Genomic DNA, 56,838 nt, shown 5'->3' on the forward strand with positions numbered 1-56,838 from the left:
CCCCGGGCCCGCCCGGGGCGGCGATCCGGAGGGCGCTCCCGGCCCGCGTGCGCCTGATGGCACCCGCCGTCGGACGCCCCCTTGCGGCGGGCGGGAGAATGGACGGTGGTCGCAGGGCCTGTACACGTACGAGCAGGAGGAACGAGATGCCGGATCCCGAGCGGAGCGAGCGGCGGCTACGGCCCGCACCGCTGCTCTTCGAGCCCTCGGAGGCGGTCGCCGATCCCGAGCACTTCTTCGATCTGGAGTCCCTCGACGACCCCGGGGAGCTGCTGGCTCGGGCCACCGAGCTGGCGCTCGCCTTCCGGGCCGCCACCGACCGCGCGGTCGAGTTCCAGGCGGTGGCCGCCGCCCAGCTCGCCGATCCGCGCCGCTTCGACCGGCTCACGGCCGAGGACATCGCGCACCGCGCGGAGTGGACGGAGGACTATGCCAAGAAGATGGTCGAGTTCGGCCGCGACCTGCTGCGCGGCGAGGGCCGGGGTCAGGTCTGACAGGCCGGTGGCGCGACCGGTCCTCGGTCGACCGCGGGTGCGTCGCAGGTCCGTCGAGGGTGCGGGTCCGCGTCCGCGTCCCGAGGGGCGGGAGCTTCAGCGGTGGCGGCGGGGGCTCATGCGTCCGCCTGGCATATGCCGGGGGGCAGGTTACCCCTCCCCCGGCGCCGCTGTCCCGGTTTCCCCGAACTCTCCGGAGCGGCGGCGTTACTGCCGGTAGACCTGACTGTCATGAGCGCATGGTTACGAGATGAACGCCCGCCGGGCCCCGGGACCGACGACGACGAGCGGCGGGCCGACATCTTCGCCCTCCTCCGTGACGACGAGGGCCGCCGGCACACCGCGCGGATCACCCCGGCCGGCGCGGACTGGCTCGCCTCGTCCGGACCGTATCCCCGCTCCACGCTCTCGCACTGGGCCGCCCGGCCGACCGCCCCCGGGGTACTGTCCTGCGGCTCGGTCTTCGACGTGGTCAACGTCCCCTGGGTCTTCGGCCGGCGGATGCTGGAACGGCTCTGGTCCGAGGGACCCGGTTCCGGGCCGGTCGCCGTGCACCGCGGCCGTACGCTCCTCTTCGCCGCGCCCGGCACCGCCCAGCGGCTGCCCGCCCTGCTCTCCTGGGAGGAGTGGGGCGGCACGGGAGCCGGCGGCACGGCTCCGGCCCCGGCCCCGCCGCCGCTGTTCTGTCATGGCGTGGGCGACGCCGTGACCGTACCGCCGCTCGCGCCGGGCGCCCCCTCGGGACCGCGCTGGGTGGTCGCCCCCGACACCCGCCATCCCTGGCTCCCCGGGCCCGAGGTGCTGCTCTGGGCCTGTGTGCGGGCGGCCCGCACGACGGCGGGGACGGCCCGCGCCGGGGCGGGGCCCATACCCCTCCCCAGGACGGCGGCCCCGGCGGAGCGCCTGCCGCAGTCGTGCTCCTGACCACCGGAAACGGCCCGGGAGCGCCCCTGGGCCCGACTCGGAGCGGCCTCGCGTATATCGATTTTTCCTCCCGCCGATCCTGGTGCTAAGGTCTACGACGTCAGCAGGCGCCGCTAGCTCAGTTGGTTAGAGCAGCTGACTCTTAATCAGCGGGTCCGGGGTTCGAGTCCCTGGCGGCGCACCGACGGAAGAGGCCCCTCGTGAGAGCGAGGGGCCTCTTCGTTTTCCGGCTCCTCGTCGTCAGGTTTCCGGCTTCTCGTTTTCCGGTCAGGAGTGCGGGGTGATCTTGACCGTCCAGGCGCCCCCGGCCGTACGGTCCGCCACCTCCACCTTCGTCCGCTCCTCCGGCACCGTGAACGTCTCGCCGACCCCCAGCGGCGCGTCCGCGAGCGGCGGGTACACCGACTGGTCCCAGCAGGCCTGACTGTGCGGATGGGTGTCCACCACCTCGACCGGGCCGCCACCCGACGCCGTACCGCCGCGCACCCGGTAGATCAGCACGCCCTCGGAGCAGGTGTGGAGGTCGTTGCCGGTCGCCGCGCGCGCCTCGATGACCAGGGCGGAGTTGTCACCGGTCCTGAGGACCGCCAGCCTCGTGCCCGTACTCCCGGCGACGGACGGCGCGGCGGCGATCGGCTCCAGGCTGAGCAGGCTCGTGCCCGTCGACCCCACACACCGCACCTGGCTCCGGTCGAGCCAGCCCAGCTTCCACTTGTGCCACCCGAAGAGATCCGGTGACATCCCGAACTGACTGCCCATCACGTCCCAGTCGCCGACATAGGTGTCCCAGTCGCCCTTGCCGTCCATGGGCCGGTGGTAGAGATCCGGCAGATCGAAGACATGCCCGGTCTCGTGGGCCAGCACATTGCGGTCCGGGGGATGGCGCTCGAAGACGGTGACGATGCGCTTGATGTCCGTACCGTCCGCCTTCATCGGCTGTTCGAAGTTGACCACCTTGGTGGCGTCGGAGTCGACGCCGGGGGCCTCCGGGTCGGCGACCAGATAGACGACGTCGTAGCGCGAGAAGTCGACCAGCGGATCGGCGGCGGCCAGCGCGTCCCGCAGATAGGCCGTGCGCCGGGCCGGGTCCCAGTCGCGCCGCATCCCGTACGCGGTGGAGGCGTGCGGCATCCGCGCCCACTGGAGCTTCGGGTGCGCCCGCAGCGCGAACTTCCCGTACGAGGCCTGTTCGTAGAAGCGGCTGGTGGCCGGGAAGTGATCGGCCGCCAGCTCCGCCGGGGCCGGCAGCTTCCTGGAGTCCGGGAAGGAGAGAAAGACCATGACCGCGTCGAGCGGACGGTCCGGGCGAGGATAGGAGCCGTTCCAGGTGTCGAGACCGAGGGAGTGATGGGCGGAGGTCCGGGTCAGCGCGCAGGGCCCCCCGGAGACCGCGTCCGCGGCGGGTCCGGTGACCAGGGTCATGGCGGCGAGCGCCATCAGGGAGGTGAAGGCGGCCGCGGTCCTGCGCAGGCGGGGTCGGTCCACTCCCGCCGATGGCTGCGGACGCTCCACATCGACCTCCGGCTCCGGATAGGGGATACCTCACCCACCCTGTGCCGTTTTACGGTGATACGCCCTGTTCCGCTGCCCCACACGGGTGAGGAGTGTCACGCGTTCCGTCCGACACCCCGACGGGTCACGGAAAGTCACAGGGCATCACGGCGGCGACCGGCCGGGCCACAGGCAGGCAGAAACGATCGCCCGAGGACCGGCCGCCGCCCCGTGTCGCTCCCGTTCCGTCCACCGGAGCTGGAACGGCCGCCCGGCCTCCCTCTATGATCGGCACACTTTCCCTGGCCGGCCGTCCCGACCACTCGGTACGACTCTGTACGACACGACTGCACCGCGGGAGCGCGCCGTGAGCGGAACCTCCGAAGGGCCGCAAGGACCGCACGGGCAGCGCCGTGCGGCGGTCGCCACGCACGGCGGCGACAGGCCCCCCACCGGTGAGGCGGCCCGTGAGCCGGCCAAGGATTCGATCACGGAGCGTCATCCCATCAGCAGAGCTTTCGACACCGCCGTCGGCGAACGCGACTACCGCGCCGCGTTCCACACCGCCCAGCTCGCCATGGCCGTCCTCGATGACGAGGGGACCGTCATCAGCGCCAACGACGCGCTCGCCGCCCTTCTCGGCACCCGGCCCGCCGCGCTCTTCGACCAGTCCGCCGCCGATCTCGTCGATCTCGCCTCGGACGCCCGCACCTGGCGCGCCTATCGCGCGGTGCTGGACAGCCGCCGCGCCCACTTCCGCTGCACCCGCCGCCTCAAGCACTCCGACGGACGGACGCTCTGGGCCGAGGTCACCGTCGCTCCCGTACCCGAGAGCAGCACCGCGCTGCTGTCGATCGCGGACATCAGCGACCGGCGCGAGCTCCAGGCACGGCTGCGCCATCTCCAGATGCACGACCCGGTGACCCGGCTGCCCAACCGCACCCTGTTCTTCGAACGGCTCACGTCCGCGCTGGAGACCTCGGCGCCGGCCACCTACGGCAGCGGGACGTATGACGCCGGGGCCTATGCCCGGGGCCCGTACGGCGACGCGCGAGGCGATGGCAGAACAGGGCGGATCGGTCTGTGCTACCTCGATCTCGACGGCTTCAAGGCCGTCAACGACACCCTGGGCCACCGCACCGGGGACCGGCTGCTCGCCGCCGTCGCCACCCGTCTCACCGAATGCGCCGACCAGGACGGATACACCCGCAGCGGCGGCCATCTGGTCGCCCGGCTCGGCGGCGACGAGTTCGCGATCCTGGTCGAGGACTCCATCGGCACGGAACAGCTCGCCGATCTCGCCCGCTCCGTACTCACCGCGCTCCAGCGCCCCTTCGACCTGGCCGGACAGCGGCTCTCGGTCTCGGCCTCGATCGGGGTCGTGGAACGCACCGCGGAGGGCACCACCCCGACCGGTCTGATGCAGGCCGCCGACACCACGCTGTACTGGGCGAAGGCCGACGGCAAGGCCCGCTGGACCCTCTTCGACCCGGAGCGCAACGCCCACCGGATGACACGGCAGGCGCTCACCTCCAGGCTGCGTCCGGCGGTCGAGCGCGAGGAGTTCGTGCTCCAGTACCAGCCGCTGGTCGGGATGTCCGACGGGGTGGTGCGGGGGGTGGAGTCGCTGGTGCGCTGGAATCACCCGCAATTCGGGACACTCACGCCGAATCGGTTCATCGGAATCGCCGAGGAGGACGGCTCGATCGTGCAGCTCGGCCGGTGGGTGCTGCGTACGTCCTGCCGCCAGGCCAGACAGTGGCAGCTCGACCACCCGTACGCCCGGCCGCTCTTCGTCAGCGTCAATGTCGCCGTGCGCCAGGTCTGGGACTCCGATCTGGTCGCGGACGTGGCCGAGATCCTCGCGGAGACCGGACTCGCGCCGCATCTGCTGCAACTGGAGCTGACGGAGTCCGCGGTGATGGGCTCGGCGGGCCGGCCCCTCCAGGCGCTCCAGGCGCTGAGCGACATGGGCGTACGGATCGCCATCGACGACTTCGGCACCGGCTACTCGAATCTCGCGTATCTGAGCAGACTGCCGGTCTCGGTGCTCAAACTGGACGGCTCGTTCGTCCGGGGTTTCCGGTACGACGAGGGGGTCCATCCGAACCCGGCCGACGAGACGATCGTCGAGGCGCTGGTCCAGCTCGCCCACCGGCTGGGGCTGACGGTGACGGCGGAGTGCGTGGAGACCTCGGGCCAGGCGGCCCGCCTCCAGCGCATCGGCTGTGACACGGGCCAGGGCTGGCTCTTCTCCCGCCCGGTGGCGCCGGAACGGATCGCGGAGATGATCGCGGCCGGGGCGCGGAAGGCCTGAGGGCCCGGACCTCGGCCGGGGCCCGGAAGGCCTGACGCCCGGGGTTCCGGTCCGCCGGTCCGGTCCCGCGGTCCGGTCCGCCGGTCCCGTCCTGCGGTCCCGCCGGACGGGCCGAGCCCCCGGCCGCCGGTCAGACGGGCAGGCCGTACGCGTCCGCGATGAGTTCGTAGCTGCGCAGCCGCGCCTCGCCGCCATGGGCGTTGGCGGTGATCATCAGCTCGTCGGCGCCGGTGCGCTTCTGGAGGTCGTCGAGACCGTCCCGTACCGCGTCCGGCGTGCCGTGGACGATATTGGTGAGCCAGGTGTTCACGAACTCCTGCTCCAGCGAGCTGAACCGGTACGCCTCGGCCTCCTCCGGTGTCGGCACGAGCCCCGGACGGCCGGTGCGCAGCCGGACCATCGAGAGGGCCCCGGTGAGGACCTGGCGGCGGGCCTCGCGTTCGTCGTCACTGGCCAGGGCCGCGACACCGATCAGGGCGTACGGGGCGTCCAGCACCGCGGAGGGGCGGAAGCTCTCACGGTAGAGATCGAGCGCCGGGATCGTGTTCTGGGCCGAGAAGTGATGGGCGAAGGCGAAGGGCAGCCCCAGCACACCGGCCAGCCGCGCGCTGAAGCCGGACGAGCCGAGCAGCCAGATCGGCGGACGGGCGGTGGGGCCCTGGACCGGGCCGGGGACGGCGTGGATACGGGAGTACGGGTGGCCGTCGGGGAAGTCGTCGTCCAGGAACCGGGTCAGCTCGGAGAGCTGCTGCGGGAAGTCGTCGGCGCCCTCGTGCAGCCCGTCGGAGCGGCGCAGCGCCGCCGCCGTCGCCCCGTCGGTGCCCGGCGCGCGCCCGAGGCCCACGTCGACCCGCCCGGGGGCGAGCGCCTCCAGCGTGCCGAACTGCTCGGCGATCACCAGCGGCGCGTGGTTGGGCAGCATCACACCGCCGGAGCCGAGCCGGATGCGCTCGGTGTGGGCGGCGAGGTGGGCGAGGATCACCGCGGGCGACGAGGACGCGACGCCCGGCATGGAGTGGTGCTCGGCGACCCAGTGCCGGTGGTAGCCCCTGCTCTCGGCGAGCCGTGCCAGCGCGACGCTCGTACGGAGCGACGCGGCGGCGGTGGAGCCCTTGCCCACCGTGACCAGGTCCAGTACGGAGAGGGGCACAGGGGCAGTGCCCTGTGCCGTACCCCGAATCGCGTCCGTCGTGCCTCGGCTCGTGTCGTGGTCGTCCACCGGTCTGACCCTTCTGCGCGGAAGTGCGGCTCACCTACAGCTCACATACAGAAGGAGTGCAACGGGAGGGGCTCTCCGGTTATTCCTGCCCGGTGGCCCGGACCGGTTCCGGGCCCGCGAAGACGGACCGGACAGGACCTAGTCCCGGCTCGCGAACAGCGTGCCGAGCTTCGGTGCCCACACCCTGCGCTGCGCCAGCCGCAGCCCCTCCCAGACCGACACCTGGTTCGCGGTCAGGACCGGCTTGCCGAGCGTCTCCTCCAGCTCGGGCAGATGCGCCGCCGTGTGCAGGGCCGTGTCCGGGAGCAGGACGGCCTGCGCGTCCGGATGGTCGCCCGCGCGGGCCAGCTCCAGCACCTGGTCCCGTCCCCAGGTGCCGACCTCGGCCGCCGTGAGGATCCCGCCGGCCCGGTCCGCGACCACTTCGGTCCCGGCGGACTTGAGGAAGGCGGTGAAGTAGGCGGTGACGTCCTCGGGGTAGGTGGCCGCGACGGCGACCCGCTCCACGCCCAGCTCCCGTACGGCGTGGGCGAAGGCGAACGAGGTGCTCGACGCGGGCAGCCCGGCGGCCCTGGCGAGGGTACGGGTCTGTTCGTGGGCGCCCTCCCACCCGTACACGAAGCTCCCGCTCGTACAGGCCCAGATCACGGACTGGGCGCCCGCCAGCCGGAGCTCCGCCACTCCCCCGGCGAGCCGGTCCGCCGAGCCCATCTCGATCAGCGCGTCGACCCGGTGGGCGTCCTCACCGATGTCGGTGTGGACGACGGCCAGCCGGATGTCGATGCCGAACAGCGCCTCCATGCGTGGATAGTCGTCCTCGGCGGAGTGTCCGGGGTAGAGGAATCCGACGGTGGTCATGTCCAGCCTTCCTTACTCATCACTCATCAGGCAGCGGCTCCGGAAGGGACTCGGGGGACGATTCGGGCAGCGGCTCCATCGATGATGCGGGTGATACGGATGACACGGGCGGTACGGGTGACGCGGGTGATACGGATGACGCGGGTGGTACGGGCGGCCCCATCGGCCCGACCGGCCCCATCGGTCCGATCGGTGCGACCGGCCCCATCGGCACCACCGGCGGCAGGGCCTGTACCGAGGGTATGGGCGCGATCGGAGCCGCGGGCGGACCCGCGGGACTCGCGGAGACCGAGGGCACCGGTGGCGCGGAGGGCAGCGCCGAGGGCGCCTGGGGCGACGGCAGCGGCGGGGCCGGCAGGACCGCGGAGACGTCCCGCGCCTCCTGCGTCTCGCGCGCTCCCCGCATCTCCGACACCTCCCGTGTCTCACGCGTACCCGGCTCGTACGTCTCGCGCGCGTCCCTTACGCCCATATCCACGTCCACGTCGCGTACGCGGTGCGCCTCGCCCGTCCCGTGGCGGTCGAGCAGCAGCCCCTGGTACGGACCGACCGCGTGCGCCCCGAGCCTGCGCAGCGCCGCCCACATCGTCACCTGGTTGGCGGACAGCACCGGCATCCGCAGCTCCGCCTCCAGCTGCGGAATCGCGTCGTACGTCGGCAGATTCGTGCAGCTGATGAAGAGCGCGTCCGCCGACCCGACGACGGCCTCACGCGCCATGTCCACGACCGAGCGGTACGGCACCTTCCAAATGTGCCGTGTCAGCCCCAGAAAGGCGCGCCCAGTCACCGTTACCCCCACTTCCGCCAGATAGTCCTCCAGCGCCTGGGTGACCGACTCCGTATAGGGCGTGACCAGCGCGATCCTGTCGGCGCCCAGTTCCTCCAGCGCCTCGACCAGAGCCCCCGTCGTGGTGAGCGAGGGCACCTCTCCCGCCCGGGTCATCGCCTCGACCATGGCGCGCTCACCCACCGGTCCGCCGACAAAACTGCCCGACGTGCAGGCGTACGCGATGACCTCGGGCTCGGACGCGCCGAGTGCCCGTACGGCCTCGCCGAGCGTCTCGTGCTCGCTGACCAGCCTGGCCAGATCGAGGGAGACCTCGACGGGGACATACGGCGTCCTGGTCACACGCAGCGAGATGTCGTCGGGCACCCAGCGCCACAATTCGCGATCAAGAGCGAAATCGAAAGGGGCGACCACACCCACTCCACGCTGCGGTTGTGGTCCACCCAGAAAGGAGACTTGCAAGACGGGCCCCCTTAGCCTGTTATTGACGACGGTAAGAGCCAGGTGCAAGCGTGGTCAATCCGCCCATCTCAGACGTTGCACGGATTTTCCCCGGTGGAAATCATTCGCACCATCAGACCCGCCCGCGGACCGCCCACAGATCCGTCCGCGGATTCGCCCGACCGGTTCCGGCAGAAGGGCTTCTTACCATGTCAGCACCCACCCTCCTCGTTCTGGAGGCGGACCCTCCGCCGCGTCTCGGCCGGCTCACCGGCAAGGCGCGTATCCGCTACGCGGACGAAAGCGGCCTCGCGGCCCAACTCCCGCTCGCCGATGTTCTGCTGGTGTGGGACTTCACGTCCGACGCGGTGCGGAACGCATGGCCGGGAAAAGGCCCGCGGCCCCGCTGGGTGCATACCGCGAGCGCCGGTGTCGACCGGCTGCTCTGCCCCGAGCTGATCGATTCCGACACGGTCGTGACCAATGCCCGGGGCATTTTCGAGGGACCCATCGCCGAATATGTCGCGGGACTGGTGCTCGCCATGGCGAAGGACCTGCCCGGAACGCTGGAGCTCCAGCGTCAGCGCCGCTGGCGCCATCGCGAGGCGCTCCGGGTCGCGGACAGCAGGGCCGTCGTGATCGGCGCGGGTCCGATCGGCCGGGCCGTGGCCCATACGCTGCGGACACTGGGGGTGACGGTGGCGGTCACCGGCCGCACGGCACGCCCCGGGGTGCACGGCCCCGAGCAGCTCGAACGGCTGGTGACCCGGGCCGACTGGGTGATCAGCGCGGCGCCGCTGACGGACGCGACGCGCGGGATGTTCGACGCGCGCCTGTTCGGGCTGATGCAGCCCTCCGCGCACTTCATCAATGTGGGGCGGGGACAGCTCGTCATCGAGAGCGATCTGATCGCCGCCGTGTCCAAGCGCTGGATCGCGGGCGCGGCGCTCGATGTCTTCGAGCACGAGCCGCTGGACCCCGGGAGCCCGCTGTGGGACGTACCGGGCCTGATCGTCTCCCCGCACATGAGCGGTGACACGGTCGGCTGGCGGGACCGGTTGGGGGCACAGTTCGTGGAATTGTATGAACTTTGGGCCGCCGGAAAGCCGCTCCCGAACGTGGTGGACAAGAAACGTGGGTACGTCCCCATGCATGACTGATCACACGCACCGGACCCAGTCGCACGCCCCGCACGTCCCCTCCGACCCGTCGCTCACGGGCGACCCGTCGGGTCTCGCCGGTCTCACCGCGCGGCAGCTCCTGGCCGGCTACGAGCAGGGAGACTTCTCGCCCGTCGAGGCGACCCGCGCGGTGCTGGAGCGGATCGAGGCGGTCCAGCCGCTGGTCAACGCCTTCGTACGGGTGGACGCCGAGTCGGCGCTCGCCCAGGCGGAGGAGTCGGCGGGGCGATGGCGCGAGAAGGAGCCACGGGGGCTGCTCGACGGTGTGCCGGTCTCGGTGAAGGACATCTTCCTCCAGCGCGGCGGCCCGACCCTGCGGGGTTCGAGGACCGTACGGCCGGGGGGCCACTGGGACGAGGACGCGCCGGCCGTGGCGCGGATGCGGGAGCACGGCGGCGTCCTCGTCGGCAAGACGACCACGCCGGAGTTCGGCTGGAAGGGCGTCACGGACTCGCCGCTGTCCGGGGTGACCCGCAATCCGTACGACCACTCCCGTACGGCGGGCGGATCCAGCGGAGGCAGCGCGGCGGCGGTGGCGCTGGGGGCGGCCCCGCTGTCGATCGGTACGGACGGCGGGGGCTCGATCCGTATCCCGGCCTCCTTCTGCGGGATCTTCGGGCTCAAGCCGACGTACGGGCGCGTGCCGCTCTATCCGTCCAGCCCGTTCGGCACGCTCGCGCACGCCGGGCCGATGACCCGGGACGCCGCGGACGCCGCGCTGCTGCTCGATGTGATCAGCGGCGCGGACCCCCGGGACTGGTCGCAGCTCGCCCCCGCTCCGCCCCTGAGCGACTCACTGGCCGACGGAGTGCACGGGCTGCGGATCGCGTACTCACCCTCGTTCGGCGGCCAGGTCGCCGTACAGCCCGCGGTGGCCGCGGCCGTACGGCGCGCGGTGAGCCGGCTCGCCGAACTGGGCGCGTACATCGAGGAGGCCGACCCGGACATCACCGATCCGGTGGAGGCCTTCCACACCCTGTGGTTCAGCGGCGCGGCCCGGCTGGCGCAGCCGCTCAACGAGGAGCAGCGCCGGCTTCTCGATCCTGGTCTGCGCGAGATCTGCGCGGCCGGCGCGCGCTACAGCGCGCTGGACTATCTGGCGGCGGTGGACGCGCGGATGGAGCTGGGACGGCGGCTGGGCCGATTCCATCAGTCGTACGACCTGCTGATCACACCGACGCTGCCGATCACCGCGTTCGAGGCGGGGGCGGAGACCCCGGCGCGCTCGGGGCTGCGCCGCTGGACGGGGTGGACGCCCTTCACGTACCCGTTCAATCTGACGCAGCAGCCCGCCGCGAGCGTGCCGTGCGGGGTGGACGGGGACGGCCTGCCGATCGGGGTGCAGATCGTCGCCGCCCGCCACCACGACGCGCTGGTCATGCGCGCGGCACACGCGCTGTACGAGTCGGGCGCGGCACGCGTCGCGGCACCGGGCGGAGACCGGTCCGGTCCGGCCGGGACAGCCGGGACAGCCGGGACGGCTCTCAGGCCCGGCGGAAGCTGAGCGTCTCGCCGATGGCGCCCGCGCGCCAGAGGTCCTGGCAGGCCTCGGCCATCCGGTCGAGGCCGTCGACCACCGAACCCCAGACGATGCCGGGGATCCATCCCATGTCCCCGTTGATCAGCAGATTGTTGCGCTCGTAGAAGAGGGCCAGATCGACGACCGTACGGCGTCCGCGCACGGCCTTCTCCTCATAGCCGTACGACGAAGTGCCCAGCTCCGTCTCGGAGAACGTGAAATAGCAGAGATCGCCCGGAATGGGGGTGACCGTGGGATTCTCCAGCGGCGGCTCCGCGGCGGCGAAGGCCGGAAACAGCGCGTAGATCTCATTGCGGGCGTATTTCGCGTGATAGACGTCCGAGCCCAGCGGCAGTGCCTCCCATACCGCGGCGCAGGTGACCGGAGCCCGGTCATCCAGGAGTTTCGCGGTGCATTCGACCCCGCGCTTGTCCAGCGACACAGTCACAAATCGGTCGGTCATGTCCCCATGGTCCTCGTCTGATCCACCGAGTCAAGGACGCATGATCCGAGTGGACCCGGGTAGCCGCGCGGCCATGGCACCACCACCGGAGTACACAGCGGAACACACCAAGGAAAGAGCGACGGAACGGTCACCCATAGGACGCCGTTCCCTGTTGCTGGGTACGGCGGTACTCGGCGCGGCCGGGGCTCTCGGCGCCACCGGATGTGGCCGGATTCCCTCCGGCGACACCCTCGCCCGGCTGAAGTCGCAGCGCACGGTACGGCTCGGAATCGCCGGTGAGGCACCGTACGGATTCATCGACGAACAGGGCGACTTCACGGGTGAGGCGGTGGAACTCGCCAAGGTGGTCTTCAGACGTCTCGGGGTCGCGGACGTACAGCCGGTGGCCACCGATTTCTCCTCGCTGATTCCCGGACTGAACTCACAGCAGTTCGATGTGGTCTCGGCCGGGATGTACATCAACAAGGAGCGATGCGCCCAGGTCGTCTTCGCCGACCCCGAATACCAGATGCTCGACTCGTTCATCGTCCACAAGGGAAACCCCAAGGGGCTGCGTTCGTACCAGGATGTGGTGAGGACCAGGGCGAAGATCGCCACGGGCACCGGCTACGCGGAGATCGATTACGCGATATCCGCCGGGGTGCCGGAGAAGGAGATCGTCATTCTCCAGGATCCCGTGGCCGGGCTGAACGCCGTCGAGTCCGGCCGGGTCGATGTCTTCGCGGGGACCGCGCTCACCTGCCGGAGCGTGGTGCGCAAGAGCCGCAAGGCCGAGGCGACCGAACCGTTCGCCCCGGTCGTGGACGGAAAGAAGAAGATCGACGGCGGCGGCTTCGCCTTCCGGCCCACCGACACCGGTCTCCGTGACGCCGTCAACACCGAGATCCACCGGATGAGGAAGAACGGCGAACTGTTCCGCATTCTCCGGCCGTTCGGCTTCACCGAGGCGGAGATGACCACGCTGACGGCAGAGGAGCTGTGCGCATGACAGCCGGCCTCTGGACACAGTGGGTGCTTCCCGGCATCTGGGTCACCGTTCAACTCACCCTGTACAGCGCCGCGCTGGCCACCGTCGTCGCCTTCACCGTGGGGACGGCCCGCACCCACCGCGCGCGCCCGGTCCGCTTTCTCGCGGGCTGCTACACCGAGATCTTCCGCGGCACCTCGGCGCTGGTGCTGATGTTCTGGCTCTTCTTCGTGATGCCGGGCCTGTTCGGCTGGGCGCTCGTCCCGATGTGGGCGGCGGTGCTGGCGCTGGGGCTCTCGTACGGAGCGTACGGCGCCGAGGTCGTGCGCGGCGCGCTCAACTCGGTGGCTCCGGCGCAGCGTGAGGCGGCTATCGCGCTGAACTTCACGCCCTGGCAGCGGATGCGGCTGATCATGCTGCCGCAGGCGGTGCCGGAGATGATCCCGCCGTTCTCCAATCTGCTCGTCGAGCTGCTGAAGGGCACCGCGCTGGTCTCCCTGCTCGGGGTGGCCGATGTGTCGTTCGCCGCCTATCTGGTGCGGCTGGCCACCCAGGAGAGCGCCCAGATCTACTCGGTGACGCTGGTGATCTATTTCGTGCTCGCCTTTGTCCTCACCCGTGGAATGCGGGCACTGGAACGGAAGACCAAGGCCGGAACAGGCATCATCACCACACCGGGAGGTGCCCGGTGAACGGCTGGGACTGGTCCGCGGTCGCGGACTTCATGCCTCGTTTCCAGGACGGCCTGCTGCTCACCCTTCAGGTGCTGGTCCTCGGTTCGCTCCTCTCGTTCAGCCTCGGACTGGTCTGGGCGATCGGATTCCGGGCGGAAACGCGTCTCGTGCGGTGGCCGGTTCATGTCGTCACCGAATTCATCCGGAACACCCCGCTGCTGGTGCAGCTCTTTTTCCTCTTCTTCGTCCTGCCCGAGTGGGGCGTGCGGTTCTCCGGTCTGACCACCGGGACCATCGCGATCGGACTGCACTACTCGACGTACACGGCGCAGGTCTACCGGGCGGGTATCGACGGGGTGCCGGCCGGCCAGTGGGAGGCGGCCACGGCGCTCAGTCTGCCCCTCGGCCGGACCTGGACGGCGGTGATCCTGCCGCAGGCGATCCGCAGGATCGTGCCGGCGCTGGGGAATTACGTCATCTCGATGCTGAAGGACACACCGCTGCTCGCCGGGATCGGTGTGCTGGAGATGCTCCAGCAGTCCCGGCTGGAGAGCGCGTCCACCTTCCAGTACACCGAGCCGCTGACCGTGGTCGGGATCGCCTTCATTCTCATCGCCTATCCGGCATCCCTGCTGATACGAGCCCTGGAGCGTCGTCTTGTCCGCTGACATTCCCGACACCCGCGAAAACCCTGGCACCTCCCCCGGTACCGCCACCGCCACCGAACTGATCCGTTTCGACAAGGTCACCAAGAGATTCGGCGGGAACACCGTCCTCGACGATCTCTGTTTCTCCGTACGGCCCGGAAAGCATGTCACCCTGATCGGTCCGTCCGGCTCGGGGAAGACCACGATTCTGCGGCTGCTGATGACCCTGGTGCGGCCGGACGAGGGCACCATCACCGTCGATGGCGACAAGCTCTTTCCCGCCGACCGCGACCATGTCCGCGAAGTGCGGAAGAGCATCGGCATGGTCTTCCAGCAGTTCAATCTCTTCCCCCATATGAATGTGCTGCGCAATGTGACCGAGGCACCGGTCAGGGTGCTGGGTCTGCGTCAGGACGAGGCACGGGAGCGCGGCCGTGAGCTGCTCGATCTGGTGGGTCTCGGCGACCGCTGCGAGGCGAAGCCGGCCCAGCTCTCGGGCGGCCAGCAGCAGCGTGTGGCGATCGCCCGCGCGCTCGCGATGCGACCGCGGATACTGCTGCTGGACGAGGTGACCTCGGCGCTCGACCCGGAACTGGTCGCCGGCGTGCTGGATGTGCTGCGGGACATCGCCCACACCACGGACATCACGATGCTCTGCGTGACCCACGAGATGAACTTCGCCCGGGACATCTCCGACGAGGTCCTTATGTTCGATTCCGGCGCGGTCATCGAGTCCGGGCCTCCGGAGCGAATCTTCTCGGCGCCGGAGCACGAACGGACGCGCGAGTTCCTCGGTGCCGTCCTATGACTTCCGCTGTGTTTCCTGTGGTCAACAGGCCGCCCGTACAAGGCCCTTCGCGGCTATCGTGGTGCGATGGAAAACGCGTGAGCTTATGGTCGTGGCCTGACGGGACCTGAGAGGGGCGGAACCGTGGCGTTGATGCCGGAGCCGACCGTGCCGTTTCACTCGGTGCGGTATGTCCTGCGCGTTCTGGAGGCGGTGTCCAAGTACGGCGACGCCGGGGTGACCGAGGTCCAGATCGCCCGGGAGAGCGGCCTGCCGACCGGACATCTCGCGCCCCTGCTCTCGATGCTGCGGCGCGAGGGATATGTGGAGCGGGTCGCGGACGGCGCCTATGTGATCGGTGACTCGCTGGTCCAGCTCGGTTCCGGCCCCGCCCGGCGGCAGGCCCTGGAGGCCAGGCTTCAGGAGTCCCTCGACGAACTGCGCGACTCCGTCGGCGCGGCCGTCTATCTCAGCCGGTACATCGACGGCGAGATCAAGGTGACCCAGGTCGCCGACGGGCCGCTGACGCCCGCGGTCAACGAGTGGGTCGACTTCCGCTCCACGGCCCATGCCAGCGCGATCGGCAAGTGCCTGCTGACCCAGCTCGACCGGAACGGGCGCCGGGAGCATCTGGCCCGCCACAAAATCGCCCGTTTCACCTCCCGGACGATCACCAGCGAGCGTCTGCTGTTCTCCCGGCTGGACAGCCAGCCGCCGACGGTTCCCGTCCTCGACCTCCAGGAGTACGCGGTCGGGACGGTCTGCGCCGCGGTCCCCCTGACGGCCGGCTCCACGGTGGGCTGTCTGGCGCTCTCGCTCCCGGTCGAGTACGCGCACCGGCTGCGCTCGGCGGCGGAGACGCTGAACCGAAGAGCGGCGCCGATGGCACTGTCACTGTCCATCTAGGGACCATCTGGGCCCTGCCCCCTCTCCCGGCACGGGCCCGGCACTGACGGCAGCTCGGGCGGCCCGTGCCGTGGTCCTGAGCACTCCGGAGCACCGGGTATTATTTTCGAGTCAGCAGGCGCCGCTAGCTCAGTTGGTTAGAGCAGCTGACTCTTAATCAGCGGGTCCGGGGTTCGAGTCCCTGGCGGCGCACCGGCGAATAGGTCGCTGACCTGGGCGTTCTCGGTTTCCGAGAACGCCCTTTCGCGTTTCGGGGCTCCGCTGCCCGGACCACCTCGGACTGCTCGCACCCGGCCGTCGCGTCCGGATATCGCGTCCAGCCGTCATGCTCGGAATATGCCGCACACCCGCCATGTTGTTCGTTGCGCAACTAACGATACGACCGTGGAGTGATCCCCATCATGGCTTTTGAACTGGGCATTTACCATTTCGGTGAGCTGACACCCAACCCGTTCACCGGGCAGTCGCCCGCCCCGGGGGTGCGGCTGCGGGAGCTGGTGGAGCAGGCGAAGGCCGCCGACGAGGCGGGACTCGACGTCTTCGCGGTCGGCGAGCACCACCGTACGGACTTCGTGGTGTCCTCCCCCTCGGTCGTACTGGCCGCGATGGCGGAGAACACCCGCTCGATCGCCTTGTCCAGCGCGGTCACCGTGCTCAGCTCGGACGACCCGGTGCGGGTGTTCCAGCAGTTCGCCACCCTTGATCTGCTCTCCGGCGGGCGTGCGGAGATCATCGCGGGCCGCGGCTCGTACACCGAGTCCTTCCCGGTCTTCGGTTATGACCTGAACGACTACGCGGAGCTGTTCGCGCAGAAGCTGGAGCTTCTGCTCAAGCTGCGCGAGCAGAACCCGGTCACCTGGCGGGGGTCGCTGCGGCCGGCGCTGGTGAACGGCGACATCACCCCGAGGCCCGATCGCAAGCTGCCGGTGTGGGTGGCGGTGGGCGGTACACCCGCTTCGGCCGTCCGTGCCGGGCGGCTGGGTCTGCCACTGTCGCTGGCGATCATCGGCGGCGGCTACCGGCAGTTCGCGCCCTTCGTCGAGCTGTACCGCTCGGCCGCCGCCGAGGCCGGGCACGACCCCGCGTCGCTCAAGGTGTCGATCAACTCGCCGGGATTCGTCGCCCCCACCCATCGCGAGGCCATCGAGGTCTCGCACCCCTACTTCCAGGCGGGGTGGATGGCCAACCACCACCAGCGCGGCCGGGGCGTCCCCATGCCGAAGCTCGCCTACGAGGCCCAGGCGACGGCGGCGGGCGCCTTCTTCCTCGGCAGCCCCCAGGAGGTCATCGACAAGATCATGGCGCAGTACGAACTCTTCCGCCACGACCGGATGATGATCCAGCTCGGCTTCGGCGATGCGCCCCAGAAGGAAGCGCTGAAGGCCATCGAACTGCTCGGAGCCGAGGTCGCCCCCGTCGTCCGCAGGGAGATCGCCTCACCGCGTCCGTCCCGGACGGAGATGGCCTCATGACCTCCGCACCCCGTGCCGAGCCCCTGCGCGTCGTCGCCGTGGTGGGCAGTGTCCGCACTCCGTCCAGAACGACGGCGCTGGTGGAGCTGGTGCTCCGGACGCTGGCCGCGCAGACCCCGGCCGAGACCCGGCTGATCGAACTGCACACGCTGGGCCCGGCGTTCACCGGCGCGGCCGAACGCGATCAGGTCGGCGCCGACGTCGAGGAGGCGCTGCGCGCCGTCGAGGGCGCCGATCTCGTCATCGCCGCGACCCCGGTCTTCCGGGGCTCCTACACCGGGCTGTTCAAGCACTTCTTCGACCTGGTCGACCAGTACGGGCTCGCCGCGAAGCCCGTACTGCTGGCCGCGACCGGCGGCAGCGACCGTCACGCCCTGGTGATCGAGCACGCCATGCGCCCGCTGTTCGGCTTCCTCCAGGCGTGGACCGCGCCCGCCGGGATCTATCTCAGCTCCGGCGACTTCGACGGTACGACCGTCCTCAACCCCGAGGTGTACGAACGGATCGAGATGGCCGTGGCGGACGTGGTGCCCATCGCCAGAGCTCTGGCGGCCGTCAGATCGCACACTCTCCCCGTCTGACCCCAGCGCCGTTCGACTCGGCGTTTGACTCGGCCGGCACACCCTTCATACAGTTCGTTGCACAACGAACTAAATGAAGGGTGTGCTCCATGGCCCGAACAGTGGAGGAACGCAGATCATGTCCGAGACACCGCCCGGCTCCCCTCGCACCGAGAAGGGTCACTCCGCCGCTGTGGCGCTCCGCCGTGAGGTCGGCCTCGCGCGCCGGGTGAGAGCCGCCGCGTGGCCGGTGCTGCTGCCGGTGGGCGTCGCCGTGGCGATCGGCGCCGTCTTCATCGGTGTGTATCTCTCCGCCTTCCACGCCCCGGTGGCGCACGGTCTGCCCGTGGCCGTCGTGGGCGGGCCCGCGGACGCGGCGGCGGTTCAGGAGCGGCTGCCCGAGCGGCCGTCCGACACCTTCCGGGTCCGGGCCGTGCGGGACGCGCCGGCGGCGCGCTCGGCCGTCCGGCACGGTGAGGTCTTCGCCGCGTACATTCCCGGGGGCGGGGGCGCGACGCTGCTGTACGCGGGGGCGCACGGCCCCTCGGTCACCACGCTGCTGACACGCTCCTTCGGCCCGCTCGCCGAGGCGGACGGACAGGCGCTGGAGACCGTCGATGTCGTTCCGCCGTCGCCACGGGACACCCGGGGGCTGGTCGTCTTCTACACCACCTTCGGGCTGGTGCTCGCCGGCTATCTGTTCGGGATCATGACGTACCAGCTCGGGCGGGGTGTGGGGATGGCGCGGCGGATGGCCGGGCTCATGGCGTTCAGCGGCATAGGCGGGCTGACGGTGGCCGGGATGGTCACCGCGTTCGACGCCCTGCCCTCGCCGTTCGCCGAGGTCGCCGGTCTGGTGGCGCTGGTGGCGCTGGCGGTGGGTTCGTCCACGATGCTGCTGGTCAGGGGGCTCGGTGTGCTGGGATCCAGCATCGCGGCAGTGGTGTTCATGACGGTGGGCAACGCGACCAGTGGAGGCAGTCTCCCCGCCGAGTTCCTCCCGGGATGGCTGGAGCCGTTCTCCGCCGTGCTGCCGGTCGGCGTGGGCGTACGGGCTGTCAACGGCCTCGCGTACTTCCACGGCGACGGGGTGATCAGCGGTGTGGCGATCCTGACCGGGTGGGCGGTGGCCGCCGTCGGCGGACTGCTGCTCCTCGAACAGAGCGGCGGCCGGGTCCGCCGGCCGGTGCCCGCGCAGAGGTCCGGCCGTGGCCGGGGGCCTTCCCACGGGGTGGCCGGCGGAGTGCTCGGACGCGGAGTGCTCAGACGTTGATGCGCAGCCGGTCCAGCGGTTCCACCAACTCCTCTTCCTCATAGGTGAGGTGGGAGAGGAGGATTCGTTCCAGCAACTGGGTGAGGTCCTGGACCTCACCCATCTGGCTGTCGTCCTGGACGAGGGTGACCAGGGCGGCGTCGAGTCAGGCCAGCCAGTAGTTCTGGCGCAGGGTCAGGCTGTTGATCATCGAGCGGGCCGTGGCGGCGTCCTGCCGTCCGGCCGCGACCTGGGAGACGGCGTCGATGATCTGCCGCATCTCCTGGCGCAGATGGGCATGGATGCCTATGAGACGGCTGCCCGTGCCGCCGGGACGGGCCACGGCCGACGGCGGCTTGGGGATGTGCGGCCGGGTCGCCTCGCCCAGGGGGTCGGCGGACCAGAGGTCGATATGCCCGGAGGCCTCCGGCACGGCGGGGACGTTCCCGTCCGCCGCGGCCCCGCCCGCCGTGACCTCACCCGCCGTGGCCCCGCCCGCCGTACGTACGGGGGACATGCCGCCGCGGGCGGCGCCCACGGCGTCGCGTACCAGGGGGGCCACTTCTTCGGTGAAGGTCCGCAGCTCGTGCTCGGCGTCCGGGCCGGACACGGCGACAGGGATGGTCCTGGATCCCGATCAGGTCCATCCCGATCCGGTCGGCGAGGGTGGCCAGCCGTATCAGGTCGTCGTGGCCCTCGGCCGTCGGCGTCAGGAAGGCGCCGAACCGCAGGTCGTGTCCGTAGTCGGTCATGAGGATGATGTATGGCTTTCCGTGAGCGGACGGCCGTGCGGGACGGCGGAAAAGGCGGGCCCGTCAGCAGGCGTCGGCGGAGTCGTCGAAACCGACGGTGCGCCAGATGTCGTTGAGCGCCGTGAGCTGTTCCTCGGTGAGTTTGTCGAGGAACTCACGCCTGAGGTTGGTGAGATGGACCTTGCGGGCGCGGCGGTACGCCTTGGCGCCGGCGGCGGTGAGGACGGCGTCGAAGCCGCGTGCGTCGGTGGGGCACTTGCGCCGTTCGACGAAGCCCTGGCGTTCGAGGTCGTCGACGATACGGGTGAGTCCGCTGCGGCTGATCAGCAGGGAGGCGGCGATGTCCTTCATCCGCAGACGGCCCTCGGGGGCCTCGGCGAGGGTGAGCAGGACCTCGAAGGAGGACATCGGGATGCGTTCGGCCGCCACGAGTTCGCCGTCGAGGGTGCGCAGCAGCTTCAGATGGGTGGAGAGGAGGCCCAGCCAGGCCGCCCGCTCGTGTCGGCTGAGCGCGCGGGACGGTGAGGCCCCCTTGCGCGTGTCCTCACGGACGCCTGGCGCCGTGGTCTCGGCGTCACGCGTCCCGTTTCCGTTCCTCAGGCTCATAACCCCTCCGAAAAGTTAGTTTCACAACGAATTATATCCGGGACTTCCGAAGCACGGTCGGGCCCGGCAGAACAGACTCTGCCGGGCCCGACTCCGTACTCACCGCCGCGGATCGTCAGGCGCGGGGCTTGGGAAGGATCAGTTCCTCGAAGCCGGAGACCATGCCGTACTCCAGGCGCAGGGCCTCCAGGACCGAGTACGCGTGGTACTTGGTCATGACATCGGCCCCGGCGAGGCGCTGGGCCCATGTCTGGCCGTTGTCGGTGACCTTCTCCAGCGTCTTCTTGGTGACGTAGTTCGTCATCTCGTTGAAGTAGTTCTCCCACAGCACCCAGGCGTTGCTGAAGCCGATGCGCTCGATGTACTCCAGCTCATGGCCGTTGCCGAGGGCCTCCTTGGAGAATTCGACGATGTCGTTGGTGTAGTCACGGGATGCCTTGGCGTCCTCGGGGGTGCCGTAGCGGTTGACATGGCCGGAGACGACGCCCTTGAAGTCGTACCGGAGGATCCAGTCGTGGGCCTCGGCCCAGCCGCGGATGTTCTCGGAGGCGTCGCAGTGCTTGAAGGCGCTCCATCCGGGGCTGATGATGTCGATCGCCGCGAGCGCCTTCTGGCGCGGGGCGTAGATGAAGATGTTGCCCGGGGTGTGGTTGACGCCGTGGTAGTCGAGGTCGAACCGGACGCCGTTGACGTCGAGGGTCTCGCTCTCGGTGATCGTGTCGGTGGGTACGGGCAGACCCCGCTCGCCGCCGAGGTCGGGCCAGCGCTGGATCATCTCGCGGGTGTAGTCGTGCGCGATGACCTTGGGCCTGGCGGCGGCGAAGATCCCCGCGGCGCCGATGTGGTCGGAGTGCCAGTGGCTGTAGATGAGATGGGTGACGGGCTCGTCGGTGACCTCGGCGATGGCCCGGTTCAGGTTCTCGCCCAGCAGCGGGGGCGCGTCCACCACGACGACACCGTTGCCGGTGCGCACGAACATGGTGTCGTACGCGCCGGAGGTGACGTAGTAGGCGCCGTCGTTGATCTCCTCGACGTGGTAGCCCTTGGCGATCCGATCGGGCAGGAAGAGGGCGCCGTAACCGTCGGCCGGTATGGGGCGGTAGTCGGTGAGGGTGTTGAGGGGCATGCCGGCCGCGCCGAGCTGGTGGCGGTCGGTGGGGGTGCCGGGCTTCTGCTGGTTGTTCATGACGCGATGTCCTCTGTGGGTAAGGGTGAGGAGGTACGGCGCTGGTGAGGCCGCCCTCCGGGGGGCCGGGGATGGCGCGGGAGTGTGCCGCTACTCCCCGATGCGGAGCACGGGCTTGATCACAGCCCCGGTCCGCGTGTCGGTGACGGCTTCGTTGATCTCGTCGAAGCCGCGGAGGGTGACGAGGCGGTCGAAGGGGAACCGCCCGGCCTTGTACAGCTCGATGAGCCGGGGGATGAACAGCTGGGGGACGGAGTCGCCCTGCGCGATGCCGCGCACGGTCCGCCCTCCCAGGAGCGCGTTCATGTTCACCGGCGCGTGGGCTCCGGCCGGGGCTCCGCCGATCAGGGCGGCGGTGCCCAGCGGAGCGAGCGCGTCGACGGCGAGGGTGAGCATCTCGGGCCGCGCGGTGATCTCCAGGACGTAGTCGGCGCCGCCGCCGGTGATCTCCGCGATCCGTCCGGCCACGTCCTCCTCCTTGCCGTCGACCGTGTGGGTCGCGCCCAGTTCCCGGGCGAGCGCGAGGCGTTCGGGGACGATGTCGACCGCGATGACCGGGCTCGCGCCGGCGACCGCGGCGGCCATGACGGCGGCGAGACCCACCGTTCCGGTGCCGATGACCACGACGGATGCCCCGGCCGGGATCTTGAGCGAGTTGAGTACCGCGCCCGCGCCGGTCTGCAGGCCGCAGCCCAGCGGCGCGAGCAGTTCCAGCGGTACGTCGTCCGCCACCTTGACCACATTGCGTTCGGTGGCGAGGGAGTGGGTGGCGAAGGAGGACTGGCCGAAGAAGTGGCCGTGGATCTCCTCGCCCCCGGTGCCGCTGAGCGCGTTGGAGCCGTCCGGGCGGGAGCCGCCGAAGTTCAGCGGGAAGGAGCGGGCGCAGTAGGCGGGGTCGCCGTTCAGACAGGGTGTGCAGTGGCCGCACGACTGGTACGACATCACCACCCGGTCACCGGGGGCCACGGTGGTGACCCCGGCGCCGACCCGCTCGACGATCCCCGCGCCCTCATGCCCCAGGACCGCGGGCAGCGGAGTGGGAAGGTGCTGGTCGCGGACGTGGACATCGGTCTGGCAGACGCCCGCCGCGACCACCTTGACGAGCACCTCGTCGGGTCGCAGGCGGGTGTCGAGGACGAGGTCCTCGAAGGCGAACGGGCCGCCCTTCTCCCGGACCACCGCGGCCCTGACGGCGATGGCCGCCGGACCGGGGCCGCTGTGTGTGCTCGGGGACGCGGTGCCCTCTGCTGCCACCATGATCAATTCTCCAAACCGGACTCACCTCCCGCCCCTGGGCATCGCGGCCCGCCGGCGGCGGTGATCTCATCAGCCGCCCGTGGCGGCGTGGAACGGAACGGAACGAACAGCGGGCGGCCGGCGCGTGTCGGCGAGAGACCCCCGTATGCGGCCGGTGCGCGCTGGCAAGGGACCTTATATAGTTCGTTCTGCAACGAAGATAACCACGCCTTCGGTCACGGGTCAAGCGATCCGGTCGGAGACCGTGCGCCAGGGCCTCCACTTCGGGAATGCCCAGCCCCGCGGCCATGTCAGTCATATTTAAGTTCGTTGCAGAACGAACTGTATTTATGTTTCACTGACCCGGCAACGAGCGATGCCGAGGACGGCCCGCAGGGCCGCCGGCTTCAGATGTTCCGGATTCCCAGGAGATAGCCCTCATGTCCTCCACCACCACCGGCACGGTCCATGTCCGCAACCTCATCGACGGCGTCCGCACCGACTCCGGCACCATCGGCGAATCGCTCGACCCCGCCACCGGCGAGGTGCTGGGCACCTTCGCCGACGGCGGCGCGGACGAGGCGCGGGCCGCCATCGACGCCGCCCGCCGGGCCTTCGGAACCGGCGACTGGTCCCGCGACCGCGATCTGCGCGCCCGAGCCCTCTTCGAGATGGCCGACCGCATGGCCGCGCGGCAGGACGAGCTGATCGCCCTGCTCTCCCGGGAGAACGGCAAGATCCCCTCCGAGGCCGCCCTGGAGGTCGGTCTGACGATCTCCAAGATCCGCTACTACGGTGCGCTGGCCCTGACCGAGTCCGGCCGGGCGTCCGAGGTCAAGCCCGGTCTGTACTCGATGACCCTGCGCCAGCCCGTCGGCGTCGCCGGAGTGATCGCGCCGTGGAACTCACCGGTCATTCTCTCCGTGCGGTCCTTCGCCCCGGCCCTGGCCGCGGGGGCGACGGTCGCGCTGAAGCTGCCGGGCCAGACCGCGCTCACCAACGGCCTGCTGTTCGACATCATCGGCGGCGCCCCGTCCCTGCCCCGGGGCGTCTTCAACGCCTTCACCGAGTCCGGCAGCGCGGGAGCCCGGCTGATCGTCGCCGACCCCGGTGTGGACGTCATCAGCTACACCGGCAGTACGCGTGTCGGGCGCGCCATCATGGCCGACGCCTCCGCCTCGCTGAAGGGGATGTCCCTGGAGCTGGGCGGAAAGACCCCGATGATCGTCTTCGACGACGCCGATCTCGACGCCGCCGTTCCCGTACTCACCAAGGCGATCACCACCTTCACCGGCCAGTTCTGCATGACTGGCAGCCGGATCCTGGTCCAGCGGGGAATCGCCGACGAGCTGCGCACCCGGCTCTCCGCCGCGCTGGAAGTGGTGAGGGTCGGTCCGGGCAGCGATCCGGACAGCGAGATGGGGCCGCTGATCGACCAGGCCAACGCGGACCGGGTGGAGAGAGAGGTCGCGGACGCGGCCGAGTACGCCGAGGTCCTCGTCAGGGGCGGCCGGGTCACCGACGGCCCGCTGGCCGCCGGCGCCTTCGTCCGGCCGAGTCTGCTGGAGGTCGAGGAGGTGGACCGTCCCATCGTCCAGCGGGAGGTCTTCGGCCCGGTCGCCACCTTCGAGGTCTTCGACGACGAGGCCGGCGCGATCAGCCGGGCCAACGCCACCGAGTTCGGCCTCGCGGCCGGTATCTGGACCCGCGACGTGGACCGGCCGCTGCGGGTCGGCCGCGAACTCGACGCGGGAACGGTGTGGACCAACACCTGGGCCGTCATCGTCGACCAGATGGAGGAGGGCGGCTTCAAGCAGAGCGGCGTCGGACGGCTCAACGGCGAACGCGCCCTGGAGGAGTTCCAGGAGATCAAGCACTTCGTCCACCCCGCCCCCCGCTCCTCCTGACCCGTCCCCCGGAGGTCACGGCGTCGGGCGTTCCCGGTTTCCGGGAACGCCCTTCGCCCGCCCTTTCGCCGTCCTTTCGCCGTCCTTTCGCGACGGGTCTCGCCGGCCGCGTCAGCGTGCGGCGATCTGCTGGAGTGCCGCGCCCTGGTAGCGGGCACCGGCGTTCCAGAGGATGAAGGAGTTCATCTTGTTGGCCGCCGCGGCCTTGATCTGATCGGCCACCTGGGCCGGCCCGTAGGTGCTGCCCATCGAGAAGTCCTGGAGCCACGGGACGATCTCGGTCTGGGTGCCCTTCGCCTGGCGGGCGAAGTCGGCGAGCGAGCGCTGCACGATCGCGTACGGGGCGGTGTCGGGGTTGGCGACGCCGTACTCCCCGGGTCCCCAGTGGGACGGGTAGACCATCGGCGCGATGTAGTCGCTGACCTTGACCAGGGCCGCTATGTCCTGGGCGATCTCGGTGGGCCGGGTGGCGGCTATGCCGAAGACCGAGACACCGAGGTACGCGGGGTGCGAGCCCATCGCCGTCCGGGTGTCCGCGACGAACGAGGTGATGGACTGCTCGGGCGTGGCGGACCCGATGCCCGGGAACCGCATCTTCGACAGCGGGCCATCGGGGCGGCGCACATAGTCGTAGAGGATGTCGTCGAAGCCGAGCGAGGCCGCCTCGACCGCGAGGTCCTGGTTGTACTTGCGGACCGTGCGGTCGGCGAAGTTGGTGAAGGCCAGCTTTCCGTAGTGGCCGCCGCCCGCGTAGGGCTCTCCGGCGGGGGTCAGCACGACCTGGTCCTTCTTGCCGGCCTTCCAGGCCGCCGTGGCGAGCTTGGGGTCGCGGAAGGCGACGATACGGCCGATGACCTGGGCCCCGGCGGCGTGGATCTCGGCCACCGCCTTGCGGGCGTCGTAGTAGCCCTTGGCCGCGCCTATCTGACGGGCCAGCGGCACCTGGGAGGCGTACCCGACCTCGCCGTCCTCGTCCTTGACGTCCAGCTGCACGGCGTTGAGCTTGCCGCTGCGGACCAGGGCGAGGATGTTGCCGCGCAGGGTGTCGTTGCCCCAGCCGATCGCGGTGATGTGCGCGGCACGGATCATGGGGCGGCGCCCCCGGGTGGACACGGCCTTGGTGGTGGTGTTCCCGGCGCGGTCCACGGCGGTGACCTTCACCACGGATGTGCCCCTGGGCACCGTGATCGTGAAGGCCCCGGACTTGTCGATGCTCACCACCTTGCCGTCGACGGTCACCTTGGCGTCGGTGCCCGCCTTGCCGGCGATGGTCACGGGGCCGGCGTTCTTGACCTCGGGGTCGACCACCTTGAGGGCGGGAGCGGTGGTGTCCACCGTGAAGCCCACGACTTCCCGGTACGAGGCGAAGGGGATGCTGCTGTCGCCCTCCACCACCAGGGTGTGCCGGCCCTCGGTCAGACGGGGGAGTGCGAGTTTCAGACGGGGGCCCGCGGCCGTGACGGGGATCGCCGCGCCGTCGAGGGTGGCACGCACATTGTCGTGACCGCCCGCCGCCTCGGTGTCGAGATAGGCGGTGACCTGTGCGGCCTTGCGCCCGTCGAGGACGGAGCCGTCGGAGAGTCCGTGCACGCCCGGTCCCGATGTGAGGAAGGTCCAGCCCACTCCGGCCAGGGCGAGCGCCCCGGCCGTCGCTATGAGGGCGCGCCGGCGTGCGGGGCTGCGGCGGGGACCGTAGGAGTAGGGGGAGTGCGATATGTGTCTCGGGGCCATCATGACGTCCTTCGTGCCGTGGCCGGGTGGTTCCTCCATTGATTGCCGCACGGCGTGCCGTTCCTCCTGTTCTGATCGGATTTCACACGAACGGCCGCATCGGGCCCCGGCGTGGTGACTGCGCCATCCAGGCGACAGTGCGGTACGGGGGCTCCCGCCGCCGGTAGGGATGGCGCGACACATTCGCCTTGGAGGTCCCTCATGCGCCACCCGCTCGTCCCGCTCTGCGCCCTGGCGGGCGCCGCCCTGCTCGCCTCGGGCTGTTCCCCGGGGTCGTCATCGGCCGGGGAAGAGGCCGCGCCGGCGGCGGCCAGCCCCGCCGCCGTGAACCCGGCGGAGGTCGGCGCCGACGAGCTCGGCCAGGTGCCGGTGCTGATGTATCACCAGCTCACCGAGAAACCGGCCAGCGTCTACGACCGCACCCCGGCCGATTTCCGGGCCGAGCTGGAGCGCCTCGCCCGGGAGGAGTACGTCCCGGTCACCGCCCGGGACTTCCAGACGGGCCGTATCGACATCCCGGCCGGAATGCACCCGGTGGTCCTCACGTTCGACGACTCGACCAACAGCCAGGTGCGCCTCGACCAGAACGGCACCCCGGCGCGGGACACGGCCATCGCGATCATGGCCGAGACGGCGAAGAAGTACCCCGGGTTCAAGCCGGCGGCGACCTTCTTCGTCAACGCGGACGCCTTCTCGGCGACCGGTTCGGCCAAGGCGCTGACCTGGCTGAAGGAGCACGGGCACGAGGTCGGCAATCACACCGACCGCCACCAGAACCTGCGCTCCCTGGACCAGGCGGGTGCCACGAAGGCCATCTCCGCCGGACAGCAGGCGATCGTGACGGCCGCGCCCGGGACCCGGGTCACCTCGCTCGCCCTGCCCTTCGGCGCCATGCCCCAGGAGGCCGGGGTCGCCGCGCGGGGAACGGGCTACCGCTACGACGGGGTGTATCTCGTGGGGGCCAACCCCTCGGTCTCGCCGTACGACAAGGCCTTCACACCGGCCGGGATCCCGCGGATCCGCTCGGCGGGGCCCAAGGACGCGGACGCCGAGTTCGGTTCGTCGCGCTGGCTGGACAAGATCGCCGCCGGGAAGAGCTGGTACGTCTCGGACGGGAACCCGAACACGATCTCCTTCCCGACCGCCTCGCAGGACAAGCTGGCACCGGCCTTCGCGAAGCGGGCCCAGCCGTACTAGAAAGAAGCGGGCCCAGCCGTACCGGAAACCGGAGACGGGCACTGCCGTGCCGACCGCCGCGGGTCGCGGGGGCGGGTCCCCGGCGGCGCGCGGACAGGGCAGGGCCCCTCGTGGGAGCGAGGGGCCCTGCTGTCGTACGTGCTCCGGTCCCGCGCCCGGGTCTCAGGCCACCGACCGCGAGCCGTCCACCATGGGGCTCACACCGAAGATGTCGACCGCGTGGTAGTACGTCCACGCCAGGGCGTCGCAGGACACCTTCGTCGCGCCCGAGTACTTCGCGCACACGCGCTTGAGGTCCGCGTAGAAGGCGGAGTCGATCCGCGCCTTGTTCGCGCCGAAGGTGCCGGCCGCCTTGTAGTTGCGGTAGCCGAAGTCATGGCGCACACAGGCGTTCTGGAAGGGGAAGCCGAAGGGGTTGTCCGGCGAGGACGAGCAGTAGTCCGTGGACCAGTCGAAGCCGTAGGAGGACCAGGCGCCCTGGTTGCCCCGGGCCGCGGTGAAGGAGTTGTAGCTGTTCGCGGACTCCTGGGTCCAGCTGCTGAGGACCTGGGGCTTGTCCGCCGGCGCGGCACTGGCCGAGGTGGCCGTGAACAGGGAAGCGGTGAGGGCGAGTACGGCCGAGGCGAGCGGAAGAGCCAGACGTCTGCGCATGGCGGAACAACCTCCGGACGGATATGGGGGGAACGCTCCTCGCGCCGGTTGGCATGGAGCGCCGTAAGCGTGAAGGGCACGGCTGTCGCACGGGTCTACGCGCGATGACCGCCGCGGGAATGGTCCCCCAAATCCCGGCGGAGGCAAACCCTTTTCACGTCGAACTGGCCTCTGAGCGCTTCCAGTTGACGGTTCCGCCCCCAAGTGCCCGATTCCCGGCCGCCCCTCGCGCCGGGGCGCACGCTGCCCCTCGCGCCGGGGCGCGCGCCGGAGGGCGCGTCGGAAGGCATGCGGGCGCGCGCCGGAGCGCCGGGACGCCGGAGTGCCGGGACGTGTGCCTCGGGAAGCGCGGACCGCGCGGCGGCGGACCGGACGGTGCCGCGCCCCCCGAGGTACTTACTGTCTCTTACGGCTGATCCGGCCGCTGACTACCGACTGCTGACCACTGGCCACCGACTACTGACCAGGCGTCAGGACCGGATGTCAGAACTGGACGTCGGAGCAGGAGTAGAACGCGTTCGACGTGTCAGCGATGGTCCACACCGCCAGGATCACATGACGGCCCGACCTCGACGGCAGGTTGCCCGAGTGCGAGAGCGTCGCGGGCGGCTGCTGGTTGTTGTACGGCACCGTCAGGAACGGCTGGGTGTCCAGGGCCGCGCGCGTGAGCGGCTGGGACGAGTTCCATCCGTTCTTGGTGATGTAGTACTTGAAGTCGGTCGTGGCGTGCCGGGCGGTGAACTGCCAGCGGAAGTTGTAGCTCTGGCCACCCGAGACCTTGGTGGTCGGCCAGGCGCCGCCACGCGGGTCGTCGAGCTGCGCGAACTGACCGAGGCCGCCCGAGCAGAGCTTGCCGTCGGCGGGACCGCCGGCCGGGAAGCCCTTGGGCCCCTCGACGCTCTGCGGCTCCCACTGGATGTTGCCGCAGTTGGAAACCGTGCCGTTGGCACACAGCTTCTGACGGCTGATGGGTGAGTCGGTGTAGCCGTGGCTACTTGCGCTGCTGGTGGCGAGCAGGGACACGCCCGCCACGGCGAGGCCGACCACGGCCGCGCCTATCTTCTTTCGCATGCTTCGCTCCAGAGAACGTGGGGAGTTCGGTGAGCCGTACTGCACGCGTGCAGGGGAGAACAAACTGCGGTCTAGACCAAGCACTAGAGTATTAACGGAACTTGACCGTGTCCATAACAAGTACCGGTCAGGTCCAGACCAATTACAGCCTCTCCCCGACACCCTGGCGCCCGGTGTAGAACGCCACGGTGAGGTCCTTCACCAGCACCTTGCGCTCGTAGTCGTCCAGTTCGACCAGTCCGCGCGAGGTCAGACGGCGCACGGTGTCGTCCACCGCGTCCACCACCGAGGTGAGAACGCTGTCCCGGTGCTTGGCGTCGATCGCCGCGATCCTGCTTCGCTGCATCGCGGCCGCGATCTCCGGCGCGTACTCGATCCGGGTCGGCTGCGCGGAGAAGACATCGACGCCGACGGGCCGGCACTCCGCCGAGAGCATGCGGGTCAGCGCGTCGCCGACGGCCTCCGCGTTGCGCAGGGTCGGTGCCTCGTCGTGGAACGCGTCGGCGGGCAGCTGGGAGAGCACCCGCGCCATCGCCGCCTCCACCTGCTCACGCAGATACTCCTCGTGGTCCCCGACACCGAGGGCCGCGCGCACGGTGTCCCTGACCCGCCAGACGACGAGGACGACGACCCGCAGCGCGGTGCCGTTCGAGTCGACCGAGGGCATCGGCTCGCTGCGCCAGTGCCGCAGCCGTACGTCGACCTTGCGGCGCACCAGCAGCGGGCTCACCCAGAGCAGTCCCGTACGGCGCACGCTGCCCCGGTAGTCGCCGAAGAGCGTGAGCACCCAGGCCTGGCCGACCTGGCCACGGCCGAGGCCGCCGAAGGCGAAGACCATGACGGTCCCGCCGAACGCGAGCAGGGCCCACTGTCCGAGCCCGATGCCACGGTCCGGTTTGGGCCGCAGCCCCAGCACCTTCGCCACCGCGTCCGGTACGGCGCCGACCCACCACAGGAGCGCGGCGCACGCGATCAGCGTCAGGAAACCGACGAGCGAGGCGGCCCAGCCGGGGAGTACGGGCCCCGGACGCTCGGCGAGCCGGGGATCGACGGGCGGCGCGGGCCGCACCGGCGCGGCGGGCACGGCCACGGACGCGCGTGCGGGTGCGGGCACGGCCACGGGCACGGACGCGGGTACGGGCACGGACGCGGGTACGGACGGGGACGCGGGTTTGGGCGCCGGTGGCGCGGCGGGCACGGGCGGGGGCACCCGCCGTACCCGAGGCTGCTCACTGGTGCCCCACCGCCGTCGGACCACGGTGGGCGGTCTGACGCCGGCCGGCTCGTCGCGGAAGAGCAGATGGACGGGGATCTCCTGGGTGGACTCCCCGACGATGAGCGGGCTCCACCGGGGACCGTCCCCACCGCCGGGGCGCCCCGCCGGCCCCGGCCTTCTTCGGGGGGCGGGCTCGACGGACGATTCACCCGCCTCCGCACCGGCGGGACCGGCCGCCTCTGCCGCACCCTCGGCCGTCCCCGACGTCGACCCCGACGTCGACCCCGGCTCCGACCTCGGCCTCGACTCCAGCTCCGGCCTCGGTCCGGAACCTGGTCCCGAGCCCGGTCCTGAGCCCGGTCGGGTGTCCGGTCCCGTGTCCGTGGACGGCTTCGTGTCGCCGTGTCCGTCGTGTCCGCCGTGTCCGTCGCCCATGCCCGTGCCCGCACCCACGCCCGCGTCCGTGCCCGCACCCACGTCCCAGGCGCTTCCCGTCCGTACGGAACTCCGCGCGGTCTGCGCGATGAGAGGCGCGGTCACCGGACCACCCACCGCTTCCGGCCCGTCCACGGCGGGGTGCCCGGCCGTCCCTGTCTCCCGTGCGGATGACGCGGCGACCGGCTCCGGGGGCCTCACCGTCGCGCTCGGCACCCACATCTCGGCGCCGAACACCGAGCGCGCCGAGCGGACCGGGGGTGTCCCGCCGCTCCGGGGCGTCCCGGCCGGAGCCGGGAACGGACCGTCACCCGGCGGCGCCGGTGGCGCGCCCGGCACGGATGTGCCGCTCCCGTCCGGTGCCGGAACATCCGGAACGTCCGGAAAATCCGGAGCGTCCGGGAAGCGCCCGCCGTCCGCCGGGGGCACGGCGGGCGCCGGGTCCTCGTCGTTCGGGTGCGAGGTCGTCGTCGTCATCCTTGCCTCCGTCATGCGAAGAGTCGCTGCCAGGTCCCCGGGCCGGGGTATCCGTCGGCTTGGGCACCGCGCCAGCCCTGGGCGCGCTGGAACGCCTCGACATTGCGCCGGTCCGCCTCGGTCCAGACCCGTCCCGGGCCCGAGGTGTAGTACCTGCCGAAGCCCTTTCTCACGAGCTGCCTGCCGAGCAGCTCGACATACGTACCGCCGCCGCCGGGCCGGAAGTGCTGCGCACCGGGGTACGCCGGTGCGCGCCCCGGCGTACCGCCGCCACCGCGACCCCCGCCGGCAGCGCCCGGACGGCCACCGCCGCCCGCGCCACCGCCGGGACGGCCGCCGCTCTCCCCCGCGCCCGCCGCCGGGATGTCCTTGCCCAGGCCCCTCACCAGATACCGCCAGGTTCCGGCGCCCGGCCGCCCGTCCGCCTCGGCGCCGCGCCAGCCCTGCGCGCGCTGGAACGCCTGGGTGGCCCGCCGGTCGGCCTCGCCCCACCGGGGACCCGGGCCCCGGGCGTAGAAGCGTCCGCCGCCGCGCTGGACCAGCATCCGGCCGAGCTGTCCGACGTACGCGTTGTTCGCGCCGGGCCCGAACGCCCCCGCGCCCGGATACAGCGCCGACGCCCCCGTCCCCGCGCCCGGCCCCTTGGCGTCGGCGCTCTCGGCCAGCCCCCGGTAGCGGTACGGGACATAGCGGCCCGAGTGGCTCCAGTACGCCATCGGGGTGGGCTGGGCACGGGCGTGCGGCTGGGCCTGCTCGTACGCCAGATAGGAGGAGTGCGTGTAATCGGTCCAGCCGCCGAAGATCGTGACGTGCGAGCCCTTGATCGGGCTGGCGGGATTGTGGAAGAGGAGCATGTCGCCCGGCTGGAGATCCTCCCGGTCGATCTCCACGCCGTACCGCGCCAGCGTGCCCGTCCACTCGTTCCCGGTGAGGTTCCAGGCCATCGAGACAAAGCCGGAGCAGTCCTGGCGGTAGCCGTCCGACCAGAACTTCTCCAGGCTGTACGGGACCCTCGCGGACGACCAGCGCTTGGCGCGGTTGATGATGTCGGCCCGCGTGGAGCCGCGCAGCGCCGTCGGGTGCCGGTGCGCCCCGGGGCCCGGCAGCGGTCGCCCGTGGAGCGGGGCACTGCCGCCCTGTGGAGTCGACGGAATCGAACCGGCGGCCACCCGCGCGTCCGCCGCCGAGCGCGCCACCGCCGCATCCGCCGTCACGTCCGCCGCCGCGTCCACCGCCGTCACGTCCGCCGCCATGTGCCGTGCCGTGCCGGCCAGCTGTCCGGCCGCCCACGCCGTCGCCGTGCCCATCCCCACGCCCGCCCCCGTCGTACCGAGGGCGACTCCCGTCGCCGTCGCCAGGAGCAGTGCCCGCCGGGCGCCGTGCGCGGCCGGATGGCCGCCCGCACGCACCGGCAGCCCCCTGGCCAGATCGCGCCGCCGCTCCGCGCATCCGGCGCAGGGGCAGTCACGAGCCGGCTCGTACTCCTCGAAGACCGGGACGGTCATGCGTTCCCCTCCACACTCATCAAGATCTTTCCGACGCGATTGACGGGCCAGTGTCTCAACTGTCCGGACAAATCGCATTTTGACGGATCAAGGGGAAGAAAAGACAATCCGACAGGCCGCAACAGTCATCAAATGGTCGGGGCACCTCCCCCGGTCCGGTAGAGTTCTCCAGGTCAGCAGGCGCCGCTAGCTCAGTTGGTTAGAGCAGCTGACTCTTAATCAGCGGGTCCGGGGTTCGAGTCCCTGGCGGCGCACGCACAGCGGAAGCCCTCTCATCGCGCATGAGAGGGCTTCGCTCGTTCCGGCGACCACCGATGTTCAGAACCGGTCGGGACCCACTCCGATTCGCTCGGATTCACACGGACTCACGCGCAGTCGTACGGACTCGTACGGAGTGGTACGAAGTCACACCGCGCATGGCACATGCTCGCCAACACACCGACCGCACCGGCCTATCAAATCGCCCGAACAACGGGCAATCGGCCTTTCTCTCCCTTGCGATCACGACCTCGGTCGGACAACCTATCCTGAACACATTGACTCCAATGGGGCATGCGGTCCGAACAGTTGAATGGACGCGGCGCAGGGGAATGCCCCCATGGACGGGTGCAACCGGATGGCCACCGTTCTCTGTCTTTGATGACGGGGCAGCAGTTGACGCGTCCGGTCCGGTGGTCGAGGGGGACCATTCCGGGTGGAACGTTCGATACCAATCACGCGGCAACCGCGCGTGCGGGGGGATGACTCATGACGTCGACGCCGGACGGCGCACGCCGGGACAACGACGTTTCCCGGACCACTCAGCTTCGGATTCCCTCACACCTCGGAAGTGGTGGCCGGCGCCCCCGGCCCAGGAAGACCGCGCTCCCCAAGTACGACTACGAGCACTACAGCCGGCTGGCCGGGCCTCTCACCCGGCCCGACCCCGCCAAGCCGTACACCGTCCAGTACCGGTCCCTGCTCTCGCAGGAGCCGCACCGTATCCGGGCCGCCCTGCTGCTCGGCGCGGCGCCGCTGCTCTCGCTCGGGCTCTTCGCCTGGCTGATGCAGCCTCAGCACTGGACCGAGCGCGATCCGAACCTCAAGAACGACACGCTTCTCATCCTCGACATCGTGATGCTCGTCTCGATCGGACTGATCGAGCTGTTCCGTACGATGAATGTCCTCTCGAACGCGCACGCGACGCTGGTCGCGCGCGATCCGGTGCCGGTCGTACCCGAGAGCGGCACCCGCGTGGCCTTCCTCACCTCCTTCGTCCCGGGCAAGGAGCCCCTGGAGATGGTGACGAAGACACTGGAGGCGGCGGTCAGGATCCGGCACCGCGGGCTGATGCATGTCTGGCTCCTCGACGAGGGCGACGACCCGGCCGTCAAGGAGGTCTGCGCCCGCCTCGGGGTGCACCACTTCTCCCGCAAGGGCATCGCGAAGTGGAACCAGCCCAAGGGCGCCCATCGCGCGAAGACGAAGCACGGCAACTACAACGCGTGGCTCGACGCGCACGGCGACAGCTACGACTTCTTCGCCTCCGTCGACACCGACCATGTCCCGATGCCCAACTATCTGGAGCGGATGCTCGGTTACTTCCGCGACCCGGACGTCGGCTTTGTGATCGGCCCGCAGGTCTACGGCAATTACGACACGTTCGTCACCAAGGCCGCCGAATCGCAGCAGTTCCTCTTCCACGCCCTGATCCAGCGCGCGGGCAACCGCTACGGCGCGCCCATGTTCGTCGGTACGAGCAACGCCGTGCGGATCAGCGCGCTCAAGCAGATCGGCGGGCTGTACGACTCGATCACCGAGGACATGGCGACGGGCTTCGAGATGCACCGCGCCAGGAATCCCCGGTCCGGCAACAAGTGGCGCTCGGTCTACACCCCGGACGTGCTGGCCGTCGGCGAGGGCCCGACCGCGTGGACCGACTTCTTCACCCAGCAGCTCCGCTGGTCGCGCGGTACGTACGAGACGATCCTCAAGCAGTACTGGCGCGGCTACGGCACACTGCCGCCCGGCAAGCTCTTCAACTACACCATGATGATCATCTTCTATCCGATGTCGGCCCTCAACTGGATCCTGGCGGCGCTGAGCTGTGCGCTGTTCCTGGGCATGGGCGCCTCGGGTGTGCAGATAGACCCGGCCATCTGGATGATGCTGTACGGCAATGCCTCGGCCCTCCAGATCGGGCTCTACATCTGGAACCGCCGCCACAACGTCTCGCCGCACGAGCCCGAGGGCTCCGGCGGACTGGCCGGCATGGTGATGTCCGCGCTCTCCGCGCCGATCTACGCGCGCTCCCTGATGGACGCCGTGCTGCGCCGCAAGAGCAGCTTCGTCGTGACGCCCAAGGGCGACTCGTCCAGCCCGGACACGCTCTTCGGCACCTTCCGTATCCATCTCTTCTTCATCCTGGTCTTCGGCGGCTCGCTGGGCTCCTCCTTCTACTTCGGGCACGACCATCCGGCGATGATCACCTGGGCGTCGCTGGCCCTGCTGATCACGGCGGCCCCGATCCTCGCGTGGCGCTGGGGGATGCGTCAGGAGCGGAAGAGGAAGCGGCGGGGCGCGCACCGCGACGGGGACACGTCCGGTGGCGGGCAGCCGGACGGACCCGGTGGCGCGGCGCCGTTCGTACCGCGGCAGCAGACCGCCCCGGGCGCTCCGGCCGCTCACTCCGCCCCGGACGCCCACGCCGCCCCGGCCGTACCGCCCGCGGCCATCGATCAGACCGTACAGATTTCCCTTGGGGGACCTAAGAAATGAGCGCCGTTCCCGTCCGGCAGAATCACCGCAGGAACCGCGCCCGCCGTATGGCGATAGGCGCCGCGGTGGTCGTCGTGGTGGCCGGGGTGAACGGACCGGCGCTCTACCGGTTCGGCTCGGAGAAGTACCACGAGTACAAGATCAACCGGCCCGAGTACAAGGCGGAGAACGGGCACTGGGACTTTCTCGACGTCCCGGCCGATTTCAAAATCAATTCCATTCACGCCTCCCTGCTGCACACCGGAAAGGTGCTGCTGATAGCGGGTTCGGGCAACAACCAGAAGAATTTCGACGCGGGCAAGTTCGAGTCGATCCTCTGGGACCCGAAGACCGGCGGGTACAAGATGATCCCGACCCCCAAGGACATGTTCTGCTCCGGGCACACCCAACTGCCGGACGGGAACCTGCTGGTGGCGGGCGGCACCAAGCGGTACGAGAAGCTCAAGGGCGATGTCACCAAGGCCGGCGGCCTGATGATCGTCCACAACGAGGACCCGGACAAGCCGATCACCCTGCCCGCGGGCACGATGTTCACCGGCAAGGAGAACGGCAAGACCTTCGTCTCCAAGGATCCCGTCCTGGTCGAGAAGGCGAAGAAGGTCTTCGATCCGCAGACGGGCGCTTTCCTGCGGACGGAGGCGGGCCTCGGCCGTATCTATGTCGAGGCGCGCCAGTCCGGCAAGAAATTCGAGACCGGCACCGAGGACAACTACCGGGTGCAGGGCATGAAGGGCTCCGACGCCCGCAATGTCTACGGTATCGCGCAGAAGCTCGCGCTCGACAAGAAGGACTTCCAGGGCATCAAGGAAGCCTATGAGTTCGATCCGCTCGCGGAGAAGTACATCACCGTCGACCCGATGAACGAGGCCCGCTGGTATCCGACGCTGACCACGCTCAGGGACGGCAAGGTGCTGGCGCTCTCCGGTCTGGACGAGATCGGCCAGATCGTCCCCGGCAAGGACGAGATCTACGACCCGAAGACCAGGTCGTGGGAGTACACCGGGATCATCAGGAAGTTCCCCACCTATCCGGCGATCTTCCTGATGGACAACGGCAAGCTCTTCTACAGCGGTTCGAACGCCGGTTACGGGCCGGCCGATGTCGGCCGTGACCCCGGTGTCTGGGATCTGGCGACGAACAAGTTCGAGAAGATCCCGGGGCTGAGCGATCCCGACCGGTTGGAGACCTCGGCGACGGTCATGCTGCCGCCCGCCCAGGACCAGAGGTTCATGGTGATCGGCGGTGGTGGGGTCGGCGAGTCCGAGAAGTCCAGCGAGAAGTCCCGGCTGGTCGACCTCAAGGACCCGGAGCCCCGGTTCAAGGACGGGCCGGCGCTGGAGAAGGGCACGCGCTATCCGAGCGCCTCGCTGATGCCCGACGACTCCGTGCTGATCACCGGCGGTTCCGAGGACTACCGGGGGCGCGGCGGCTCCGACATCCTCCAGGCGCGGATGTACGACCCGGAGTCGGCCACGTACAAGCGGGTCGCGGATCCGGCGGTGGGGCGCAACTACCACTCGGGCTCGGTCCTGCTGCCCGACGGCCGGGTCCTGATCTTCGGCTCGGACCCGCTCTACGCCGACCAGGCCAACACCAAGCCGGGCGTCTTCGAGCAGCGGATCGAGATCTACACGCCGCCGTATCTCTTCCGCGACTCGCGGCCCGCGCTCTCGGGCGGGCCGAAGAGCGTCGAGCGCGGGGCGACGGCGGAGTTCAGGACGGCGGACCCGGGGTCGATCAGGACCGCGAAGCTGATGCGGCCCAGCGCGGTCACCCATGTCACCGATGTCGAACAGCGCTCGGTGGCGCTGGATCTGAAGAAGACCGCGGACGGTATCGAGGTCACGGTCCCGAAGAACGACGCGCTGGTCCCGTCGGGCTGGTACATGCTCTTCGTCACGGACGAGAAGGGCACACCGTCCGAGGGCGTGTGGGTGGAGATCCCTTAGGTTCTGCCCGGGGTCCGCCGACCGGCGGCGGGCGGGTGGTCGACCGCGGGGCGGTTCGACCGCGGCGGCGGTTCCCCGCCGCCGCCGAACCGCCGTGCGCGCCGCGCTACTTCGTATTGCGCGCCAGATCCAGGGCGTAGCGCGGATACCAGTCGCCCGCCTTGGGCCCGCCCTTGCAGTCGCCGTCCGACTCCCCGGGGCGCTTCACCCAGAGATACGCCGTGACCAGCGGATCGCCGGTATCGGTCGTCGGTGCCTCGCCAAGGGCGCGGCCAGGGGGGTTGCACCAGTTCTCGCCGGGGTCGCCCCCGGTGTACGGGCCGTTGCCGTTGCGGCTGGTGTCGATCACGAACGGCTTGCCGCCGACCTTCTCGGAGAGCCGCCTGCCGAAGTCCGCGCTCGTCGCGGTCGGGTAGAAGTTGGAGACGTTCACCGAGAAACCGTCCGCGTCGCCGATGCCCGCCCACTGGAGCGGTTCGAAGAGCGCGTCGGGCGACTGCCAGCCCGCGTTGCCCGCGTCGAGATAGACCGAGGTGGCCGGCTGCTCCTTGAGCCGCTTGATCGCGCCCTTGAGCAGGTCGTACCGCTCCTCGTGGAACTGGTCCGGGGTGCAGCCGTCCACCAGGTGCAGTACGGCGTCGGGCTCCAGGATCACCGTGGCGCGGCGGTCGCCGATGCCCTGGGCGACCTGATCGACCCACGCGCGGTAGGCGTCGCCGTCGGAGGCCCCGCCCTTGGAGAACTGGCCGCAGTCGCGGTGCGGAATGTTGTAGAGGACCAGCAGGGCGTCCCGGTCGGCCTTCGCGGCGGCTTCGGTGAAGCCCTTGGCCTGGGCCTCCGGGGTGTCGGGGCCGATCCACTCGGCGACCGGCTGCTCGGCGATCTTCCGTATCAGGGCGGCGCTCCGGGTGTCGCCCTCGCCCGCGTACGCGGCGACCTGACGGGCCGCCGTGCCGTCGGGGTTGACCCAGTACGGGGCCTGCGCCTTGGGCCGCTGGCCTATCGGCGACACCTTCGTACCGCCGTCACCGTCCCCGTCCCCGCCCCCGTTCCCGCCGCCGTCGGAGGAACAGCTCGCGAGGAGCAGAACCGCACCCGCCGACACACCCACCGCTCCGGCCCTCAGCACCGCACGGACGCGCGCACCGCGACCGGAATAACTGCCGTACATCCACTCCCCCTTGATGCACTGTGCCGACGCACCGCGACCGGGACCGCCCTCCCCGGCGCCCCCGAACTCTGCCCGCCCGCCTGCCTGCCTGCCCGGTCGAGACGGGCCGTCACCAATCCTGGCATACCGCCACCGGCCGTCAGGCGGATCGTTCCGCTTCGTGGGCGAGCTGTGACGGGGCCGGGTCCGGAGCCGGAGCCGGAGCCGGAGCAGAGTCCGGGTCCGGGTCCGGGTCCGGGGGGACGTTGCGCTGCCGCCGCGCGCTTCTCAAGGCGACGACGACCGCCGCCACACCCGCCAGGACCAGTCCGACCACCGCGTGCGGGGTACCGGGCCCGGCGGAGTCGGGCGGCTCGGACGGCTCGGCGGGTCTCGGAGGTCCCAGGGGGCCCAGGGTCCCCAGAGGTCCGGCGGATCCCGCGGGCCCGTTGGAGCCGGTCCATCCGGCGGATCCGGCGGATCGCGCCTCCTCCCGGCCGGCCCCCGCCGTACCGCCGGGGGCGACGGCCGACGGGGTGAGGGTGCCCCGTACGGAGTCATCGGCCCGCACCAGGGACTCATGGGCCCGCGCGACGGAGTCATGGGCCCGGATCACGGTGAGACCGAGGACCGGCGCGGCCACCAGCACGGCGGCGGCCACCCACATGGCACGGAGACGGGGCAACCCTGAACGCATCGTGAACCTCCTGATACTCAGAGACTCACCGGTGCGACGGCCTTCCGCATCCGCAGCGCGCGGCCGGACAGGATCCAGTCCGCCGCGCCCCTCGCTGACGTGCTCAGATGAGATCCACAAGATCGGCGATCGAGTCAACGACCTTGGAGGGGCGGAAGGGATAGCGGTCGATATCGGCGTGAGTCGTCACTCCGGTCAGCACCAGGAACGTCTCCACCCCCGCCTCCAGACCGGCCAGCACATCGGTGTCCATCCGGTCGCCGATCATCGCGCTGGTCTCGGAGTGCGCGCCGATCGCGTTGAGCCCGGTGCGCATCATCAGCGGGTTCGGCTTGCCCGCGAAGTACGGGTCCTTGCCGGTGGCCTTGGTGATCAGCGCGGCGACCGCGCCCGTCGCGGGCAGCGGGCCCTCGGTCGAGGGTCCTGTCTCGTCGGGGTTGGTGCAGATGAACCGCGCTCCGCCGTTGATCAGCCGGATCGCCCTGGTCAGCGCCTCGAAGCTGTAGGTACGGGTCTCACCGAGCACCACATAGTCCGGCTCGTGGTCGGTGAGGATATAGCCGATGTCGTGCAGCGCGGTGGTCAGTCCCGCCTCGCCGATGACATAGGCCGTGCCGTCGGGGCGCTGCGCCTCCAGGAACTTGGCGGTGGCGAGGGCCGAGGTCCATATGTTGTCGACGGGTACGTCGAGTCCCATCCGGGCCAGCCGTGCCTGGAGATCGCGCGGTGTGTAGATGGAGTTGTTGGTGAGGACGAGGAAGGGCTTGCCCGACTCTCTCAGTCGCTTGATGAACTCGGCGGCGCCAGGGATCGGAACCCCTTCGTGAATGAGCACACCGTCCATGTCCGTGAGCCACGACTCGATCGGCTTGCGCTCTGCCACTGGACTGTTCTCCGCTCTGCGGTGGCCAATACTCCATATGATCCGACCCGCCCAGCCTAACCAGGGCGTCGCACGGACGGTACAAGCGTCCAGTGCCTGATCGGAGGGCCGCAGGGCGGAGCCCCGGCGGGATCCCACGGGATCCCGTGGGATCCCGCCGGGGGGCATGGGCGCGGGTGGCACGGAGGATCGGGGCGTCCGTCAACTCCCCATGCGGCGGGGGCGGTTCGATGAGCGTTCCGGAGCGCGGCTGAATGTCGTGCCGCAGGCCGTGGCGCCGGTCGTGCCGCAGACCGTGGCGTCGGCCCTGGCGTCGGCCCTGCGGGCTTCAGGGCTGGTCGTTGCCGTTCGTACGGTCCTTACCGTCCGTGCGGTCCGGACCGTCCATGCGGATGCCGCGATCGGTACGGAGTCGCCCGATGCCCAGAGCGAGGACGGCTCCGGCCGTGAGCAGGGCGGCGAAGGCGGCGGTCCGGCCGAGGAGATCGCTGTCGGAGTCGGTACGGGCGAACTGCCGGGATCCGGGCAGCCGGTCGCCGGGGTCGGGATGCCCGGCGGTGGGCGCGGGCGTACGCGGGACGGTACGGCCGTGATCGCTCGCCCCAGGGCCGCCACCGTCTCCGCCGCCCAGGCCGTCTCCGTGTCCGGCACCCTGTCCGGCACGGTCGCCATGGCCCGCGCCGTCCCGGTGACCGCCGCTGTCACCGTCACCGCCGCCCGCCCGGAGGGAGAGCCGATAGGCGTTGGACTCCCCGACCCAGTCGCCGTCGCTGCCCCGCCGCTGGACGGTCGCGGCCGTGACGATGATCTTGTTCGGTTCCGTGCCCGCGGCGAACGCGAGCCGCGCGCGGACGCTGACCGTACGGCCGGCCGCTACGACAAGGCCCGGCGAGCCGTCGTCGAGGACGCCGATGATCTCGTCCCGCTCGGTCTTCTCCAGCGGCAGCGTCCGCCAGCGTCCCTCGCCGTCGGTGATCTCCAGGGTGAGCTGGGAGACGTCGAGCGCCCGGTGCCGGTCGACGAGGACGAGGACGGGGTGGATGTCCCGGCACGTCCGGCCGGTGGTGTTGGTGAGATCGAGTGACCACGTGCCCGCGTCACCGCCGGGCCGGTAGTCGTCGGGTCCGCCGTGGATACGGGTCGTGATCGGGAACTCCGGGTCGGAGACCTTGCCGCATCTCGGCTCGCGCCTGTTGGCGGGGAGCGAGGATGCCTCGGCGGGCGTCGGTGTCATGGCCCGTGTGGTGGTGGGCGTGCCCCTGGGCGGGATGCAGGCCATCGCCGTCGGCGCGACGGTCATGGCGGCGACGGCGACGACGGCCAGAACGGTCGCGGCGGCTCCGGCGGCTGCGGTGACTCCGGTGGCGGGGGCGTGACGCAGTCGCATGGGTGACATGGCCTTTGCTGATCGCGAGGCGGTCGGGCGGGTCCAGCGGGTCCGGCGGACGGTCGAGGTGGAGGTCAGCGGTTCGGGGTTCGTGGATCGTGGTTCGCGGCCCACGGTCCGCGCGATCGGCTGTCGGCTGTCGGCTGTCGGCTGTCGGCTGTCGGCTGTCGGCTGTCGGGCGCGCCTATCAGGCCGGCCCGGCCGCCGCCATCAGAACCTCCGACGCTGTCACGCGCCCGTCGCCCGTCCTGGGCGCCACGGCCCCGGACGGCCGGAAAATCACACAAACCACTCCATCAGCCCATCTCAGAGGCCCGCCGGTGTCCGAAGACCGGCGCGAGGACGAGCTGCGCCGCCCCCTCGGCGACCGGATACGGCCCGCCGTCGGCCGCCAGGACCGGAACGACCGCGCCCCGGGCGCGTTCGGCCACGACGGCCCCCACGCCCCGGACGAAACACTCCTCGTGCGCGGTGATCGTCCGGCCGCCGAGCAGGACGCGGTCGATGTCGAGCAGTCCGACGAGGTTCGCCGCCCCGGCGCCGAGCACCCGCGCCGCCTCGGCCGGTTCGCCACGGGCGACGGCGGCGAGGCAGAGCGCCTCCACGCAGCCGCGGTTGCCGCAGTCGCACGGCGGGCCGTCGAGCTGGATGACCTGATGGCCGAACTCCCCCGCGCCGGTGCGGGCACCCCGGTGCAGCGCGCCGCCGAGCACGAGCCCGGCACCCAGGCCCGTACCGAGATGGAGATACGCGAAGGAGTCACCCGCGCCACCCGCGCCACGCAGCGCGAGGCCGAGCGCGGCGGCGTTGGTGTCCTTGTCGAGCACGACGGGGAGCTGGAGCCGGGCGGCGAGCGCGTCGCGCAGCGGAAACCCCGCCCACTGCGGAAATCCGGTGACGCGTCCGGGCACCCCGGTGCGGTGGTCGAGCGGTCCCGGCATGGCGACCCCGACCCCGAGCACGTCCCGGGCTCCCGGCGGACCGGCGGCCCGGCCACCGAAAACGCCGACCGCCGGCGCGTCGGACTCCCGTACACGCGGTCCCCTGTCCGGCCACGCGCCACTCCGGCCACGACCGGCCCCGTCATCCGCCCGCGCGTCACGTCGTACGTCGTAGCGCGCGCTCGCCCGCACGGATTCGCTTCGCGCGGATTCACTTCGCGCGGACTCGGACCGTACGGATTCGCCCCGTACGGATTCGCCCCGTACGGACTCCGACCGCACAGGCCGGGCGGCTCGTGCGGTCTCCGGCCGTACCGACTCGGCTCGTACGGACCCGGCCCGCAGCACTTCCGCACGCACCGCGTCCACCTGTACCGCCGCCGCCTCGACCACCCGTTCCGCCCCCGCGCCGAGGTCGAACGGGGCCGTCCGTACGGCGACCAGCGCCCCGGACAGATCCATCAGGACCGCCGTCAGCTCGTCGCGGTCGAGATGCAGCCCGACCGCGTACGCGGCGGTCGGCACCAGCCGCAGCACGGTCCTCGGTTTGCCGCCCGTGGAGGCGCGACGGCCCGCCTCCGTCGCCATGCCCTCCGTGCGCAGCCTGGCCGTGATCTTGCTGACCGCCTGCGGGGTGAGTCCGGTGCGCTCGGCGAGTTCCAGTCTGCTGATCCCGCCGTCGCCCGCCGCGCGCAGCAGGTCGAGCACCAGCGCGGCGTTGTAGCTGCGCAGCGCCGGCAGATTGGCCCCCGCACCCACACCCGTTCCGGCGCCCGCACCCGTTCCCGTTCCCGCACCCGCACCCGTTCCGGTGGCCTTTCCGGCGCCTGTCCCCGCGCTCCTTCCGGCGCCTGTCCCCGCGCCCGCGTCCGCCCCGCTCCCGGCCACTCCCCCGACATCCCCGTTTCTTCTCTCCACGTCCGCCATTGTCCCCCGTGGTTGCACTTTGGCAACGCCGTTGCTTAAGTGGTGCCATGACCTTGACTGGCGCCCGCACCGGCCCCCCTCTGCGCGTCGGACTCGTGGGCTACGGCCTCGCGGGCTCCGTCTTCCACGCCCCGCTGATCACCGCCACGGACGGGCTCGTCCTCGACACCGTCGTCACCGCGAACCCGGAGCGCCGGGAGCAGGCGGGCGCCGAATTCCCGGGGATACGGTTCGCGGCGTCGCCGGACGAGCTGTGGGAGCGCGCCGACACGCTCGACCTGATCGTCATCGCCTCCCCCAACAAGACACACGTCCCGCTCGCGACGGCCGCGCTCAAGGCCGGACTGCCCGTCGTCGTGGACAAGCCCGTCGCGGGCACCGCCGCCGAGGCACGCGAACTGGCCGCGCTCGCCGACAAGCGCGGGCTGCTGCTCTCCGTCTTCCAGAACCGCCGCTGGGACAACGACTTCCTCACCCTCGCCCGGCTCATCGACACCGGCCGGCTCGGTGACGTACAGCGCTTCGAATCCCGTTTCGAGCGGTGGCGTCCCCAGCTCAAGGGCGGCTGGCGCGAGTCGGGCGCCGCCGAGGAGATCGGCGGGCTGCTCTACGACCTCGGCAGCCATGTGGTGGACCAGGCGCTGGTCCTGTTCGGTCCGGCGGAACGGGTGTACGCGGAGGCGGACGTACGCCGTGCCGGCGCCGCGGCCGACGACGACACCTTCATCGCCATCACCCACACCACCGGTGTCCGCTCCCATCTGTATGTCAGCGCCACCGCCGCCCAGCTCGGCCCCCGCTTCCGAGTGCTCGGCTCGACGGCCGGCTATGTGAAGTACGGACTCGACCCGCAGGAGGCCGACCTGCGTGACGGCGGACGGCCGGGCGCCGACACGAGCTGGGGCGTGGAGCCCGAGTCGCTGTGGGGGCGGATCGGGGCGGGAGAGTCACCGCTGACAGGTGGCGGCTATCCGGTGGAGACCGAGCCCGGTGACTATCCGGCCTACTACGCGGGCATCGCCACCGCACTGCGCAAGGGCATCGCGCCCCCGGTGACGGCGTACGAGGCCGCGTCGACGCTCGACGTACTGGAGGCGGCACGCCGCTCGGCCCGCGAGGGCACCACGATCACCCTGGAGACCGAGTCATGAGCACCCCCGCATCCGTGCCCGAGCCGACTCCCGAACCGCAGGAGCCGACCCCCGTGCCCGAGCCGGCCCCCTCGCCCACCGTCGCCGAACTCGAAGCGCAGGAGGCCCGGCTGATCCTGCGTCACTTCACCCACGACGACGCCTGGGCCCTGGGCACCCTGCTGGTCGAGCTGGCACGCGAGCGGAACGCGCCGGTGGCGATCGACATCCGCCGGGGCGCACAGCAGCTCTTCCACTTCGCGCTCCCCGGCTCGTCGGCGGACAACGACGCCTGGATCGACCGCAAGCGCCGGGTCGTGGAACGGTACGGCGCCAGCTCGTTCCTCGTCGGCACCCGCTTCCGGGCCAAGGGCAGCACGTTCGAGGAGTCCTCGCGTCTCGACCCGGATCTCTACGCGGCCCACGGCGGCTCGTTCCCCCTCGCGGTCGAGGGCGCGGGCATCGTCGGTACGGTCACGGTCTCGGGCCTGCCGCAGGCCGAGGACCACGCGATGGTGGTGGAGGCCCTGGAGCGGCTGCGCGGCTGATCCCGTATCCGGGGCGGTCGCGGTGGCAAACTGCCCCGCCCCGCCCCGGATTCCTCCGTCCCGGACTCCTCACCTCTTCCGTCCGACGCCTCCCGCTCTTCCGTCCGACGCCTCCCGCTCGTCCGTCCGGCGCCTCCAGCTCGTACGTCCGACGCCTCCCGCCGAAGGCGCTACGCGTCCTTCAGCTCCTGGCGCTGAGCGCCCAGTCCCTCGATCTCCAGCTCCACCACATCGCCCGCCCGCAGATACGGCTTCGGCTCCGGCTTGCCCAGCGCCACCCCCGCCGGCGTCCCCGTGTTGATGACATCGCCCGGATACAGCGTCATGAACTGGCTGACGTACCGGACGAGTTCGCCCACTCCGAAGATCTGGTCGGCGGTCGTCCCGTTCTGCTGGAGTTTCCCGTTCACCTTGAGCCTGAGCGGCAGCGCCTGCGGGTCCGGCACCTCGTCCGCCGTCACCAGCCAGGGGCCCAGCGGGTTGAACGTCTCGCAGTTCTTGCCCTTGTCCCACGTACCACCGCGCTCCATCTGGAACTCGCGCTCGGAGACATCGTGCGAGACCGCGTACCCGCCCACATGCGCGAGGCCCTCCTCCGCCGAGTCCAGATAGCGGGCGGTCCGTCCGACGACGACCGCGAGCTCGACCTCCCAGTCGGTCTTGCTGCTGCCCCGGGGCACCAGGACGGTGTCATCAGGTCCGACCACTGTGTCCGGCGCCTTGAAGAAGATGATCGGCTCGCTCGGCAGCTCCACGCCCGTCTCGGCCGCGTGATCGTGGTAGTTCAGCCCTATACACACGATTTTTCCGATCCGGCCGAGCGGGGGCCCTATCCGTACGCCGTCACCGTCGAGCACGGGCAGTTCGCCCGAGGCGGCGGCCGACCTGATCCGGTCGAGCGCGGCCTCGTCGGCGAGCAGAGCCCCGTCGATGTCCGTGACCAGCGCGGACAGATCCCTGAGGGTCGTCCCGTCCTCGTCGAGCAGCGCCGGGCGCTCCGCCCCCGCCGTACCGACACGCAGCAGCTTCATCCTCTATCTCCCTCTGGGTCGAGCATTGCCAAGCCGATGGGCATGGCCATCGGGGGATTGGCTGATCCTCCAAGACATCGGATCACTCCGCAAGGCCCAGTTCACACCCTGGACCCCCCGAGCCACCCCCCGCCGCTCCCGTCACCACCCCACCACCAGGACCATCCCCACCCTCACGCGTCCTACGCGGCGATGGCGGGCACTCGCCTCGGAAGCGGCCGAGCGCCTACGGTCCGGCGGTTACGGGCAGGGCTGCTGCGGCACGGCGGTTACGGCACGGTGGCCGGTACCACTCCCGCCACCGGCATGCCCCGGTAGTAGAGGAAGTACCGCTCGACCGCCGTCCAGGTCGTACTGGTCACCACGTACAGCGCCGCCGCCAGCGGCACCACACCGACGGTGAAAAGCGTCGCGAAGGAGAGCAGCGGCATCATCTTCGTCATCGCGCCCATGCCGGGGACCTGCTGTCCGTCGGGCCCGGCGGGCATCGCGGGCGCGTTCGCGAGCTGGATCCGCATCTGCCGGAAGTTGAAGGTGGCGACCCCGGCGATGATCGCGAAGAGCGCCAGATACACGAGCCCCGCTCCCCCGAACAGCCCGCCGTGCGCGAGGGCGTCGGTCCAGCGGTCACCTAGGGGCGCGGCGAAGAGGGAGTGGCCGAGGAGCTCGTTGCGCTCGCCGCCGATCGTCCGGTTGGAGAAGAGGTGGTACATCAGGAAGAACGCCGGCATCTGCGCCAGGCTGGGCAGACAGCCGGAGAGCGGCGAGACCTTCTCCTTGGCGTGCAGTTCCCTGAGCGCCTTCTGCATGCGCTCGGGATTCTTGCCGTGCTTCTTGCGCAGTTCGGCGATCTGCGGGGCGAGTCTGGTACGGGCCTTCTGGCCACGGGCGGACGCGCGGGAGAGGGGGTGGACCGCGAGCCGTACGCAGGCGGTGAACAGGACGATCGCCGCGGGCGCGGCCCCCGTGTGGAAGAGCGGCTGGAGCAGATCGGCCAGACCTGTGACCAGGTTGGCGAAAACGGACATGAAAGCGGACATGGTGAGCCCTCCGTGGGGTCTCGTCGTGCCGTGCCGGTGGGAGGCGGACGGCCGCGATACGCGCGCGCTGATACGTGCCGGCACGCGCGGTGCGACTGGTCCGCCGGTCCGCCATGAGGCGGCGCTTCGGCATGACGACCCGCGTGGAGGTGTGTGGGGATGAGCGGGGGGAGCGGGGGTGAGCGGGGGCTTCGTTCCGCGGGGAGCTACGAGTGCTCGCTGTCCCTGCTGCCCCTCATGACTCCTCTATTGCCCCTGCTCCTACCCCTGCTGCTCTTACCCCTGCTGCTCTTACCCCTGCGCCCACGCGGCCGTCGGCGGGCGGCGGCCGGGTGCTCGGGGACGGGTACGGCCCGAGGCATCGGGATCCCGTTGGGGCAGGAAGGCGGTGCGTTGCTCGCGGTCGCGGATGGCCGTCCGTACCCGGTGCGGCGGGTGGGCCGGCACGGAGCGCGCGCTGATGACGGCGCAGACGGTGAGGGCGGAGCCCACGGCGGCGGTGGCGGCGAGCGCGACGGCGGCGGAGAGGCTGCCGGCGTCGATGAGCAGGGTCTCGGTGAGCAGGAAGAGCAGAAGCCCGGCGGGGCGCAGCAGCCGAAGCGCGCTGCGGACCATGGCCTGCCCCTCTCGTCTCGTCCTGTCTCGTCCCGTCGTCCTCGTCCGACCGCTCGCGCGGCAGGTGCGACGTGCTCGTACGGCCCGTACCCCCGTACCGCGGGTACCGCGCGTTCCGCCGACGCGGCTCGTCCGGCTCGTACGACAAATGCCGCTTCAGCCGTTATACACGATCGACCTCAAGGGGCTGTAGCAGTCGGCGGGGCCGGAGCAGGGCCCGGCTCACCGGATCGCCGGGCTCCGGATCCAGTCCCTCGCCCGGCAGCACCTCCACGTCCTGGGGCGGCACGCCCGTACCGCAGGCCGGGCATTCGCCGTACGGGCCCAGCTCCGTACCGCAGTCGGCGTGCGTGAACACGCGCAACCGCTTCGTACCCGGCATATGTGCGGTGCCCCACAGACCGAGCGACCGCACGATCGGCCAGAGGGCGATCCCGCTGTCGGTGAGGACGTACTCGTCACGCGGCGGGGAGTCCTGATAGCGCCGCTTCTCCAGGACACCGGCGCGCTCAAGGGTCTGGAGGCGGGTGGCGAGTACGGCGCGGGGCAGGCCGAGATGGACGAGGAAGTCGTTGTAGCGGCGGATGCCGTAGAAGGCGTCGCGCACGACGAGGAGCGTCCAGCGCTCGCCGAGGACCTCCAGCGCGCGGGCGATCGAGCACTGCTGTGTCACGTAGTCCTTGCCCAGAGCCATGGAAGCAGCTTAACAAGATTTGGGTTCAATGAATGAACCTTCAGACTGCTAAGGTCGGCGCCAGTGGTGAGTTCATTCACCGAACCTATAGATCCGCCACCGATCCGCCGATCCGCCGCAAAGGGGATCCGCCACCGAGGGGACGAGACGTCATGGCCCAGGCTCAGCCCGAGCCCCTGCACCAGCCCGGGAACCGGCCCGCGCCCACCACGGCGGCGGGGGCCGGGACGACGGAGGCCGGGACTGCGAGCGCGACCGCGACCACGGCCACGAGCGCGACCGCACCCGCACCCGCCGCCCCGCGGACCGCACCTCCGGCGCCCCGGACCACGTCCGCATCCGCATCCGCATCCGCATCCGCAGGCGCATCCGCAGGCGCGCGCCCCGGCGCCACTCTCGCCGTGACCAGCGCGGCCACCACCGTCGCCCTGATGAACTACACGACCCCGCTGCTCACCCTCCCGAGCATGAGCGCGGCCTTCCACACCCCGCTCTCCGGCCAGGCCTGGCTGCTGAACGGCGCTCCGCTCGGCCTCGCCGCCGTTCTGCTGATCGCGGGCAGCCTCGCCGACGACTACGGCAGGCGCAGGATCTTCCTCCTGGGCACCCTCGCCCTCGGTGTCACCACCGCGCTCGGCGGTCTCACCGACAGCACGCTGCTCTTCACACTCGCCCGGGTCGCGCAGGGCGCGGCGAGCGCGGCGATCATCGCGAGCAGTCTGGGGCTGCTGGTCCACGCGTTCCCGGCGGGTCCGGCCAGGATCAGGGCGACGGGGGTGTGGGGCGCGTTCGTCAGCGCGGGGATAGCCCTGGGCCCGCTGCTGGCCGGGGGGCTGAACGAAGTGAGCGGACCGAACGCTTCCGGCTGGCGGCTGACCTACGCCGTTCTCGGCGTGGCGGCGCTCGTCATCGCCGGTCTCGGCGTCCGCGTACTCGCGGAATCACGTGCCGCCCGCCGGAATCGACCCGATGTCTCGGGTGCTGTCACCCTCGCCCTGGCCTTCACCGCGCTGCTGAGCGCGCTCACCCTGGGACGGGACGGCTGGCTGCGGGCGCCCGTCCTGCTCCTGCTGCTGGCCTCGGCCGTCCTCACCGCTCTCTTCACCCTCATCGAACGGCGCACCGCCGCTCCCCTGATCGATCTGGGGCTGCTGCGCCGGCCGCTGTTCGGGGCGGCGTCGACGGGCGCGCTGTTCACCGGTCTCGCGGTGATCGGCCTGATGAGCTATCTGCCGTCGCTGCTCCAGCAGACCATCCATATGTCGGCGCTGGGCGCGGCCTGGCTCTTCCTCCTCTGGTCGGGTACGGCCTTTCTCGTCGCTCTCCAGGCCCGGCGCCTCGCGGGCCGGGTGGCGGCCCGCCATCAGCTGGCGCTGGGCTTCGTACTGCACACGGCGGGGGCGCTGGGGATGCTGGGCGCGCTGGACGCCGGGTCCTGGGTACGTCTGGTGCCCGGCCTGTTCGTCGCGGGCGTGGGCAGCGGTCTGCTGAACGCCGCGCTGCCCCGGCTGTCCGTCGAGTCCGTGCCGACGGAGCGCGCCGCGATGGGCTCGGGCGCCAACAACACCGCGCGCTACCTCGGTTCGTCGGCCGGCGTCGCGCTGATCATCGCGGTGGCGACCTCGGCCGCCGATCCGGCACACGGCACGGACCTGGCGATCCTGGTCTCGGCGGGCCTCACGCTGGTGGGCGCGGCGACGGTACTGGCGCTACGGGAACGCCGTCACCCGCGCAAAACGGCGTGACCCTGCCCAGTCGGCGCGGCCGGACCGCAGCTCACCCAGGGAGGAGCGACGCGAACGCCGACAGCGGCCGAAGGTGACGGACGGGACGGCGCGGCCCGGAGGCGACGGAGCAGAGGGAGCGACCGGAGCAGTCGGAGCAGACCGGAGCGGACGAGGCGGCCCGGAGGCGGCCCGACGCGGACGGAGGGCGACGTCCGAGCACGTCAGGACCGCGGGGCCGCACCGGGCGCGGCCTCCCCTCCGCCCGTATCCCGTACAGCAGTACGGTGTGCACCATGCGCCCCGACATGCCTGCCGACCACCCCACGGAAGCCGAGCGCCTGCTGCGTACGGCGGCCCAGTACCCCGAGGATCACGAGCCCCTGCTCCTCCAGGCCGCGGCCCATCTGGAACTGGCCGGCGACCGCGACCGCGCCACCGGCCTCTACGACACCCTCCTCGCGGGCTCCCCCGACCACCCCCATCTGGTGAAGGCGCTCAAGGCCGCCAACCTCTGGGAGTACGGACACGAGGCCGAGGCCCGCGCGATCATCGACGGCCTGCGCTCCGCCGCCCCGCTGGACCCGGCGCCCTGGGAGATCGTGGCCGAGACGCTGGAGTCCCACGACGAACTGCCCGCGGCCCACGACGCCTTCACCACGGCCCTCAATCTGCTGCTCACCCCGGGCGAAGAGGTCCCCTACCCGACCCACAACCTGCTGATCGGCCGCCACCGCGTCCGCCGTCTGCTGGGCCTGGACCACGACGACTGGGACGCCCTCGCCGACCGCGTCCACCCCTCGACGGTCTCCCTGGACGAGCTGCACGACCCCAAACGCCTCTGGTCCCTGGGCTCCGACAACCCCGCCGAACTCCAGGCCGAGATCACCCGCCTCCGCGCCGAACTCGGCTCCTACCGGACGGCCCTGTCCCGCCCCTTCCCCGTGGCGGTCCTCCACTGGCCGCAGCCGGAACTGACCGAACTCCTCACCGCGTACCCCGCCCTGGCCACCGAGTACCCCTCCCACGAGGCCCATCTGTCCCAGCTGGAAGCCTCGCTCCGCGACCTGGCCGCCACCGGCACCCCCAACCTGGGCATCGTCACAGCCACGGTCCCCTCCTACGAGGCCTTCGCGGCCTCGGAACAGTCCTCCCCCTCCAACACCGCCCTGCTCCCCCAATACGCCACCACCCTCGCCGCCCGAGGCCGAGCCACCCCCTGGCCCCCACCCCGCAACGCCCCCTGCTGGTGCACCTCAGACAAGCCCTACCGCGACTGCCACGGCAGTCCGGGCAGGGCGTAGCGTCTCCGGATCACTGCGGAAACCCAACTGACTCAGACGATCGAAGTCCAGTCGTCGATCCCTCAATGAAGATCACCCTTCGGGCGGCCCAAAGGGCTCTTGGCCGTCACCAGCCATGGCCCGCGCCCCTCCGCCGGCTCATCCTGCCGCGTATAAGGCGAGCAGCACGGGCAGGGCACCCTGCCCGTGCTGGGGTTCGGCTCACCCAGGAGCCGCCCAGAGGTTGAAGATATTCTGAGCGTATGCCAGACAGTGTTGAGTGGGATGCCCCAGCAGGCTCCTGGGCTTCTTCAGCAGCTCGCCGCCGCAACATGCAGGCGATCCGCAGCCGTGATACGAAGCCGGAGCAGACCCTTCGACGTCTCATTCACGCTCAAGGTCTCCGTTACCGGGTATGCGCCCGTCCGCTGCCCGAACTACGCCGGACCGCTGATCTCGTATTCCGTCCCGCCTTGGTCGCAGTATTCGTGGACGGCTGCTACTGGCATGGATGCCCAGAACATTACGTGTCACCCAAGACCAATTCTTCCTACTGGTCCGAAAAAGTGCTCCGCAACGTCAACCGTGATCGTGACACCGATCAGAAACTCGCTGACGCCGGATGGCTGTCTCTCCGCTTCTGGGAGCATGAGTCGCCAACTGACTGCGCAGAAAAGGTAGCGGTCACGGTCCTTTCCCGCAGAGCCAGTCTAGAGAAGAACAAGCATCTAAAAGATCGCGGGCTGATCTTCTGAATCTGACGCTCCAGCGAGAGCCGTCCCGTCGTCCATTACATAGCTTTCCAGTAGCTTAGAACGGAGTTCTGGCCTCAATACGGCAGCGATCGCCCGGCCGACCGCTTCGGCTACAGGTGGCGGAAAGGCATTACCCACTTGCCGGTATCGCGCGGTTTTGCCGCCCTGGAATTCCCACTCAGCCGGAAACCCCTGAATGATCGCGGCTTGCTCCACGGTAAGCATGGGACCATTCGGCCTAAACAGGTCACGCGCCGGATCACATTGCTCTATTTCGTTGGCAACTCCATTGCCGTCAACGCCGAGCACCGCCCAGGCCTGCTTCGCCCGGCTAGGGCCCAGGTCAGCGCCACCATGTTTCCGAGAACCACCAACGAGGGTCGGCGCTACGTCAACACCGGCCGAAAGTGCCTTCAGCGCACGATCTTGCCATTGGTCAAAATGATATTCTCCAGTCTCGTCGCGCTTCTTCGAGGGCTGACCATGCTTATTCAGTGACCAGTACTTGTTGAACCGTTCACGCATCGAAGGCTTAAGCTTCTCATACACAGAGAGACTATCCGCACGCGTCCGAATCGGCCAGGTGAAATCAACCCCATGGGAGAAGTCCCGATGAATGGCAACAAGAACAGCGCGAGGTCGCAACTGAGGCACACCAAAATCTTTTGCCTCTAGCTTCCGCCAGACTTGAGACATCTCCGCATTCTGCTTGACATTGGACCAATAATTCTTGATCAGCGGCACATCGTAGCCCAGCCCGTACAGCTCATTTATGATCTTCCGCCTATACTCAAGAAATACATGAGGAGGCTCAAGAATCCCTCGGACGTTTTCAATCATAATTGCCTTGGGCTTCATGTCGGCAACAATTTTAAGCATGTCCGGAAAAAGATCCCGCTCATCATCGGCGCCAAGTCGCTTACCGGCAAGCGAGAATGGCGGGCAAGGAACACCGCCAGCCAGCAGGTCAACTCTCAGGCCGCGATCTTTAATCTCCTGGTACTGCGGGGAGCAAAGGAAGTCCTTGACATCACCTGGCTCAAGGGCATCAACCTTCGCCTCGTCCCATCCAGGCCAGGCGCCGACATTGGCCTTGAGAGTGTTCACCGCGTGACGGTCCCACTCAACTAGGGACAGATGGTGGAAACCTGCTTGGTGCAAACCGACGGCTTGCCCACCTGCGCCCGCGCAGATCTCAACTGACGTGAGTGGCTTATCGTTCCGCGGGCGTGGGTGATCGCCTGCCATCGGCTGCTCCTCGTGTATGGCGCGAAAAAAGTCTGCTCAAGTCTCGCAGACTGCGCAGCAATGAGCAGCCGCCTCACCCGAGATCTTGCAGCATAACCTCATAGGCGACCACCGCTGGATGCGGCGGCCGCCAACGCCACCAGCCCTAGCCCGCCCGCACGTGCGCCAGAAGCGCCTCCACATCGCTGGGGGCTAGTCCAGCCGCCACAGCAGGCTCTTCCTCCAAGTCCGAGAGCTGCTGAACAGAGGGGTCATCCAAGATCTTCCCCATGAACTCAAGCTTCTGGTCAAGGCGGGCGGCGACGACCTCGTCAACGGTGTTGCGGACCGCCAGCACTGTGACACTGGTCTCGGTCCCAGGCTGAAGCCCAAGCCTATGGATACGGTCCAAGCTCTGCAGGAAGCGTCCCGCGACGAAGTCGCGATCGACATAGACCGCATCGTGACATACCTGATGGAGGCTGATCCCCTCGCCCAGGGTCGCCGGGTTGGAGATAAGCACCATGCAGGCCGGATCCTCCCGGAAGCGACGGAGCTGCTCCTCACGATCTACCGTTCCACCGAAGACAGTTGCCGGACTGTACTTCGCCAGAAGTCGTTCCAGAGTAGTGAGGCTCCGCACAAAAGTGGTCCAGATCAGTGTTTTCCGTCCCTGACTGGCGTTCTCAGCAACAATCGCCGCCGTTTCCTGGTACTTGGGTGAGAGCTCGTAATCAGGAAGATTCTGCATGTGAGCGTAGAGTGAGTGGCCTCTCGGGATCTCCAGAGGGGGAAGCTGATACGCCAGCGGCTCATAGCGACTTGCGCCTTCGAGCAGGAGGGCTGGACTTGTCGCAGCCATAAGCAAGCGCAAGGCCGTTCGCCCAAGAGCGGTCAGGTCATCTGCCCTACCTCTGGAGTCCGCGCCCCCGACCAGCGCAGCATAGATCTCCTCATGCAGAGGCGGCATATCTACATAACGCATCTTCAAGTCCATCGGAGGAAGTCCGAGTTCCTGCTTGGTCGTCCGGGCGAAGAGAGGCTGCAGGGCCGCGCTGGCGTAGGCCAGGTCTCCTCCGGCAACGGCGCGCTCAACCGACCGCTGACCATGCCCCGGCCACACGAAACCAAACAGACTCTCCAGGTCCTTCGACCCGTTCGGCGCCGGCGTACCGGTGAGAATCAGCCGCCTTGTCGCCAGCGGACCAAGTGCCATACAAGCAGACCCGTATGTGCCCCGCACGCCCAGTTTCATCCGATGTGCCTCGTCAAGAACGATCATGCTCGGCTCGGCCCTCAGCCAGGACGCCAGTGTCCCGAGTGAACGGTCAAGTCGCTCATAGTTGACGATGAGCACTTCCGCCCAGCGATCCGTCGCCCCGTCGAGCACGTGAGTACGGAGCCTGTGCTGAAAGCAGACCGCCGTCTCGTACTGCCACGACTCGTACGCGGACTTCGGGCAGACAACGAGAAGCCGTTTGACGTTGCCTTTCTCCCGCTGGGCGGCGTAAACACCAAGAGCAGCCCTTGTCTTGCCCGCACCGGGGACGCTGAAGTTGGCCCCATGCTGAAGCGAGAGCAGCTTGGCAATGTCTCGGCGCTGAAATTCGCCAAGCTCCGCGATCCACTGGTCACCGAGCAGCGCGGGGACATCATCAGGATGGATCTCCCTTTCGCTTCCTGGATCGCTGAGCCTGGATTTGACCTTCTCAGCGTCCTGAATATTCCCCAGTACCAGGTTTCTGAGATCCTGCGCCCATGTCACTCCCGACGGATCCGGCCAGGTCGCTATCTCGCCGACCTTATTCAGCAGATCGTCGAGATCAACGATCGCGGTCAGCCGGCCAAGCTGGCCGCCCGTTCGGAAACGGGCGGCCAGCTGAACAAGATCTCCGCTGTAGTCTTCGGTGGTTCTGAGAATGACCCTGGTCCGTGTGTCGTCAAACGCGAGATTCAACGACACCTGCCCGGCAGTGTCGGTCACTGCGTCTCCTTCGGGGCAACGGCTTCTACGAGCCAGGCAACACCGTCGCCCGGTTCCCCTTGAACTCGTCCAGCCTGCTGAGCAAGCTTCCGCAGACTCTCCCGCAGTCTCAGCACTGCTTCGTCGAGTGCCGCTTCATCGAGGCTCCGGGCCGCGCGCGCCTGGACCACCTCGACCACGCACTGATCGATGTCCGCGCAGGCATCCGCCAGCCGGGCGGGTGCAAGCTGCTTCCTCTTCCGCACCCGGGCGTCACGGCCGGCGGCGTCGATGGCCTTGTCGAATGCCTCCTTCGCCTCGTCAAAGACCTTCTGAGCCGCCTGCTTCTCCTCCGTGGCCGGCTCGGAACTTCCCGCCAGGGCCTTGGCCCGCAGAATCTGGTCGTTGAGTGCACGCGCGGCGGCCACCCGGGCGGATGCTCCAGTCACGGACACACCCAGACCGGGTACGGCTACTGCTTCTTGTTCCACTCCGGAGCCGAGATCGCTGAAGCCGGGCGGCAGTTCCGTAACGAGATAGTCTTTCTCTACGAAATACTCGTCAATATGGCGTACGTCCGTCTTAGAAAAGTCCAGGAGAATAGCAGCCAGCCGCAGTTCCTTGACGATCTCGCCATCGTCCGGCTCTGCCGCCGAAACTTTCTTGTAGAGCCTTTCCAGCTCCTTCAGTTTCTCCTGGTCGTACTCGAAATCGACCAGTCTCAGGGAAACCCCGCCCCCACTCCTGCTCCGCTCAATCAGTTCGCGGATGGTACCGAGAATCCAGCGCTCCTGATGGTAGGTCTTTACCTGGACCCGGAACTCCTTGGCAATGACATCCGGCGTTCGCCCCAGTGCGGCCTGTTCCTCCATGGCAAGCAGCCGGTTGATATATGAATAGTCACGCCGGTGATCTTTGCGCAACTGTAGCGACAGCTCAACAGCGTTGATATCTGCCCAGGTGAAGGAAGCCGGCAGCACTCCCACCCGCATCGACTGCGCACCGGCCTCCCGCAGCGCGGCAGCGCGGGTGTTTCCATTGACAAGCACGCCGTGGTGCGTGACCAGGCCGGGATCGTTCTGACCGAACTGCTCCAGGCTATCCTTCAGCGCCTCGAACGCGGAGTCCCTTCGATTCGGATTCGAAGGCTCCGCTTGCAGCAGGAATTTCAGGTAGTCCTGGCTCTCCACACTCCACGGATCGTC

Annotated in this window: 47 protein-coding genes, 3 tRNA genes and 1 pseudogene (1 of these 51 only partly in view); 25 read left to right on the plus strand and 26 right to left on the minus strand. The window is 69.8% G+C overall.

Annotated elements, in window-relative coordinates; translation table 11 throughout:
• Nucleotides 1–146 precede the first annotated feature (146 nt).
• The 3 genes from ACWGDX_RS09255 (at nt 147) to ACWGDX_RS09265 (ending at nt 1,599) form a co-directional block, all read left to right on the plus strand.
• Nucleotides 147–494, plus strand: coding sequence for a hypothetical protein (locus ACWGDX_RS09255; protein ID WP_363079205.1), 348 nt, complete (start codon nt 147–149; stop codon nt 492–494).
• Between the two features lie 231 nt (nt 495–725).
• On the plus strand, nt 726–1,418 hold the full coding sequence (locus ACWGDX_RS09260) for a hypothetical protein (protein WP_453623780.1): 693 nt from the start codon (nt 726–728) through the stop codon (nt 1,416–1,418).
• 107 nt (nt 1,419–1,525) lie between these two features.
• Nucleotides 1,526–1,599, plus strand: a tRNA-Lys gene (locus ACWGDX_RS09265).
• An 86-nt stretch (nt 1,600–1,685) separates the two neighbouring features.
• Here ACWGDX_RS09265 and ACWGDX_RS09270 read toward each other — a convergent pair.
• Nucleotides 1,686–2,855 carry a M6 family metalloprotease domain-containing protein gene (locus ACWGDX_RS09270; protein ID WP_453623971.1) on the minus strand — a complete coding sequence of 390 codons (1,170 nt, stop codon included), beginning with the start codon at nt 2,853–2,855 and terminating at the stop codon, nt 1,686–1,688.
• 421 nt (nt 2,856–3,276) lie between these two features.
• Between ACWGDX_RS09270 and ACWGDX_RS09275 the strand changes: the two genes are divergently transcribed.
• Entirely contained in the window at nt 3,277–5,226 is a 1,950-nt protein-coding gene (locus ACWGDX_RS09275; RefSeq protein WP_453623782.1) for a putative bifunctional diguanylate cyclase/phosphodiesterase, read from the plus strand.
• 130 nt (nt 5,227–5,356) lie between these two features.
• On the opposite strand, the gene ACWGDX_RS09280 is transcribed toward ACWGDX_RS09275, so the two are convergent.
• The 3 genes and pseudogenes from ACWGDX_RS09280 to ACWGDX_RS09290 form a co-directional block, all read right to left on the minus strand.
• The gene (locus tag ACWGDX_RS09280) at nt 5,357–6,445 is read right to left on the minus strand and encodes an LLM class flavin-dependent oxidoreductase (RefSeq protein ID WP_453623784.1); all 1,089 of its coding nucleotides are present in this window, start codon (nt 6,443–6,445) and stop codon (nt 5,357–5,359) included.
• Nucleotides 6,446–6,583: 138 nt separating this feature from the next.
• Nucleotides 6,584–7,303 (minus strand): maleate cis-trans isomerase family protein, encoded by a 720-nt coding sequence (locus ACWGDX_RS09285; protein WP_453623786.1) that lies wholly within the window; start codon nt 7,301–7,303, stop codon nt 6,584–6,586.
• A gap of 526 nt (nt 7,304–7,829) precedes the next feature.
• Nucleotides 7,830–8,552, minus strand: a pseudogene (locus ACWGDX_RS09290) (maleate cis-trans isomerase family protein); the annotation flags it as partial.
• A gap of 188 nt (nt 8,553–8,740) precedes the next feature.
• Here ACWGDX_RS09290 and ACWGDX_RS09295 point away from each other — a divergent pair.
• Entirely contained in the window at nt 8,741–9,691 is a 951-nt protein-coding gene (locus ACWGDX_RS09295; protein ID WP_453623788.1) for a D-2-hydroxyacid dehydrogenase, read from the plus strand.
• A complete protein-coding gene (locus ACWGDX_RS09300) occupies nt 9,684–11,216 on the plus strand; it encodes an amidase (protein WP_453623790.1) in 1,533 nt (510 codons plus the stop codon). The genes ACWGDX_RS09295 and ACWGDX_RS09300 overlap by 8 nt, the downstream gene beginning before the upstream one ends.
• Here ACWGDX_RS09300 and ACWGDX_RS09305 read toward each other — a convergent pair.
• Complete coding sequence (locus tag ACWGDX_RS09305; RefSeq protein WP_453623792.1) at nt 11,197–11,694, minus strand: DUF3830 family protein; 498 nt, start codon at nt 11,692–11,694, stop codon at nt 11,197–11,199. The two genes, ACWGDX_RS09300 and ACWGDX_RS09305, sit on opposite strands and share 20 nt — an antisense overlap.
• Nucleotides 11,695–11,767: 73 nt before the next feature.
• Here ACWGDX_RS09305 and ehuB point away from each other — a divergent pair, with 73 nt between their 5' ends.
• From ehuB to ACWGDX_RS09350, 9 genes are all read left to right on the plus strand, one after another.
• On the plus strand, nt 11,768–12,685 hold the full coding sequence (gene ehuB / locus ACWGDX_RS09310; RefSeq protein ID WP_453623793.1) for an ectoine/hydroxyectoine ABC transporter substrate-binding protein EhuB: 918 nt from the start codon (nt 11,768–11,770) through the stop codon (nt 12,683–12,685).
• The gene (gene ehuC / locus ACWGDX_RS09315; RefSeq protein ID WP_453623795.1) at nt 12,682–13,356 is read left to right on the plus strand and encodes an ectoine/hydroxyectoine ABC transporter permease subunit EhuC; all 675 of its coding nucleotides are present in this window, start codon (nt 12,682–12,684) and stop codon (nt 13,354–13,356) included. The genes ehuB and ehuC overlap by 4 nt, the downstream gene beginning before the upstream one ends.
• A gap of 32 nt (nt 13,357–13,388) precedes the next feature.
• Nucleotides 13,389–14,006: an ectoine/hydroxyectoine ABC transporter permease subunit EhuD gene (gene ehuD, locus ACWGDX_RS09320; protein WP_453623973.1), complete on the plus strand. Its 618-nt coding sequence runs from the start codon at nt 13,389–13,391 to the stop codon at nt 14,004–14,006.
• A gap of 1 nt (nt 14,007) precedes the next feature.
• Nucleotides 14,008–14,793 carry an ectoine/hydroxyectoine ABC transporter ATP-binding protein EhuA gene (ehuA, locus tag ACWGDX_RS09325; protein ID WP_453623975.1) on the plus strand — a complete coding sequence of 262 codons (786 nt, stop codon included), beginning with the start codon at nt 14,008–14,010 and terminating at the stop codon, nt 14,791–14,793.
• A gap of 123 nt (nt 14,794–14,916) precedes the next feature.
• A complete protein-coding gene (locus tag ACWGDX_RS09330) occupies nt 14,917–15,678 on the plus strand; it encodes an IclR family transcriptional regulator (RefSeq protein WP_453623796.1) in 762 nt (253 codons plus the stop codon).
• Nucleotides 15,679–15,796: 118 nt separating this feature from the next.
• Nucleotides 15,797–15,870 (plus strand) — tRNA-Lys (locus ACWGDX_RS09335).
• Between the two features lie 209 nt (nt 15,871–16,079).
• Nucleotides 16,080–17,150, plus strand: coding sequence for an LLM class flavin-dependent oxidoreductase (locus ACWGDX_RS09340; protein WP_453623797.1), 1,071 nt, complete (start codon nt 16,080–16,082; stop codon nt 17,148–17,150).
• Entirely contained in the window at nt 17,147–17,731 is a 585-nt protein-coding gene (gene msuE / locus ACWGDX_RS09345; RefSeq protein ID WP_453623799.1) for an FMN reductase, read from the plus strand. Before ACWGDX_RS09340 ends, msuE begins: the two co-directional genes overlap by 4 nt.
• Nucleotides 17,732–17,849: 118 nt before the next feature.
• Nucleotides 17,850–18,983 carry an ABC transporter permease gene (locus ACWGDX_RS09350; RefSeq protein WP_453623800.1) on the plus strand — a complete coding sequence of 378 codons (1,134 nt, stop codon included), beginning with the start codon at nt 17,850–17,852 and terminating at the stop codon, nt 18,981–18,983.
• A gap of 145 nt (nt 18,984–19,128) precedes the next feature.
• Here the strand turns inward: ACWGDX_RS09350 and ACWGDX_RS09355 are convergent, their stop codons facing one another.
• The 4 genes from ACWGDX_RS09355 to ACWGDX_RS09370 form a co-directional block, all read right to left on the minus strand.
• A complete protein-coding gene (locus tag ACWGDX_RS09355) occupies nt 19,129–19,572 on the minus strand; it encodes a hypothetical protein (RefSeq protein ID WP_453623802.1) in 444 nt (147 codons plus the stop codon).
• A 205-nt stretch (nt 19,573–19,777) separates the two neighbouring features.
• Nucleotides 19,778–20,320 (minus strand): MarR family winged helix-turn-helix transcriptional regulator, encoded by a 543-nt coding sequence (locus ACWGDX_RS09360; RefSeq protein WP_453623804.1) that lies wholly within the window; start codon nt 20,318–20,320, stop codon nt 19,778–19,780.
• Between the two features lie 115 nt (nt 20,321–20,435).
• Nucleotides 20,436–21,506 carry an MBL fold metallo-hydrolase gene (locus ACWGDX_RS09365; protein ID WP_453623806.1) on the minus strand — a complete coding sequence of 357 codons (1,071 nt, stop codon included), beginning with the start codon at nt 21,504–21,506 and terminating at the stop codon, nt 20,436–20,438.
• A 90-nt stretch (nt 21,507–21,596) separates the two neighbouring features.
• Nucleotides 21,597–22,763, minus strand: coding sequence for an NAD(P)-dependent alcohol dehydrogenase (locus ACWGDX_RS09370; protein WP_453623808.1), 1,167 nt, complete (start codon nt 22,761–22,763; stop codon nt 21,597–21,599).
• 419 nt (nt 22,764–23,182) lie between these two features.
• Here ACWGDX_RS09370 and ACWGDX_RS09375 point away from each other — a divergent pair, with 419 nt between their 5' ends.
• A complete protein-coding gene (locus ACWGDX_RS09375) occupies nt 23,183–24,649 on the plus strand; it encodes an aldehyde dehydrogenase family protein (RefSeq protein ID WP_453623810.1) in 1,467 nt (488 codons plus the stop codon).
• Between the two features lie 111 nt (nt 24,650–24,760).
• Here ACWGDX_RS09375 and ACWGDX_RS09380 read toward each other — a convergent pair whose 3' ends face one another.
• Complete coding sequence (locus ACWGDX_RS09380; RefSeq protein WP_453623812.1) at nt 24,761–26,383, minus strand: putative glycoside hydrolase; 1,623 nt, start codon at nt 26,381–26,383, stop codon at nt 24,761–24,763.
• Between the two features lie 198 nt (nt 26,384–26,581).
• Between ACWGDX_RS09380 and ACWGDX_RS09385 the strand changes: the two genes are divergently transcribed.
• Entirely contained in the window at nt 26,582–27,577 is a 996-nt protein-coding gene (locus ACWGDX_RS09385; RefSeq protein ID WP_453623814.1) for a polysaccharide deacetylase family protein, read from the plus strand.
• Nucleotides 27,578–27,739: 162 nt separating this feature from the next.
• Here ACWGDX_RS09385 and ACWGDX_RS09390 read toward each other — a convergent pair whose 3' ends face one another.
• The 4 genes from ACWGDX_RS09390 to ACWGDX_RS09405 form a co-directional block, all read right to left on the minus strand.
• Nucleotides 27,740–28,228 carry a phospholipase gene (locus ACWGDX_RS09390; RefSeq protein ID WP_453623816.1) on the minus strand — a complete coding sequence of 163 codons (489 nt, stop codon included), beginning with the start codon at nt 28,226–28,228 and terminating at the stop codon, nt 27,740–27,742.
• 483 nt (nt 28,229–28,711) lie between these two features.
• Complete coding sequence (locus ACWGDX_RS09395) at nt 28,712–29,299, minus strand: lytic polysaccharide monooxygenase auxiliary activity family 9 protein (protein WP_363079183.1); 588 nt, start codon at nt 29,297–29,299, stop codon at nt 28,712–28,714.
• Between the two features lie 142 nt (nt 29,300–29,441).
• Nucleotides 29,442–31,427, minus strand: coding sequence for an SPFH domain-containing protein (locus tag ACWGDX_RS09400; protein WP_453623818.1), 1,986 nt, complete (start codon nt 31,425–31,427; stop codon nt 29,442–29,444).
• An 11-nt stretch (nt 31,428–31,438) separates the two neighbouring features.
• On the minus strand, nt 31,439–32,932 hold the full coding sequence (locus ACWGDX_RS09405; RefSeq protein WP_453623820.1) for a peptidoglycan-binding protein: 1,494 nt from the start codon (nt 32,930–32,932) through the stop codon (nt 31,439–31,441).
• A 180-nt stretch (nt 32,933–33,112) separates the two neighbouring features.
• Between ACWGDX_RS09405 and ACWGDX_RS09410 the strand changes: the two genes are divergently transcribed.
• From ACWGDX_RS09410 to ACWGDX_RS09420, 3 genes are all read left to right on the plus strand, one after another.
• Nucleotides 33,113–33,186 (plus strand) — tRNA-Lys (locus tag ACWGDX_RS09410).
• Nucleotides 33,187–33,679: 493 nt separating this feature from the next.
• Nucleotides 33,680–35,689, plus strand: a complete 2,010-nt coding sequence (locus tag ACWGDX_RS09415) for a glycosyltransferase family 2 protein (protein WP_453623822.1) — start codon at nt 33,680–33,682, stop codon at nt 35,687–35,689.
• Nucleotides 35,686–37,638: a galactose oxidase-like domain-containing protein gene (locus ACWGDX_RS09420; RefSeq protein ID WP_453623823.1), complete on the plus strand. Its 1,953-nt coding sequence runs from the start codon at nt 35,686–35,688 to the stop codon at nt 37,636–37,638. The genes ACWGDX_RS09415 and ACWGDX_RS09420 overlap by 4 nt, the downstream gene beginning before the upstream one ends.
• A 106-nt stretch (nt 37,639–37,744) precedes the next feature.
• On the opposite strand, the gene ACWGDX_RS09425 is transcribed toward ACWGDX_RS09420, so the two are convergent.
• The 5 genes from ACWGDX_RS09425 to ACWGDX_RS09445 form a co-directional block, all read right to left on the minus strand.
• Nucleotides 37,745–38,809 carry a glycoside hydrolase family 6 protein gene (locus ACWGDX_RS09425; protein WP_453623825.1) on the minus strand — a complete coding sequence of 355 codons (1,065 nt, stop codon included), beginning with the start codon at nt 38,807–38,809 and terminating at the stop codon, nt 37,745–37,747.
• A gap of 139 nt (nt 38,810–38,948) precedes the next feature.
• Nucleotides 38,949–39,485: a hypothetical protein gene (locus tag ACWGDX_RS09430; RefSeq protein WP_453623826.1), complete on the minus strand. Its 537-nt coding sequence runs from the start codon at nt 39,483–39,485 to the stop codon at nt 38,949–38,951.
• A gap of 103 nt (nt 39,486–39,588) precedes the next feature.
• The gene (locus ACWGDX_RS09435; RefSeq protein ID WP_382852771.1) at nt 39,589–40,368 is read right to left on the minus strand and encodes an HAD-IIA family hydrolase; all 780 of its coding nucleotides are present in this window, start codon (nt 40,366–40,368) and stop codon (nt 39,589–39,591) included.
• Between the two features lie 328 nt (nt 40,369–40,696).
• Complete coding sequence (locus tag ACWGDX_RS09440) at nt 40,697–41,755, minus strand: hypothetical protein (RefSeq protein ID WP_453623828.1); 1,059 nt, start codon at nt 41,753–41,755, stop codon at nt 40,697–40,699.
• Between the two features lie 296 nt (nt 41,756–42,051).
• The gene (locus tag ACWGDX_RS09445) at nt 42,052–43,455 is read right to left on the minus strand and encodes an ROK family protein (RefSeq protein ID WP_453623977.1); all 1,404 of its coding nucleotides are present in this window, start codon (nt 43,453–43,455) and stop codon (nt 42,052–42,054) included.
• Nucleotides 43,456–43,670: 215 nt separating this feature from the next.
• Here ACWGDX_RS09445 and ACWGDX_RS09450 point away from each other — a divergent pair, with 215 nt between their 5' ends.
• Together ACWGDX_RS09450 and ACWGDX_RS09455 are read left to right on the plus strand one after the other, a co-directional pair.
• Nucleotides 43,671–44,774, plus strand: coding sequence for a Gfo/Idh/MocA family oxidoreductase (locus tag ACWGDX_RS09450; RefSeq protein WP_453623829.1), 1,104 nt, complete (start codon nt 43,671–43,673; stop codon nt 44,772–44,774).
• On the plus strand, nt 44,771–45,301 hold the full coding sequence (locus ACWGDX_RS09455; RefSeq protein ID WP_453623831.1) for a heme-degrading domain-containing protein: 531 nt from the start codon (nt 44,771–44,773) through the stop codon (nt 45,299–45,301). Before ACWGDX_RS09450 ends, ACWGDX_RS09455 begins: the two co-directional genes overlap by 4 nt.
• Nucleotides 45,302–45,471: 170 nt before the next feature.
• Here ACWGDX_RS09455 and ACWGDX_RS09460 read toward each other — a convergent pair whose 3' ends face one another.
• From ACWGDX_RS09460 to ACWGDX_RS09475, 4 genes are all read right to left on the minus strand, one after another.
• A complete protein-coding gene (locus ACWGDX_RS09460) occupies nt 45,472–46,332 on the minus strand; it encodes a fumarylacetoacetate hydrolase family protein (RefSeq protein ID WP_363079170.1) in 861 nt (286 codons plus the stop codon).
• A 269-nt stretch (nt 46,333–46,601) separates the two neighbouring features.
• Nucleotides 46,602–47,372, minus strand: coding sequence for a YidC/Oxa1 family membrane protein insertase (locus tag ACWGDX_RS09465; RefSeq protein ID WP_453623833.1), 771 nt, complete (start codon nt 47,370–47,372; stop codon nt 46,602–46,604).
• A gap of 291 nt (nt 47,373–47,663) precedes the next feature.
• Nucleotides 47,664–47,987 carry a DUF6412 domain-containing protein gene (locus ACWGDX_RS09470; RefSeq protein WP_453623835.1) on the minus strand — a complete coding sequence of 108 codons (324 nt, stop codon included), beginning with the start codon at nt 47,985–47,987 and terminating at the stop codon, nt 47,664–47,666.
• Nucleotides 47,988–48,150: 163 nt separating this feature from the next.
• On the minus strand, nt 48,151–48,681 hold the full coding sequence (locus ACWGDX_RS09475) for a winged helix-turn-helix transcriptional regulator (RefSeq protein WP_453623837.1): 531 nt from the start codon (nt 48,679–48,681) through the stop codon (nt 48,151–48,153).
• Nucleotides 48,682–49,082: 401 nt separating this feature from the next.
• On the opposite strand from ACWGDX_RS09475, the gene ACWGDX_RS09480 reads away from it, so the two are divergent.
• The 3 genes from ACWGDX_RS09480 (at nt 49,083) to ACWGDX_RS09490 (ending at nt 52,443) form a co-directional block, all read left to right on the plus strand.
• Complete coding sequence (locus ACWGDX_RS09480) at nt 49,083–50,426, plus strand: MFS transporter (RefSeq protein ID WP_453623839.1); 1,344 nt, start codon at nt 49,083–49,085, stop codon at nt 50,424–50,426.
• A 275-nt stretch (nt 50,427–50,701) separates the two neighbouring features.
• The gene (locus ACWGDX_RS09485; protein WP_453623841.1) at nt 50,702–51,709 is read left to right on the plus strand and encodes an SEC-C metal-binding domain-containing protein; all 1,008 of its coding nucleotides are present in this window, start codon (nt 50,702–50,704) and stop codon (nt 51,707–51,709) included.
• 242 nt (nt 51,710–51,951) lie between these two features.
• The gene (locus tag ACWGDX_RS09490; protein ID WP_453623843.1) at nt 51,952–52,443 is read left to right on the plus strand and encodes a very short patch repair endonuclease; all 492 of its coding nucleotides are present in this window, start codon (nt 51,952–51,954) and stop codon (nt 52,441–52,443) included.
• On the opposite strand, the gene ACWGDX_RS09495 is transcribed toward ACWGDX_RS09490, so the two are convergent.
• The 3 genes from ACWGDX_RS09495 to ACWGDX_RS09505 all read right to left on the minus strand — a co-directional run.
• Nucleotides 52,417–53,691, minus strand: a complete 1,275-nt coding sequence (locus tag ACWGDX_RS09495; protein WP_453623845.1) for a DNA cytosine methyltransferase — start codon at nt 53,689–53,691, stop codon at nt 52,417–52,419. The two genes, ACWGDX_RS09490 and ACWGDX_RS09495, sit on opposite strands and share 27 nt — an antisense overlap.
• A 145-nt stretch (nt 53,692–53,836) precedes the next feature.
• Nucleotides 53,837–55,654 (minus strand): DEAD/DEAH box helicase, encoded by a 1,818-nt coding sequence (locus ACWGDX_RS09500; protein WP_453623847.1) that lies wholly within the window; start codon nt 55,652–55,654, stop codon nt 53,837–53,839.
• Nucleotides 55,651–56,838: the 3' portion of a hypothetical protein gene (locus tag ACWGDX_RS09505; RefSeq protein ID WP_453623849.1), read on the minus strand. Its footprint extends 240 nt past the window's final position; 1,188 of the gene's 1,428 nt are visible here — the last part of the coding sequence; its start codon lies beyond the right edge, outside the window — the gene reads right to left on this strand; it ends in the stop codon at nt 55,651–55,653. Before ACWGDX_RS09505 ends, ACWGDX_RS09500 begins: the two co-directional genes overlap by 4 nt.

It is taken from the genome of Streptomyces sp. NPDC055025 (genome assembly GCF_053608565.1).

Excerpts from the sequence above, each read along its gene's own strand:
- ACWGDX_RS09255 (WP_363079205.1), top strand. The coding sequence starts at position 147 with ATGCCGGATCCCGAGCGGAGCGAGCGGCGGCTACGGCCCGCACCGCTG.
- ACWGDX_RS09260 (WP_453623780.1), top strand. The coding sequence starts at position 726 with ATGAGCGCATGGTTACGAGATGAACGCCCGCCGGGCCCCGGGACCGAC.
- ACWGDX_RS09270 (WP_453623971.1), bottom strand. The coding sequence starts at position 2,855 with ATGGCGCTCGCCGCCATGACCCTGGTCACCGGACCCGCCGCGGACGCG.
- ACWGDX_RS09285 (WP_453623786.1), bottom strand. The coding sequence starts at position 7,303 with ATGACCACCGTCGGATTCCTCTACCCCGGACACTCCGCCGAGGACGAC.
- ACWGDX_RS09295 (WP_453623788.1), top strand. The coding sequence starts at position 8,741 with ATGTCAGCACCCACCCTCCTCGTTCTGGAGGCGGACCCTCCGCCGCGT.
- ACWGDX_RS09300 (WP_453623790.1), top strand. The coding sequence starts at position 9,684 with ATGACTGATCACACGCACCGGACCCAGTCGCACGCCCCGCACGTCCCC.
- ACWGDX_RS09305 (WP_453623792.1), bottom strand. The coding sequence starts at position 11,694 with ATGACCGACCGATTTGTGACTGTGTCGCTGGACAAGCGCGGGGTCGAA.
- ehuB (WP_453623793.1), top strand. The coding sequence starts at position 11,768 with ATGGCACCACCACCGGAGTACACAGCGGAACACACCAAGGAAAGAGCG.
- ehuC (WP_453623795.1), top strand. The coding sequence starts at position 12,682 with ATGACAGCCGGCCTCTGGACACAGTGGGTGCTTCCCGGCATCTGGGTC.
- ehuD (WP_453623973.1), top strand. The coding sequence starts at position 13,389 with ATGCCTCGTTTCCAGGACGGCCTGCTGCTCACCCTTCAGGTGCTGGTC.
- ACWGDX_RS09340 (WP_453623797.1), top strand. The coding sequence starts at position 16,080 with ATGGCTTTTGAACTGGGCATTTACCATTTCGGTGAGCTGACACCCAAC.
- msuE (WP_453623799.1), top strand. The coding sequence starts at position 17,147 with ATGACCTCCGCACCCCGTGCCGAGCCCCTGCGCGTCGTCGCCGTGGTG.
- ACWGDX_RS09350 (WP_453623800.1), top strand. The coding sequence starts at position 17,850 with ATGTCCGAGACACCGCCCGGCTCCCCTCGCACCGAGAAGGGTCACTCC.
- ACWGDX_RS09360 (WP_453623804.1), bottom strand. The coding sequence starts at position 20,320 with ATGAGCCTGAGGAACGGAAACGGGACGCGTGACGCCGAGACCACGGCG.
- ACWGDX_RS09365 (WP_453623806.1), bottom strand. The coding sequence starts at position 21,506 with ATGAACAACCAGCAGAAGCCCGGCACCCCCACCGACCGCCACCAGCTC.
- ACWGDX_RS09370 (WP_453623808.1), bottom strand. The coding sequence starts at position 22,763 with ATGGTGGCAGCAGAGGGCACCGCGTCCCCGAGCACACACAGCGGCCCC.
- ACWGDX_RS09375 (WP_453623810.1), top strand. The coding sequence starts at position 23,183 with ATGTCCTCCACCACCACCGGCACGGTCCATGTCCGCAACCTCATCGAC.
- ACWGDX_RS09380 (WP_453623812.1), bottom strand. The coding sequence starts at position 26,383 with ATGATGGCCCCGAGACACATATCGCACTCCCCCTACTCCTACGGTCCC.
- ACWGDX_RS09385 (WP_453623814.1), top strand. The coding sequence starts at position 26,582 with ATGCGCCACCCGCTCGTCCCGCTCTGCGCCCTGGCGGGCGCCGCCCTG.
- ACWGDX_RS09390 (WP_453623816.1), bottom strand. The coding sequence starts at position 28,228 with ATGCGCAGACGTCTGGCTCTTCCGCTCGCCTCGGCCGTACTCGCCCTC.
- ACWGDX_RS09395 (WP_363079183.1), bottom strand. The coding sequence starts at position 29,299 with ATGCGAAAGAAGATAGGCGCGGCCGTGGTCGGCCTCGCCGTGGCGGGC.
- ACWGDX_RS09400 (WP_453623818.1), bottom strand. The coding sequence starts at position 31,427 with ATGACGACGACGACCTCGCACCCGAACGACGAGGACCCGGCGCCCGCC.
- ACWGDX_RS09405 (WP_453623820.1), bottom strand. The coding sequence starts at position 32,932 with ATGACCGTCCCGGTCTTCGAGGAGTACGAGCCGGCTCGTGACTGCCCC.
- ACWGDX_RS09415 (WP_453623822.1), top strand. The coding sequence starts at position 33,680 with ATGACGTCGACGCCGGACGGCGCACGCCGGGACAACGACGTTTCCCGG.
- ACWGDX_RS09420 (WP_453623823.1), top strand. The coding sequence starts at position 35,686 with ATGAGCGCCGTTCCCGTCCGGCAGAATCACCGCAGGAACCGCGCCCGC.
- ACWGDX_RS09425 (WP_453623825.1), bottom strand. The coding sequence starts at position 38,809 with ATGTACGGCAGTTATTCCGGTCGCGGTGCGCGCGTCCGTGCGGTGCTG.
- ACWGDX_RS09430 (WP_453623826.1), bottom strand. The coding sequence starts at position 39,485 with ATGCGTTCAGGGTTGCCCCGTCTCCGTGCCATGTGGGTGGCCGCCGCC.
- ACWGDX_RS09440 (WP_453623828.1), bottom strand. The coding sequence starts at position 41,755 with ATGCGACTGCGTCACGCCCCCGCCACCGGAGTCACCGCAGCCGCCGGA.
- ACWGDX_RS09450 (WP_453623829.1), top strand. The coding sequence starts at position 43,671 with ATGACCTTGACTGGCGCCCGCACCGGCCCCCCTCTGCGCGTCGGACTC.
- ACWGDX_RS09455 (WP_453623831.1), top strand. The coding sequence starts at position 44,771 with ATGAGCACCCCCGCATCCGTGCCCGAGCCGACTCCCGAACCGCAGGAG.
- ACWGDX_RS09460 (WP_363079170.1), bottom strand. The coding sequence starts at position 46,332 with ATGAAGCTGCTGCGTGTCGGTACGGCGGGGGCGGAGCGCCCGGCGCTG.
- ACWGDX_RS09465 (WP_453623833.1), bottom strand. The coding sequence starts at position 47,372 with ATGTCCGCTTTCATGTCCGTTTTCGCCAACCTGGTCACAGGTCTGGCC.
- ACWGDX_RS09470 (WP_453623835.1), bottom strand. The coding sequence starts at position 47,987 with ATGGTCCGCAGCGCGCTTCGGCTGCTGCGCCCCGCCGGGCTTCTGCTC.
- ACWGDX_RS09475 (WP_453623837.1), bottom strand. The coding sequence starts at position 48,681 with ATGGCTCTGGGCAAGGACTACGTGACACAGCAGTGCTCGATCGCCCGC.
- ACWGDX_RS09485 (WP_453623841.1), top strand. The coding sequence starts at position 50,702 with ATGCGCCCCGACATGCCTGCCGACCACCCCACGGAAGCCGAGCGCCTG.
- ACWGDX_RS09490 (WP_453623843.1), top strand. The coding sequence starts at position 51,952 with ATGCCAGACAGTGTTGAGTGGGATGCCCCAGCAGGCTCCTGGGCTTCT.
- ACWGDX_RS09495 (WP_453623845.1), bottom strand. The coding sequence starts at position 53,691 with ATGGCAGGCGATCACCCACGCCCGCGGAACGATAAGCCACTCACGTCA.